Here is a 57,136-nt window from a genome sequence, read left to right on the forward strand (position 1 = left end):
CGCTACACCATCATGTGAGGGACGACCGCTTGCCTTCCAATCAAGCCGCGCGACGCGCGCTATCAAATAGTGCCGTAGCTAGCGCGGCTGGTTGGAAGGCCTCAGCGGAGCCCGTTACCCCATCTACGAGCTTCACCGCGACAGCCCGGCCAAGAACCCCGTCAGGTCATCCGTGACGTGATCGACATGGGCCGCGCCCCGGCCCTCCAGCTCCCAATCCTCGCGCACCACTTCCTTGGTGCCGTCGGGCACCACCAGCACGGTGGTCATGCCGAGTTCGTGCGGGACGGTGAGATTGCGCGCGAGATCCTCGAACATGGCGGCCCTGGTCGGATCGACCGCATGGTCGGCAAGAAATCTTTGATAGGTCTGTCGCGCCGGCTTCGGCTCGAAATTGGCGGCGATGATGTCGAACACGCCGTCGAAATGCGTGGCGAGGCCAAGCCGCGCCAGCACCGCGTCGACATGGTCGACCGAGCCGTTGGTCAGGATCAGCTTGCGCCCCGGCAGGCTCGCGATGGCTGTGCCGAGCGCCGGGTTCGGCTCCAGCGGCGAATGGTCGATCTTGTGGACGTAGGCGAGATAGTCGTCGGCGGAGACGCCATGCAGGGTCATCATGCCGCGCATGGTGGTGCCGAACCGCAGGTAATAGTCCTTCTGGATCCTGCGCGCTTCCTCGGGCGTCACGTTCAGCCAGCTCGACACGAACTCGCCGATCCGCGCATCGACCTGCTGCCACAGATTGACGTGATGCGGATAGAGCGTGTTGTCGAGGTCGAACACCCAGGTGTCGATGTGGGTGAAGGCGCGGGGAGATTTCATTGCGGCTCTCTCAACTCGTCACTCCGGACAAGCGCAGCTCCTGGCAACGCGCAGCGTTGTCCGGAGCGGAGCGCAGATCCGGGACCCATAACCACAGGGAGTGGTTTGGCGAGGATTCGGAGTTGCCACTTCGCGCCACAACCTCTCCCTGTGGTTATGGGTCCCCGCGTTCGCGGGGATGACGGCGGAGTGCGAGGCGCCATCATCATCACATCACGGCATCGCAAAGCGCAGCGTCTTGCCGCCGCTCGCTACATCCACCACACCAAAACCCGTCAGCGCAAATCCGCGTGCCGCGCAATCGGTCTGCTCGTTGGTCTCGAACTTGGTCTCGCGCGTGCAGAGCTGCTTCTCGCCGCCCCAGTTCAGCGGCCTGTCCTTCAGCTTGATAACGCGGTTGTCGGCGTCGATGGCTTCCGCGAAGCTGAAGATCTGCTTCGGCTGGCCGGTCACATCAGGATGCAGGCAGGTCTTGGGATCGATGCGATACCAGCCGCGGCTCGTCACCGATTTGCCGTCGTCTGTCGCGACTGCCGCCATTACCTTGTGCGGCGTGTCGTTGCACCAGGTCAGGCCGTTTGGAGACGGCGCCTGAGCCGCATCGACCATGGTCTTGAAGAGGTTCGGCGAGGAGATGACGTCGGACGACAGCCCGCGGCTCTTCAGGAAGGCGGCCAGCGCGCCTTGCGTCTTCGGCCCGTCGACGCCGTCGATCGCGCCGACGTCGTAACCCGCGATCACCAGCAGCCGCTGGATGCCGGCGAGGCGGGCCTGCTCGTCGTCATATTCGGAGTCCTCGGCGAGATAGGCGACCAAATTGCCGTCGGCGCCTTGCGTCGGCGTCACTTGCGTGAAAGCGGCCTGGGTCTGGCCGCTGCGGCACTGCCGCGCCGCCGCGATGACGAAATTGTCCTGCGCCACGCACAGCATGTCGCGGCCGTTCTGCGGGATCGGGGAGGCGCCATAGACGCCGAGCGCGCGGGCGTTGAGCAGGATGCGGTCGGCGGTCAGCGTGCCCTGCACCACCACGCGGCAGGTGGCGGGGTCGATCCGGAACCAGCCGCGCGTCGCGGTGGCCGCCTTGTCGTCGATGCCGATCGCGGCCTCGACGACATAGGACATGCGGTTGCAGATCTTGAGGTCGGCGAAGGCCGGCGCGGCGGAGAAGAAGAACGAGACGACGGCTGCCGGCAGCGTCATCAGGAAACGGGTGAGGGGGGAGCGGCGTGGGCGCTGCTGTTTCAGCCCGTCATGGCCGGGCTTGACCCGGCCATCCACGTGCGGCCGAGCATGCGGATCGGCGTGGATGCCCGGGTCAAGCCCGGGCATGACGACCTTCTTCCGCTGCTCGCGTTCGCTCATCACTTGTGGATCAGCGTTCCCGTGCCCTGGTTGGTGAAGAGCTCGAGCAGCACCGCGTGCTGCATCTTGCCGTCGATGATGACGACGCCCTCGACGCCCTGTTCGAGCGCGTAGATGCAGGTCTCGACCTTCGGGATCATGCCGCCGGAAATGGTGCCATCGGCGATCAGCTTGCGCGCGTCCTTGACCGAGAGCTGCGGGATCAGCTTCTTCGACTTGTCGAGCACGCCCGGCACGTCGGTGAGCAGCAGCAGGCGCTTGGCCTTCAGCGCGCCGGCAACCGCACCGGCAAAGGTGTCGGCGTTGACGTTCAGCGTCTGGCCTTCCCTGGAGGTCGCGAGCGGCGCCAGCACCGGGATCAGCTCGTAGCCGATCAGCTGGTTGAGCAGCGTGAGGTCGACCTTCTCGGGGTCGCCGACGAAGCCGAGATCGACCGCCTTCTCGATATGCGAGTCCGGATCGATGATGGTCCGCGTCGTCTTCGACGCCTTCACCATGTTGCCGTCCTTGCCGGACAGCCCCACGGCCTTGCCGCCGGCTTCGTTGATGTAGCCGACGATCTGCTTGTTGACGGAGCCGGCCAGCACCATCTCGACGATCTCGATGGTCGCGGCATCGGTGATGCGCAGCCCTGCGGCGAATTCCGAGACGATGCCGAGGCGCTTGAGCATGGTCGCGATCTGCGGCCCGCCGCCATGCACCACCACCGGATTGATCGCGGTCTGCTCGAGCAGCACGATGTCACGGGCAAAATTCTTCGCGGTCTCCTCGTCGCCCATGGCATGGCCGCCATATTTGATGACGATGGTTTCCTCGTCATACTGCTGCATGTGCGGCAGCGCTTCGGACAGGATGCGGGCCTGGTCGAGCGGGGAGATGTCGGTCATGAGGCGGATCTCGCTGGCGGGATACTCGGCCGCGTTCTATCCGATTGGCGGGCGAGGCGCAAAGCGTTGGTGGCATGCCGCGGCGTATCCCGGTGCTTTCGTAGCCCGGATGGAGCCTACGGGTCAGCGCTTCGCCACCATCGCCGCGACACTCACCGCCAGCCAGCCCAGGATCATCACCGTTCCGCCGGTCGGTGCCGCGTATGGAAACAGCGAGTGCCCGGCAAATTGCCGCAAGGTGAGGTCGCCCGCGAACAGCGCGGCCCCCACAACGAAGCCGGATGCGGCGATCATGCCAATTCCGCCGTGCAGAAGTCCGCGCGCGAGCAGGGCGACGGCCGCAAGTATGGCGGTTGCATGAAACAGCAGCATGGCGCTCGCGGAGGCAAGCCGACTCGCATCGGCGCCATGGGCGGAGGCGGCGGCCAGCGCGACGCCGGCGGCGCCCATCAAACCGGCAAGCCCGATCAGCAGGCGAGCCATCATGCGCTCCGCTCTTCCAGCAGCTTCGCCATCGCGGCGCGCAGCTCGGCCATGCCGGTCGAGCTGCGCGACGAGGTCGCCAGCACGTGCGGGAAGGCGGCCGGATGCTTGGCCAGCGCAGCCTCGGTCTCGGCAATGCGCGACTGAAGCTCGGCAGCCTTCACCTGGTCCGCCTTGGTCAGCACGACCTGGTAGCTGACGGCGGCGCGGTCCAGCGTCTTCAGGATCTCGAGGTCGACGTCCTTCAGCCCGTGCCGTGCGTCGATCAGCACGTAGATGCGCGCGAGGCTGGCGCGTCCCAGCAGGAATTTGTGGATCAGCTCGGTCCAGGACGCGACCTGGCTCTTCGGCGCCTTGGCGTAGCCATAGCCGGGCATGTCGACGAGACGCAGGTCGGTTTTGCCGGGGACCTCGAAGAAGATCAGCTCCTGGGTGCGGCCCGGCGTATGCGAGGTGCGCGCCAGCGCGTTGCGCCCCGTGAGCGCGTTGATCAGGCTGGACTTGCCGACATTGGAGCGCCCGGCGAAGGCGATCTCGAGGCCCGCCATCGGCGGCAGCGTCTGGATCGAGGGCGAGGCCCAGATGAACTGCCAGTCGCGCGCGAACAGCTTTCGCCCGGCCTCGATCAGCTTCGCATCTTTGTTGTCGGTCATGCGAAGCTCTTTGCTTGCTGTCATTCCGGGATGGTCCGAAGGACCAGACCCGGAATCTCGAGATTCCGGGTTCGATGCTGCGCATCGCCCCGGAATGACGGACACTTACGTCGCCTTCCGCGCGAACGTCGCCTTGAGATTGTCGAACAGCTCCACCTTCACGCCGTTGCGGCGCATGATGTAGCTCTGCTGAATCACCGAGAGCAGATTGTTCCAGGCCCAGTAGATCACGAGGCCTGCCGGGAAGCCGGCCAGCATGAAGGTGAAGATCAGCGGCATCCAGTTGAAGATCATCTGCTGCGTCGGATCCGGCGGCGTCGGGTTCAGCTTCATCTGGAACCACATCGTGATGCCCATGATGATCGGCCAGATGCCGAGCGCGAGATAGTGGCCGAACACCGGGATCGTGGTCGGATCGAACGGGATCAGGCCGAACAGGTTGAAGAGATTGGTCGGATCCGGCGCGGAGAGGTCCTTGATCCAGCCGTAGAACGGCGCGTGCCGCATCTCGATGGTGACGAACAGCACCTTGTAGAGCGAGAAGAACACGGGGATCTGGATCACCACGGGAAGACAGCCGGCGACCGGATTGATCTTCTCCTTGCGGTAGATCTCCATCATCTCCTGCTGCTGCTTCACCTTGTCGTCGGGATAGCGCTCCTTCAGCGCCTGAAGCTGCGGCTGGATCGACTTCATCTTCGCCATCGAGGCGTAGGACTTGTTCGCCAGCGGGAAGAACAGCAGCTTCACGATCACGGTGACGAGCAGGATCGAGATGCCGAAATTACCGAAGAAGCGGTAGAAGAAGTCGAGGCCGAGGAACATCGGCTTGGTGATGAAGTAGAACCAGCCCCAGTCGATCAGCAGATCGAAATGGTTGAGGCCGAGCTCCTTGTTGTAGCCGCCGAGGCCGGCGAACGGGAACACGCCGACGACGCCGGCTTCCTTGGCGCCGGCGAACAGCCGCGCATTCGCGGTGGCGGTGCCGCCGATCGCGACGGTGACGGGATCGAGCAGGTAATCGGTCTGGTAGGTGTGGAGGTTGCCGGCCGGGTTCGAGGAGAAGCGTGCCTGCAGCTTGGCATTGGTGTCGGGCAGCAGCGCCGAGGCCCAGTACTTGTCGGTGATGCCGAGCCAGCCGTTGGTGACATTGTTGAAGTTCACCTGCTTGGCTTCGTCGACCTTCTTGTAGGCGTATTCCTGCAAGCCCTGGTCGCCGAGATAGCCGATCAGGCCTTCATGCAGGATGTAATAGCCCGAAACCTGCGGCGCGCCGTGGCGCGAGATCAGCGCGAACGGATAGAGCGTAACAGGCGCATTGCCGACATTGCTCACCTCATCCTTGACGGTGAAGAGATAATGGTCGTCGACCGCAATGGTGCGGCGGAAGGTGAGGCCGTCGCCATTGTCCCATTTCAGCACCACAGGCGTCGTCGGCGTCAGGCTGCCGCTGCCGTCCTGCTGCCAGACGGTCTGGGCGTCAGGCATCTTCGCCGTCACGCCCGTCGCCGCCACCCAGCCGAATTCGGCGTAATAGGGCTCCGCGGTGCCCGAGGGGGAATAGAGGATGATCGGCGGCGATTTCGGGTCGACGGTTTCTCGGAATTGCACCAGCGCGATGTCGTCGATGCGGCCGCCCTTCAGCGAAATGCTGCCGACAATCCGCGGCGTCTCGATCTTCACGCGCGGGCTGGCTGCAATGGCGGTCTCGCGGGCAACGACCGGCTGAGCCTGGTTCGCGGCCGGCGTCGACGGTTGAGCCGCGCCGCCGGGCTGCGGCGCGCTGCCCGGTGTCGCGGTGGCGGTCGGCTGCGGCGTGGTCTTCTGGAGCTCGGTCTGCGCCTGCTGCTGGGCGCGCTGCTTCTCCATCTGCGGCACGTTGTAGAAATATTGCCAGGCGATCAGCACCAGGCCGGACAGAATGACGGCGAGGATGGTATTGCGATTGTCGGTCATCTCTATTGTCTCGTCATCAATCCGGTTTGCGGCTGGCAGGGCCGGGCCGCGGGCCATGCCCTTTGCCCGGTGCCTTGCCCGGACCCTTGGCCGTATGCCGCGCGGGCTTCGTGAACGCTATGCGCAGATCGTCGAGCATGGTCGCGAAGGGGCGCGAGAGCGCGTCCCTTCGGCCGACCAACACATAATCATGATGGGGCTGCATCGACACCGGATCGAGCCGCTTCACCAATTCGCGAAGCCGGCGCCGGATGCGATTGCGCTCGGGGGCGTTGCCGTTCTTTTTGGTAACGGTGAAGCCGATCCGGATCGGGCCGCTGTCGTCGCGGTGGCGGCTTTGCAGGATGAACGCGGGACTATTCACCCGCGCGCCATTGGCAACGGCGAGGAAATCCGCCCGCTGCCTCAGCCGATCCATGATGAAATCCCAAAAAGGGGGTCCGGCTCAGGCGCTCAGACGCTTGCGGCCGCGGGCGCGGCGGGCGGCGAGGACCTTGCGGCCGCCGGCAGTGGCGAGGCGGGCACGGAAGCCGTGACGGCGCTTGCGCACCAGTTTGCTGGGTTGATAAGTCCGCTTCACGGGTTTTTCTCCGCTGACCGGGCAATTTGCCTGTAGAATTGATGGTAAAGTCCGGAAGATGCGGCCCAAAACGGGCCCTTTTCGGCCCCAAGAGAGCCGCTCCCGGCGTCACACCGGGTTCATCGCGGACAATTCGCGCGGCTTATAAGGGAGCGTCTTGTTTTCGTCAACGCCGCACAAGGGCGCGATTCCGGTGAATATCGCTGTTTGTGCGGGGTTTTTAACCCTTGAGGTAGCGACTCGCCGCTTCAGCGCTTACATCCCACCTTGGCAGATTAGCGATCCGTAATTTGACCGGGCCGGGGGCGGATCGCATCCTTCATAAGCCAAGGTAGCGGCAGGGTAGCAAGCAAGGCACCGAGGGCGGATTTCGTGGCAGCGACAGACCTCCAGCCGATCCAGGATGCGGATCAGCCGGACCAGCCGGCGATGCGGCCCCGTGGGACGCGCGGGCTCGGCCTGTCCGGCAAGCTGCTGCTGCTCACCGTCCCCCTGGTGATGATCGCGGCCGTCCTGCTCTATGTACCCGCCATCGCCAATTTCTGGGTCAACCGGCTCAACGACCGCGTCGCGGCGGCCAACACCGCGGCACTGGTGCTGGATGCGGCGCCGCTCGGCATGGTCCCCGATTCGCTGTCGCGCCAGATCCTGAAGAGCATCAATGCCCGCGCCGTCGCCATCAAGATGGGCCAGCAGCGCCGGCTGCTCGCCAGCGACAATCTGCCGACCGCCATCGAGCACGATATCGACCTGCGCGACATGACGGCGTGGGAGGCGATCACCGGCTCGTTCCGGATGATGCTGGAGACAGGCAACCAGGCCATCCGCATCGTCGGGCCCGGGGTCGGCAATGCCCAGTTCATCGAGATCGTGACCGACGAATTGCCGCTGCGGCAATCGATGTACCGCTTCTCCCGCAACGTCGTGGTGGTCGCGCTGATCATCGCGGTCTTGACCGCGGGCCTCGTCTATCTCGCCCTGCATTATCTCTTCGTGCGGCCGATGCGGCGGCTGACCGCGAGTCTGGTCGGTTTCCACGAAAACCCCGAGAGCTCGGCGGGGATCATCGTGCCGAGCCAGCGCAGCGACGAGATCGGGGTTGCCGAGCGCGAATTGTCGGACATGCAGCGCGATCTGATGTCGATGCTGCATCAGAAGAGCCGGCTCGCCGCCCTCGGCCTCGCCGTCTCCAAGATCAACCACGATCTGCGCAATCTGCTCGCTTCGGCGCAGCTCCTGTCGGACCAGCTCGCCAGCGTGCCCGATCCGCGGGTGCAGCGCTTCGCGCCGAAGCTGGTTCGCTCGCTCGAGCGCGCCATCGCCTTCTGCCAGTCGACGTTGTCCTACGGCCGCGCCCAGGAGGCCGCGCCCGACCGCCGCATGATCCTGATCGAGCCGGTCGTGCTCGAGGTGCGCGAGACCGCAGGGCTCGCCTCCGACGCCTCGATCGCCTGGGTCGCCGCGATCGAGCGCGGCCTCGCCATCGACGCCGATCCCGACCAGCTGTTCCGCGTGCTGCTCAACCTCGTCCGCAACGCCGCCCAGGCGCTGGAAACCCATGCCTCGTCCGGCGATGGCGGCGTGCAGCAGATCCGGATCACCGGCAAACGCGAGGGCGCGGTCGCCATCCTGGAGGTCTCCGACACCGGCCCCGGCGTGCCGCAGAAGACCCGCGACCATCTGTTCGAGGCGTTCCAGACCTCCGGCCGGCCCGGCGGCAGCGGCCTTGGCCTCGCCATCGCCGCCGAGCTGGTCCGCGCCCATGGCGGCGAGATCCACCTCGTCGAAGGCACCATCGGCGCCACCTTCCGCATCGTCATCCCCGACCGCCCCGTGGAACTCCTTTCCATCCGCAACGAGCGGGCACGGGCGTAAGTCGGCCAGCGGCCGAGTGCGGACGCTTCAGGGGCGCAATCTCCATTGGTTTCGTCATTCCGGGGCGCGACGAAGTCGCGAGCCCGGAATCCATAACCACCAGCCGGGGTTATGGATTCCGGGCCTGGCCCTTCGGGCCATCCCGGAATGACGACTGAAACCGTCATCTCCCTGCAAAATCTCCCCATCCCGGACCTTGCCAATCGGGGCAAGAGCGGTTAGTCAAAGCGCTCTTTCGCACCCCTCTGGCGCTGTCCGGAGGCTGCGTGTGGGCTAAAGCCCGCACTGTTCGCGAAAAACGCGCCCGTAGCTCAGCTGGATAGAGCATCAGACTACGAATCTGAGGGTCGGACGTTCGAATCGTTCCGGGCGCGCCATTTCGGTCCAAAATTGGTCACTTCAAAAACTGCCAATTCCGCGCCGGGCGAGATCGTCGCACCGCTGCTTGTTATTCGTCACCGCATAAGCCGGGAGCAGGTAACAGCCTTTCCGGCCGGCCTCGGCGCCGCGAAAATCGCATGGCATCTCGCGGCCGGAGCGCCCGGTCGCAGCATCATGGCACCTGAGCGAAGCCGTCGTGCGCAGCTTTATCGGCCGTGTTGTGCCGGCTAGATTGAGCCTCGCCAGAGACGCCTGACATGTCGGTGAATATGGAGATGACCCATGAAACTCGCGCATGACGGCATCCAGCTCTCCTTCGACATCGCCGGGGCGGGACCGCTTCAATTCCTGTTCGTCCATGGCCTCGGTGGGGATCGCACGCATTTCGCGCCGCAGATGGAGTATTTCGCCCGTCAAGGCCGGGCGTTGAATGCCGAGCTGCGGGGGCATGGTGAGAGCGACAAGCCGCAACAGGCGTATTCCATCGAAGGCTTCGCCGACGATCTCGTCTTCCTGTGCAACAGACAGCAGATCACAAAGCCGGTCATCGTGGGTCAAAGCATGGGTGGCAACATGGCGCTCGAAATCGCCGCCCGCTATCCGGACTTTCCTGCAGGCCTGGTGCTGCTCGATTCAGGGGTGCTCTTCCCTGCCTCGGCAGGGACGGTGTTCGCCGGGTATCTGGAGGGTCTAAAGGGCGCGAATTTTGCGGACGAGGTACGGAAAATCGTGGCGGACTCCTGTCTGCCGACCGACCGATGCCGCGCGCATGTCGAACAGACCTTTCTGGCGACGCCACAGCACGTGCTGGTGTCCACGTTTACAAGTCTGTTTCCCTGGGATGTGCATCGGGCGCGTGAGTGCGCCCAGGCGTGCCGGGTCCCGGTGCTCTACATCGAAGCGGCCCACCGGCTCGCGGATCTCGATCGTTTCGCGGAGCTGTGCCCGCAACTGGTCACGGCCAAGGCCGTCGGCTCCGGGCATTTCCTGTCGCTGGAAGTGCCGGAGCAGATCAACCCCATGATCGACCGGTTTATCTCGCTTTACGTGCGAAGACCCGGGTAAGCTTCGTCGCGGCGGGATAGCCGTGCGCGGATCCGCAAGATTCATCATAGCGCCACGGCAAAGCAATAGTGCCCATCTTCATCGACGGTGGTGCGCCATTTTGGTAGTAAGTTTGTCTCATGCGCACTATCGATCGTCTGCTCTCCCGCCTCCTTCTCTTCCTTGCATTCACAGCCGCCCCGGTGCTTCCCGTGCGCGCGGCCGAAACCTGCCCGTTCATCAGCGCCCAGCAGCTCGCCGGCGCGATGCCGGCGCTCAAATGGTCACTGATTTCAAATCAGGACGGCCGCGGCTGCATCTACCAGGGCGGGCGCGGTGACACGATGATGCTGACCGTGTTCCGCAATCCCGACAAGGACCGCGCCAGGGAGTTGTACGCGACCTTCGTCAAGACGCTTGGCGAGCGCATGCCGCTGAGCGCAGTCGCGGGGATCGGCGAGGAAGGCCAGGGCGGAACGAGCGCCGCCGGCGCGGAGCGCCCGGAAGCCTCGGTCGTCGCCTTGTCCGGCGATTACATCCTGCAGATCACCGTCCATCCGATCGGCCGGCGTGCCGACGATGCGCTGCTCGGACCGCTCACCGAAGCCGCGCGCGTTGCCATCGCCAACGTGAGCAAGAGCAGCGAGCGGTTTGGCGATTGCGAGTGGCTCACGGCCGCGGATGCCGACGGCTTTCTCGAGAAGAGCACGCTGACGGTCCAGCGCACCGGCGCGGGCAGCTGCATGATGTTCGATCGCGAGGCCAATGCCATGACCGTCGCGGTGATCGCGACCTCGCGCGACACCGCCATCGGCATGATGAAACGTGCAGGCCCGTGCAAACATTTGGCGATACCCGAGCTCGGCCGTGAAGCGTTCGGCGAGCATTCCTGCACCAAGGGCAACGGCAACGCCGTCAACATCTATGTCTGGAAGAACGGCAGGCAGGCTTCGATCCTGTTCGCGCCGGTCAAGCCGCATCCCGAGTCCGGCTCGGTCGAGCGCCTGAAGGCGGTCGCCGCGCGCGTCTATGGAAAATTGTAACGGCGCCGCGTGACAGCAATCGCTGCAGATCGTCTTGGGGATGGAAGCATTTTGAATCGCGTCGCGTCATGCCTGCTGCGAAGCCGGCATCAGGTGATCCCGTGTTGCTTCAGGACGGCCTGCTCATCTCCCGATATCCAGCCAAAGATCTTTGGCCCGTCCTCGAGCTGCTGCACCAGGTAGTGGACCTCGAAATCAATGGACACATCCGGTTCGCCGCCTCGGTCGTAGACGGCGGTCCAGGCGACATGCGCGAGGCAATGGTGCTCGTCGATGGGTGCGATGCGGACATGGCGAAGTCGCATGTCCTTCGTGCCTAGTCGACGATTGCGTTCGAATCCCTGCTGCATCACCCGCTTAAGCTGCTCGTCGTTCCGGCCGACACTGACGCCGGCCGGAGACGCGGCCACGAACGCAGCGGCGTATGAAGATGCCACCTCGTCCATGTCCACCTCGTCCTCAAGCGCCATCCGGAACAGCTTCCCATAGCGCTCGAACAATTCCCTGACGCTGCTTTCCATCAGGCGCCTCCCTTCTGGGTCACGGCGGCGCGCGTGACACGACAGGCACGGCCCCGGCAGCCTCTCTCACTTCACGCGTCCGACAGCCGCATGAACAGTCAGATGCCGGGAGCGGCCCTCGTCGACGAGTTCTCGACGCGCGCTGATCCCGGGCCCGCGTTCAGCTGCGGCGCGCCGAAGACGCCACGGTACCAGATCTTTGCGCAATGCGTCCCGATGAGCTCGATTTCCTCGCCGCTCGGTGCTCTCGCGGCCAGATCAAGCTTGATGTAGGCGATCTGCTCCATCATGCCGCCGAGCGCCTCGGCGGCTGTCTCCGGCTCGAGTTCCTTGTCGATCTCGCCCAGGCTCTGCAGGCGTGTGAGCCACGTCGCCGTGCGCCTCAGGAAGCGGCTCCGCTCGCTTTGATAGAGCGCGAAGAACGTCGATTTTTCGCCGCGAGCGGCAGCCTCGCGCATGAGGCGCAACAATTTCCGGTGCCTGGCGTAAGCCTTCAAATACGCGATCGTGTTCTCGACGAACTCTGCTTCCGTGGCCCGGAACGAGCTGCCGTCGCCGCGCCTGCTCGCGAAGTAGAGTTCATCCACGAGCGGCTGCAACACCGCAAGCAGCACTTCGTCCTTGTTGCGGAAGTGCCGGTAGAAGTTTCCGTAAGAGGTCTTGGCGGCCCTGACGATGTCCTCCACGCGGGTGGATTCGTATCCCTTGCGGCCAAACACGGCGCTGGCTGCCGTCAGCAGTCGTTCGCGCATGGCTGCCCCCTTGGCCGTCGCCGGAATCATGGGCTCCGGCATCTGTTTGTGCGCGTTCGACATCCTGCTGCTCACCAGTGAGGGCTTGACCTGAGGGCGACCTTCGATAATGTGACGTCACTGTCATTAATTCGGCGGCTGACGGGGTCGACCCGACTGCGGGTCATTTCGTAAGCCATTGAAAAATTATAGCAAATAAGCGGGTGGCTTGTCATCTGGCTCCTCTCCCAGCACGACGAATTATCGCTGCGAGATGGTCAATTTGATGAGCGTGCGGACGATCGCTGCCGATCGAAAGCGGCCTCGGCATGCCCTGGGGTTACCCGCATCGGGAGAAGGTCTGCTCGTGGCTCCAGGCCTCGAGCGGAATCATCAAAACAAGAAGAGAAGTCCAAGGGAGGTCGAAAATGTCCATGAGGATCAGCGGCGCGATCGCCGTAGCGGCCGTCGTCACCTTCAACGCGGGCGCGGCGCTTGCGCAAAAGAAGTACGACACCGGCGCGAGCGACACGGAGATCAAGGTCGGCAATCTCATGCCGTACAGTGGGCCAGGCTCCGCCTATGGGGTCATCGGCCAGCTGCAGGCCGCATACTTCAGGATGATCAACGACAAGGGCGGCATCAACGGCCGCAAGATCAATTTCATCAGCTATGACGATGCGTACTCGCCGCCCAAGGCCGTGGAGCAGGTCCGCAAGCTGGTCGAGAGCGATGAAGTCCTGCTCGTGTTCGATCCGCTGGGGACGGCCAACAACACCGCCATCCAGAAATACCTGAACGCCAGGAAGATCCCGCAGCTTTTCGTCGCGGCAGGCGCCACCAAGTTCAACGATCCCAGGAACTTTCCCTGGACCACGGGTTGGCAGCCTTCCTACCAGAGCGAGGCGCACGCTTACGCGAAGTACATCCTGAAGGAAAAGCCGAACGCCAGGGTTGCCGTGTTCTTCCAGAACGACGACCTCGGAAAGGACTACCTGAAGGGGCTCAAGGACAGGCTTGGCGCAAGGATTGTCGCCGAGGAAAGCTACGAGACGAGCGAGCCGACGATCGACAGCCACATCGTCAAGCTGAAGGCGACCGGTGCCGATACGCTGGTCAACATCAGCTCTCCCAAGTTCGCGGCGCAGGCGATCAAGAGGGTCGCCGAAGTCGACTGGAAGCCTCTGCACATCCTGAGCAACGTCTCGGCGTCCGTCGGCAGCGTGATCAAGCCTGCCGGTTTCGAGAACGCGCAAGGCATCGTTTCCGCGACCTATCTGAAGGATCCGGCCGATCCGCAGTGGGACAATGATCCCGGAATGAAGGAATTTCAGGGCTTTCTGACCAAGTACTATCCGGAAGGCAACAAGCGTGACATCCTGCTGATCACCGGCTACGCGCTGGCGGAGACGCTGGCGCAGACCTTGAAACAGTGCGGCGATGATCTCACCCGCGAGAGCGTCATGAAGCAGGCTGCCAACCTGAAGGACTGGCGCACCGAGGCGCTTCTGCCGGGCATCTACGTCAACACCTCGCCGACCGATTTCGCGCCGATCACACAGCTCCGACTGATGCGCTTCAGCGGCGAGAAGTGGGAGCTGTTCGGGGACGTGATCAACGGCGACGCAACCGATTGATCCGTTCGCGGCGCCCCGCATGGAGCGCTCGCCCGAGAGGACTTCATGAGAGCAGTTGTCGTCGAAAATTACGATCGTATCGAAAATATCGCCATCAAGGACGTGGCCAAGCCGGACATCTCGGCAGGCATGGTGCGGGTTCGCATCCAGGCCGCGGCCGTCGGCTTCGTCGACGGTTTGAAGGTGCAGGGCCTGTACCAGACCAAGGATCCCTTGCCGTTCACGCCGGGCTCGGAGTTTGCGGGCGTCGTCGACGAGGCTGCCTCCGATGTCAGTGGCTTCGCACCGGGCACCCCGGTCCTCGGGATGGTCAGAAATGGCGGCCTCGCGCAGTATGTTTGCGCCCCGGCCGCGGACCTTTTCGCGACGCCGGATGGCATCGCACCCGAGGTGGGGGCGTCGTTCTTCGCCAACTATCTGACGGCACTCTACGCGCTCAGCGCGCGGGCAAAGCTGCGGAGTGGTGAGACGCTTCTGGTCCTGGGCGCTGCCGGCGGAGTTGGAATAGCAGCCGTTCAGGTTGGAAAGCTGCTGGGCGCACGCGTCATCGCGGCGGCGTCGACGGAGGAGAAGCGGCAGTTTGCAACGAAGTTCGGCGCGGATTCGAGCCTGGACTACACGCGCGAAGGGTGGCGTGACGAACTCAAGGAGCTTACGGGCGGCGAGGGCGCGGACGTGATCTTTGATCCCGTCGGCGGCGAGTTGAGTCTGCAAGCGTTCCGTTCGATCGCATGGAATGGCCGGCACCTCGTGGTCGGCTTTGCGTCAGGAACCATTCCGGCGCTGAAGTTCAATCTGCCCCTTCTCAAGGGAGGCGCCCTCCTGGGCGTCGATCTGGCCCAGATCGGCCGTCGTGAGCCGGAGGTGCGGGCCGAGGTGATTGCTCAACTCTTCACCTGGCTGAGCGAGAAGACGCTTGTCCCTGTCGTCGGAAGGGTTTTCCCGTTCGAGCGATTCCACGAGGCCTTCGCCGCGATGGCCACGCGCTCGGCGCTCGGCAAGATGGTGGTTCGGATCGATTGAATTCGGGGAGCCGTTACACCGGCGTTTACCAATTCTGGCAAGCAAATCGTAGCGGGGGCTTGGTATAGGGCGTGCGACCGGATGGGAGTCATGCCGCTACTCGACGTTCCGACAATCTACGTGCTGATGCTGTCCGTCATGGTGCTGCTCGGGGCGCTGACCCTGTTCGCCTGGCTGCAAAATCGCGCGGTCCGCGCGCTTGCCTGGTGGGGCGGCGCAGTGCTCGTGATGGCGGTCGCACTTGGCCTGCTCTGCTTGCGCGGCACGATCCCGGACGCCTGTTCGGTCGACCTCGCCTACGTGGTGCTGTTCACCGCCTGCGCGCTGATGCTGGAAGGCGCGCGCTGCTTCGAAGGCAGGCGGGCGAGCCCCGTCCTCCTGCTCGCCGGCGCGGTGGTCTGGATCGCGGCCTGCCAAGTCCCCGCGCTGTACGAGTCCGCCACGGCGCGCATGATCATCGTCTCACTCGCCGTGGGGCTCTATTCGCTCGGCTGCGCCTACGTGCTGTGGCGCGGCCGCGCCGAACCGCTGTTGTCGCGCTGGCCATTGATCGTGTTGACCGCGCTCGGCGGCGGGCTGTTTCTCCTGCGAATTCCGCTCGCCGTGGTTTATCCGCTCGCGGAGGCGCCGGTCGCGAGCTTCGACGCACTGCGGTCGCTCTGGTTCGCCGTGGTGAGCGCGTTCACGCTGCTTTACTTCATCGCCATCAACTATCTCTTCCTCGCACTCACCAAGGAGCGGAGCGAGCTCGCGCACAAGCGCGCCGCGATGACGGATGCGCTGACCGGCCTCGCCAACCGTCGCGCCTTCATGGAATTCGCCGAGCAACGCTTGAACGCGCGCGCGAGCGGGACGGTCGCGTTCCTCCTGTTCGATCTCGACCGGTTCAAGTCGATCAACGACGGTCATGGGCATGCGATGGGCGACCGCGTGCTGCGGCTGTTCGCGCAGACGCTGTCCGCAACCTTGCCGCGGGGCAGCATCGCGGGCCGGATTGGGGGCGAGGAGTTCGCCGCGATCGTCACCGGGCCGGACCAAAAGGCGACGCTTGCGGCGGCCGAGCACGTGCGCGAGAGTTTTGCGGTGGTGGCGGGCGTCGTCGACGGTGTCCTGGTCGCAGCCACCGTCAGCGTCGGGCTCGCGCATGCGGACAGCGGGCCCGCGGGTATCGAGACCCTGTGCGAGCGCGCCGACAAGGCGCTTTACACGGCGAAGGCGCTTGGCCGCAATCGCGTCGAATGCGCCGTGGATGGATTTGTCCCGCTCGTGCCTGACGCCGCTGCCGACCTGCTGCTACCGGCTTCCGGCCAGACACAGCGTGCGACGAAGCGGGCGGCGGCCTGACCGCGTCAGAGCAGCGCCGGAGGGCGATGACGGCACGAATCGCGCGCACGTCCAGACTGATCGCAATGACCGAAGTGTCATCGGGCGGCCCGGGCATCATCGAACTGTCGTCGTTCCGTCATTCGCGCTCTATCGATCGCTGCTCCCTTCGCGGCGCATCGTGGAGACTGATATGCATCCGACTGAGACAATGTCGTCCGACCGCCGGTCGATCCTGAAGGGCCTTGCGGCCGCGGCCGTCGCGTCGCTGGCGGCGCCGGCCGTCGCGGCCGAAAGCCTGCCGGCGCAGCCGACTGGACCCGCGGCCGCAATCGCCACCGACAATGCCTATTGGACGGCCGTGAAAGGGCTCTATGCCGTGACGTCGGATGTCGTCAATCTGGAGAACGGCTTTTGGGGCATCATGGCCGAGCCGGTGAGGCGCGAGTTCATTCGCCAGACCGACATGGTCAATTATCAGAATTCCTACTACGCGCGGCAGCGCGCGGGGGCGGATTTCGAGGCCGTGCGCGTCAAAGTGGCCGAGGCGGTCGGCGCCGCGCCCGAGGAGATCGCGCTCACCCGTGGCGCAACCGAAGCTTTGCAGCTCCTCATCAGCGGTTACAACAGGCTGAAGCCGGGCGACAGCGTGCTCTACGCCGACCTCGACTACGATTCGATGCAGTACGCGATGAACGCGCTGAAGGCGCGCCGCGGTGTCGACGTGGTCAGGTTCGATGTGCCGGAGCCGGCCAGTCGCCAGGCCGTGCTCGACGCCTATGCCCGCGCCCTCGATGCCAATCCGAAGACCAGGCTGCTGCTCCTCACCCATGTCAGCCATCGCACCGGCCTCGTCATGCCGGTCGCCGAGATCGCCCGCATGGCCAGGGCCAAGGGCATCGACATCATCCTCGACGCGGCCCATTCCTGGGGGCAGATCGACTTCAGGGTGGGTGAACTCGACGTCGATTTCGTCGGCTTCAACCTGCACAAATGGATCGGCGCGCCGGTCGGCGTGGGCTTCCTCTACATCCGGAAGGACCGCCTCGCCGCCATCGACCGCGACATGGGCGACGAGGATTTTCCCGAGACCGACATCCGCTCGCGCGTGCACACCGGCACGGTCAATTTCGCGACGGTGCTGACCGTGCCGGCGGCCGTGTCGCTGCATCAAGAGATCGGCGCGGCGGCGAAGCAGGCCCGCCTGCGATATTTGCGCGACTACTGGGTCAGCCGCGTGCGGGGCTTCAAGGATATTGAGATCCTGACGCCGGACGAGCCGGGCCTGTATGGCGCGCTCACGTCCTTCCGCCTTGCCGGCAGGACGAGCAAGGCCGACAACGACGCCACCGTGGCGAAGCTCAGGGACGGCCACAAGATCCTGACGGTGCGCCGCGCCGGCGTCGCCAAGGGCCAGTGCATCCGGGTGACGCCGGCGCTCTACACCGACGAGTCCGATCTCGACCGCTTCGTCGAGGCGCTCGCCGTCATCACGGGGACGAAGACCGGGTAAAGCTTGGCGCAGGGCGGGTGCAGATCGCGGTCTGCCTCACCGCCACCCCAGCGCCGGCGCGACATGCGTCAGGATCGCCTCGATCGCATGCGCGCAGTAGGCGACGCCGAGCTGGTTGGGAATGGTCAACAGCAGCGTATCGGCCTCCGCAATCGCCTCGTCCTGGCGCAGCTGCTCGATCAGCACATCGGGCTCCGCGGCATAGCTCCGTCCGAAGATCGCCCGTGTGCGCGGGTCGATGAAGCCGATCTGGTCTTCGCCTCCGCGCTCCCCGCCAAAATAGGCGCGGTCGCGATCGTTCATCAGCGCGAAGATGCTGCGGCTGACGGAGACGCGGGGCTCGCGGCTGTGGCCGGCTTCCGTCCACGCCGCGCGAAAGCTACGGATCTGTGCGGCCTGCTGCACGTGAAAGGCTTCGCCGGTCTCGTCGTTCTTCAGCGTCGAGCTCTGCAAATTCATGCCGAGCCTCGCCGCCCACACCGCGGTGGCGTTCGAGCCGGCGCCCCACCAGATCCGTTCGCGCAAGCCCTGCGCATGCGGCTCGAGGCGCAGAAGCCCCGGCGGGTTTGGAAACATCGGCTGCGGATTGGGCTCGGCAAAACCTTCGCCGCGGAGCAGGTCCAAAAAGACCTCGGCGTGGCGCCGGCCCATGTCGGCGTCGCTCTGGCCCTCGGCCGGCCGATAGCCAAAATAGCGCCAGCCGTCGATCACCTGCTCGGGCGAGCCGCGGCTGATGCCGAGCTGAAGCCGCCCGCCGGCGATGAGGTCGGCGGAGCCTGCGTCCTCCACCATGTAGAGCGGGTTCTCGTAGCGCATGTCGATCACGGCCGTGCCGATCTCGATCCTGCTGGTCTTCGCGCCGACGGCCGCAAGCAGCGGAAAGGGCGAAGCCAGCTGGCGCGCGAAGTGGTGCACGCGGAAATAGGCGCCGTCCGCCCCCAGCTGTTCCGCCGCGACGGCAAGCTCGATCGATTGCAGCAGCGTGTCCGCCGCCGAGCGGGTCTGCGACTGCGGGGAGGGGGTCCAGTGTCCGAAGGAGAGGAATCCGATCTTTTTCATGAGGGCAACATATGGCTGATCGGAAGAGTTTGCGAGACGCCGGCCGGAGGAAAGATGGCAACAACCCAAGTGGAAGTGATCAAGCAACTACCGATGGGGGTTAGCAGGGCAGCGACGGCGGGGCACCGGCAAGTTCGCAGAGCAGAGCCTTCGCATCCCGCAGCTCCGGCGTCTCGAGGCCCTCTGTAAACGAGCCGTAGACAGGAACAAGGATTTCCTGGGCTTTGCATCGCTCGGCCTTCCCGCTCCAAAGCCGTGCGAGGGCGGTCGCGGCGCGTAGCTCCCAAAGCCTGGCCCGCTGATCGCGGGCAACGTCAAACGCACGCAGCAAGCAGGTCTCGGCCTTGTCAGGAGCAGACAGGGCAAGGAGCAGTTCGCCCTTGCAAAAATGCAACGCTGCTTCGTTCCATCGCTCGTTGGTTTCGGTGATCAATGCGAAGGCTTCGTCGATAGTGTCGAGAGACGCCTGTAGCTGGCCGAGGCTACCAAGTGCATTCGCACGCAGGAGGAGCCAGTGGGTCACTACAGATTTTGCATCGCCCCGCCAAGCCGCTATCCCCTCTCGGAGGTGAGCCAGCCCGCGATCAGCCTCGCCAGCCCGGACCATCAGCCAGCCCTTGATGATCGTGCCTGCAGCTCGCCACAGAAAGAAATCATGCTCGGTGCAGACCGCGATAAGCTCATCGACAATGTTCTCGTCCACTCCGACGTGTCCATCAAGTGTGTAAGCCCCTGCGTCACGCTCAAAGGTGCAGAACAGAGAGGCGTGAAATAGGCCGAACGCGATCGAGGGATTATGCCTTTGTGCCCGTATTTCCCCCATCAGTTGATCGAATGTCTGCTGGGCCTGATTCAGATAGCCCAACGGAACGAGGGCGTGTGTGAGATAGGAAAGGATCGCGATACGGGGCTCGTAACCGAACCGGTAAGCCAGGGTCGCGTTTGGATCACACAACGCAAGCGCCTCCGCCAAGTGCGTGCGACCTCCGTCAAATTTTCCGCAATGGACCAGCGCAGCCCCGACACCTCGGTGGGCCATCATCATAGCAATTGAGTCTCGCTCGCGCTCTGCCCGGCCAAGCATGGCAGTTGCAGTGGCGAGCGCAGCTTCTGCTTGGCCACGCAGAAGGAATACAAGGTATCTGCCGTAGTCGGCGATGCTACGCTGCAATGGGTCATCAACCCGCTCGCATAGTTCTTCTGCCCGCGCGAATGCCGCCACTGTGGCGGGGGATGACCAGCCTTTGGCGGCCATGCAGGCTGCACCCATGGCCACCTGCATATCGAGCTCAAGACGGACGTGCTCGGGGTCATCGGGCAGCGTCTGCAACAAACTCAGCCCATTTTGCAAATGGGCGATCGACTCCAGGGTCCCGGAGCGTTGATTCGCCAATTGCGCAGCTTGCCACCAGTATCGGATGGCCCGTTCGGCGAGACCTGCCTCGGTGCAGTGATGAGCGATGATTTCCGGCAGAGCCTCGGCGTTCCCGGCCAGCCGCGCTTCAAGGACCTCCGCGATGCGAGCGTGCAATTGCTGCCGCCGAGGGCGCAGCAAGGTGCTGTAGGCGGCGTCCTGCACCAGCGCGTGCTTGAAGGCGTATGTGGCATCCGGCGGCGTCCCGCGCCGGAACACCAACTCCGCGTGGATGAGCTGCTCCAAGCCCGCCTCGAGCTGCGGTCGCGACATGCCGGCAACGGCGGTGATCAGGTCGTGGGAAAACTGACGCCCGAGCGTCGCTGCAATCTGCGCCACCTCCCGAGTTGGCGCCAGCCGATCGAGCCGGGCCAGAAGTGAGGCCTGTAGCGTCGTTGGGATTGCCAAAGGAACCACCGTTCCGGTCACCGAGTAATGGTCTCCGGCATCGGTTATCCATCCGCTCTCGACGACGGATTTGGTCAGCTCCTCGACGAACAACGGCACCCCGTCGGTGCGATCGATGATCTGATCGGCAATCTCTTTAGGCAATGCCTTGCCACCGGTTACATGCGCGATCATCTCGGCGCGGTGGCGAGGCGGTAGGCGGCTGAGACTGAGCAATGTCACGTGCGGTCGGCCGATCCACGGTGGAGTAAACTCCGGTCGAAATGTGAGTATGACCAAGACCCGCAGCGTCGCGGCTCGGTCTATAAGCAGATCCAGCGACTCCAGAGTGGTGGGGTCGCTCCAATGGATGTCTTCCCACAGCATCAGTAGCGGCTGCTGCGCTGCGAGGCCCTCCACCTGGGCCACTTGCGCCTGAAGCGTTTTCTCTTTGCGGCTGTGCGGCGTCAAATTGAGCGGCGGGTAGCGATCGCCGATCGGTATCGACAGCAACTCCGCCAATAGAGGAACGGCTTCGCCCAGCTCTTGGTTGGCGAGAGCCAGTATCGCCACTAGCTTGTCCAAGCGGGTCTCGGCCGTATCCTCGCGGCGAAATCCGGCCGCCTGCTCGAGTTGGGCGATGCTGGGATACAGCGCGCTGTGCTGATGATGTGGCGAGCAGAAAAAACGTAAACGGATATGCGGCTCCTCGCTCACCTGCTCCAGCAGTGTTTGGGCGATGCGCGACTTGCCGATGCCCGGCTCGCCCGCGATTAGAACGACGGAACCGTCGCCGGCTTTTGCCCGCTCCCAGCGGCGCCTCAACAACGCGATCTCTTCCTCACGACCAATCAGCGGCGTGCTGGCGGTCCGTAGAGCCTCGAACCGACTGCCGACCAGACTCACGCCCAAGACCCGCCAGACGTGCACCGGATAGTCAATGCCCGCGACCGCCCTTTTTCCGAGATCGCCATATTCGAACAGGCCGCCCAGCATGCGACGTGTGTTGTCTGCGATGACCACGGTGTTCGGTTCGGCCAATCCCTGAAGACGTGCCGCAAGATTAGGGGTCTCACCGATGACCGCTTGTTCCTTGGCGGCGCCTTCCCCGAGCAGATCGCCGACGACGACAAGGCCTGTGGCTATACCGATACGCACACGCAACGTGGCTGCGTTGCCTGCATCTAGTTTGGCCAAGGCTTCGATCAAGGCGAGACCCGCGCGCACCGCCTGTTCGGCGTCCTCCTCATGGGCCTGCGGGTAGCCGAAATAAGCCAGCACGCCGTCACCGAGATATTTGGCAACAAAGCCTCCCGAGCTGGTGATCACCTCGGCGCAACGACGGTGATAAGCGCCGATGATGTCGCGCAGCTCCTCCGGATCGAGCCGCGCCGACAATGCCGTGGATCCCACGAGGTCGGCGAACATGACCGTGAGTTGGCGGCGTTCGGCCTCGGGAGCCTTGCCGGCAGGGCGGTCGGGCTCGACCTCGATCGTGTCGCGAAATGTTGCGGCGCCTAACGCGGCGATCGCATCGAGGAGAATACGGCGATGGCCAACCGCCGTCACGCCGAGATCTCTGAGGTCGTCGGCAGTCAGCTTGGGCAGGATTGCCTCATCGATCGCGTTCTCCCGGAACGCCTGCTCGTAGCGTTCCAGGCCGAGTCCGCGCAGCCAGGCACTGGTCTTCATGGCGTTCACACGCACACTTGGCACTGGCAAGAGCCGCCGGGTCCGTCGCTGCCTTAGCCGTGCACCGATCGAGCCGCTCGCGGACCGGCCGCCATACCAGAAGACGTAGCCAGCTTATCCCACCGCGTGGGGCGAAACACGCTTTTTTGGCGCGTGAAGTCGAACGATCTGAGTTCGTGGTCCGCTGCGGGGCAGATCTGCCACGCCCAGGAGCGTCCTCAGATTTCGCAACCGGTCAAATTCAATGCCTTGCGCAAGCCACCAAACGCCTTGAGCCGACAGGGCTCGGTGCCGCTGGGGGCCTTTGAGCGCTGCAAATTGGCCGTTCGCTTGACAACGGTTGCCTTTGGTTTCGGCTTGGGACGTTCAGCGCTCGCGATCTTCTTCGGGTTGTGCCGATGACGGACGATCGGCTCCGGCTTGGACGAACCGATACGGATGTCTTCTGGCGGAGCGACGCGGTCTTCGACCGAAGCAGCCTGTGTCGGCATCTCGCTGCTCACAGCGACGACGTCAAGGCGATCGGCCTTCGCCAAGGCGTCATGTGAAGCAGGGATGCCTGCGTTTTGCTCGGCAGGCGGCTGGACGATCGCGACTGCGCGACGCGGTGGCGCTCTCAGCTCCATTGCTGACAGCACTCCTACACTCAACAGGATAAGGAGGCCCAACAACGCCATTCTCAGCATAATGCGCCTCTAACCTGGGTTAGTGCCGCTGAAAATTCTCCGCGCCAATGAGGCAACTTGTCGGCGGCCGCCGACCTACGACGAATCATTTGCCGACAGGGTTAACGTCGGTGATGCTCTCCACACGTACCGGGAAGTAGGTGAAACTCGCGAAGTTTGCCCGCCATGGCGAACCAAATCCGCCGCCGTACCGACCAATCAAAGCACCCGAGAGGACGCTCCTGACGAGGATGCGATGAACCTGCAGAAGATCCTTTTCAGCTTCGACGGCCGGATCGGCCGCCGTACCTATTGGCTGGCGATCCTCGCCCTGATCGTCGCGGTGCCGGTCTTGACCTTCGCCCCCTTTCTCCTCGGAAGCGAAGAGTGGGCCGTCCTGATCGTCGCCCTGACCTCGCAATTCATATGGCTCTTGAGCCTGTGGCCGATACTGGCCGTGGGCAGCAAGCGATTGCACGACCGCAACAAGAACGGATGGTGGCTGCTGGCCTTCTGGCTGCTCCCCTTCGCCCTGTTCGCTGGCGGCCTCGGCATCGTCTTGTTTGACGATCCCAGAACCGGCCGGAGCGGAGATTTCGCGACCGGCTCGGTCCTGCTTCTTGCGAGCCTTCCGCCCGCGCTGTGGGGCATCGTCGAGCTCGGCATTCTGCCCGGCACCAAGGGGCCGAACCCGTACGGCGCCGACCCGGCGCAACAGCCGACTTGAAAGCCGCTATGCGTGCCGCGCTGGAGCTGATCGCTCTTGCAGAGTTTGAACCATCTGACCTGCCAGCGGCCTGTCTCTACGTCTGCTGTTCGGGGCAGACAGCAAAATGACAGGTCAACCTCAAACTGGCGCTCTTGACCGTTGCCGAAGTCACAACCTTTCCAAGGTATCTTTTGGATGTGATAGCTCTAGCGAACTATGTTCAAATGGCTCAAACCGCTTCTTTTTGGGATTTGGGGGCTTCTGCTGATCCCCCTGATCGGCACGACTCTTGAAAGATGGTTCAGGGAAAACATCTTCTCCGAGCCGAACGCTGTGGCCACGGCGATTTCCAATAACCTCGTCGCAGTGAGCCAACTTCGTTGGTTTAATTTTGCGTTGGTCTTTATGACCGGAATCGTGATTGGCGTCTCGTTGGAATCGTCAAAGCGGAAGTCAGGCGAGCGAAAAGCTTTCGAGCTCCGAAGCCTCGGTTATAGGTTTCGCAGTCTTTCAGATAACATCAAGCTTCGGACCGCATCGCCAGGATGGCCGGACAATGCGCGCGATCTGAGGCCTGCAATCCTGTCTGCATTTGTCTCCGCCAGGAAGTTTGACGTGTGGGTGCCTGACGAGCGCATGTACGAACTGCCGGACGCGTCATTCCTGTGTGAATACTTCAGATCCGTCGGAATGCTTTTGGAGGATGGCCATTTGGACGACGCCAGCCGGGAGGCGCTGTCCTGGAAACCATTTCTCGATAGAGGAAAGCCGTCTTAGGTTTTCCCGACGCCAAGTCAATGCGAGAGTGCACTCGCAGTCCGCCCTGCGGCATGGAGCCTACACGAAATCGATGTGTTTGCTCAGCGGCAATTCGCGGATGCGTTTGCCGGTGGCGGCGAAGATGGCGTTGGCGAGCGCGGGCGCGGCGGGCGGAACCGGAGGCTCGCCGATGCCGCGGATGGCGCTGCCGCTGTCGGTCGCGCGTACCTCGATCACCGGCGTCTGGTAGAGACGCAGGGTTTCGTAGGCATCGAAGTTCGTCTGCTCAGGCACGCCGTCCCTATAGGTCAATTCGCAATTGATGGCGTGACCGAGTCCCCAGACGACGCCGCCCTGGACCTGGTTCTCGAAATTCTCGGGGTCGAGCACTTTGCCCACATCGGCCGCGACGAACACCCTGTCGATCTTGATGCCGCGCGGCGTGTTGGTGACTTCCACGACTTCCGCGACGGGCACGCCGAACGACAGCGTGAACGCGATGCCGCGCCCGCGGTCCTTGCCGGGGTCGCTACCCCATCCCGACATCTCGCCGACCGTTTCCAGCACCTTGCGCGACGGCTCGTGCCAGCAGAGCCGGATCAATTCCTTCAGGGGATCGGCGCCCGCTGCGCGGATCAACTCGTCGAGGAAGCAGTCGTGCAGAAAGCCGTTGCCGGACGCGCCGACCGAGCGCCATGAGCTGACCGGCACCATTTCCGGCACGCGATAGCCGGTGACGCGATAATGAGGAATCCGGAGCGGCTGATCCCAGGCACCCGCGACGATGGCAGTGTCGGGGCCGAAGGTCGGGATGCCCAGCCGGCCGAACCACGAGGCGGTCACCGAAGGGCAAGCGAGCTTGAGATCATAGGCCTCGACCTTGCCATCCTTGACCGCACCGCGCATGCGCGCCATGCCGAGCGGGCGCGGGAAGTCGTGACTCATGTCCTCTTCTCGCGTCCAGGTCATCTTGATCGGGCGCCCCGGATGCGCCTTCGCCAATTCGACCGCTTGGCGGACATAGTCGTGTTCGAGGCGCCGGCCAAAACTGCCGCCGGAAAACTGGGAATGCAGGTGGATGTTCTCGGCGCGGAGCCCCGTGACCTCGGCGGCCATTGCAACCACGAACAGCGGAATCTGCGTCCCCGTCCAGATGTCGAGCCGGCCGTCCTTCAACTGGACCACGGCATTCATCGGCTCGAGCGGCGCGTGCGCGAGGTATGGCACTTTATACTCTGCCTCGAGCACGCCAGCACCCTGCAGCGCCGCCTCCGCATCGCCGTCATCCTTGAGCCGGCTGTCCTGGCGTTCCGCCGTGAAGGACGCAGCGACCGTCTGGAACATGGCCGCGCTGGATGGTGGATAGGGCGATGGCCCCCAATCGCACTTGATCAGGTTCGCCGCCTTGAACGCGCGCCAGGTATTGTCGGCGATCACGCCGACGCCGCCAGTGATCGGTACGATCGCGATGACGCCTCTCGACTTCTCGGCTGCGCTGGCATCAAAACTCTTGATACCGCCGCCGATCCTCGGATTGGTGCGCACCGTGGCGTAGACCATGCCGGGCATCTTGATGTCGATTCCAAATGTCGCCGTCCCCGTTGATTTTGCGACGATGTCGATGCGCTGCATCGTTTTGCCGAGATAGCGCCACTCCGCTTCCGGCTTGAGCCGGACATCTCTGGGCGGATCAATCCGGGCGGCGTCCGCGGCCAGCGAGGCGTAGCTGAGCGCTTCGCCGCGTGGCGTGATCACGCTGCCGTTGCTGGTCTTCAGCTCCTCCTTGGCAATGCCGGTCCGCTTTGCGGCAGCCTGCAGCAAGACGTCCCTCGCGACCGCGCCGGCGACGCGCATCTTCTCATAGGCGTCGGGGACGGTCGACGATCCCCCGGTGATCTGCAGGCTCAGGAACTTGCTCACGGCATCGCCCACGACGCGCGCCTGGCGAGCAATCAGACCGTCGTTGGTCGCGGCAAATGGCAGCCCTTCCGCCGTCACCGCACCGTTGTAGTAGGCGGCACTCGGCGGCCCAAAATCGATTCTGATGTCGTTCCAGGCGACATCGAGTTCTTCCGCAACCAGCGCCGCGAGCACCGACGCGACGCCTTGCCCGACATCGGCGCGCGGCGTGATGACGGTCACGCCGGTCTGGTCGATGCGCACGTAGGGCGTAAGCGCGACCTGCCCATCGCCGAGCTGCCTCGACAGCGGATTCTCAGGCTCGCGCTTGTACGCGTAAACACCGAACGCGACGCCGCCTGCGATCGCCGCGGAGCCGATCAGGAATGTGCGTCGCGCGATAGTGCCGAGCCTGCTCATGTCGCGCGTCCCTTGAGTTCGCGCGCCGCGGTCCTGATCGCGGCGCGGATACGCGGATAAGTGCCGCAGCGGCACAGATTGCCCGACATCGTCTGGTCGATGTCGTCGTCGCTCGGGTTGGGATTGTCTCTCAACAGCGCGGCGGCCGACATCATCTGGCCGGACTGGCAATAGCCGCATTGTGCGACCTGGTGCTTTATCCAGGCCTTCTGCACGACATGCATCGCCTCCGGCGTGCCCAATCCCTCGATCGTGGTGATGTCGGCTTTGACGTCCGCAGCCGGCAGCGAGCAGGATCGCACCGGCTCGCCGCCGACATGCACCGTGCATGCGCCGCACATCGCGACGCCGCAGCCATATTTCGGTCCGGTGATGCCAAGTACGTCACGCAGGACCCATAGCAGAGGCATCTCGTCTTCGACGTCAACCTGATGCGTCTTGCCGTTGACGGTGAGCTGCATGTGACCTCCGAAGCTGCTCGGAGCGTAACGGTCCTTGACCGCGCCCGCATTGGTTCTGCCCGTCACGTGAGAGGTGCGGCAACCTACGCCAAAGTCTTGGCGCTGTCATGAAGATCACGAAGACTTGCAAGATGATCTTGAATTGAATCGATGCGATCGCGGCATCCAGGCGTTGTTGTGTCGCGATCGCCGGCTATGGACGACGCATCCGACCCATGACCGCTCCTTGCCCTTGGCTGAACACCGCGAGAGCCATTGCCATGTCTGCTGTCTGAGGATGGCCGGACGTCGCCGGACTGATGGGCGGACCGCTGCTTTTGACCCGAAGCAGACTCGGCGTTGATGGCTTCTTCGCCCTCGCCTGCTGCGCGAACGGCATCACCCACCGCAGCGACCGCTGTGCTATTCTGCGCAGAGGATAGAGCGTGGCCTTGGGCCTCAGTGGGAGGCAGATGAGGCGGCGCGCGTTCGTTGATGTGTTGGGTGGCGCGGCGGCGCCATGGCGCGAAACTCCGGATTTGTATAGGATTAAGCATCGTTCTGACCCACCCGGGGGGAGCGAAATGCGGCGACGCGGCGGAAGCGAACATCCGATCAAGGGTCGGCGCGCGAGCGGGCGCAAAGCGCCCAAACCGTCGACCGCAGCCCCATCCATTGCCGAACTGCAAAAGCAGGTAGGCACTCTCACCCGCGAGCTGAAAGAGGCGAACGAGCGGCAGACCGCGACCGCTGAGGTGTTGCAGGTCATCAACCGCTCGCCCGGCGAGCTAGAGCCCGTGTTCCAAGCCATGCTGGCAAGTGCGATGCGGATTTGCGATGCGAACTTCGGGATCCTGTTTGAGTATACCGACGGGACGTTTCGCGCGCTGTCGTCACTCGGCGTGCCGAAGGCGTTTGACGAGCACTGCCGACAAGCGCGGGTTTGGGGACCACATACGGGCCTTGGTCAGATCGTCGGTACCAAGCAACCGGTGCATATCCTCGATGTTCGCGAGCAACGCGCCTATGCCGACAAGGACCCCAACCGCATCGCGGCCGTGGAAATGAGCGGAATGCGCACGATCGTCGTCGTGCCGATGCTCAAAGGAGGCGAACTGGTGGGCGCCTTCAGCATCTTCCGTCAGGAGGTGCGCGCGTTCACCGACCGACAAATCGAACTGGTGGGCAACTTCGCAGTGCAGGCGGTGATCGCGATCGAGAATGCGCGTCTGCTCAACGAACTGCGCGAACGAACTGAGGAAGTCGTCAAACTAAACCAACAACTCGAACGGCGCGTAGCCGACCAGGTAGGCGAAATCGAGCGTATGAGCAGGCTGAGGCGCTTCTTGCCGCCGCAAGTGGCTGATCTGATCGTCGCGTCCGGTTCGGAGAAACAACTCGAAAGCCATCGTCGAGAGATTACCGCGCTCTTCTGTGATCTGCGTGGCTTCACCGGATTTACTGAGAGTGCCGACGCGGAAGACGTAATTGCGCTGTTGCGCGAATACCACGCTGCCATTGGCGAGAAGATCATCAAATACAGCGGCACTCTGGAACGCTATGCGGGCGACGGCGTGATGGTCGTCTTTAATGATCCTGTTCCTGTGGAGAACCCAGCGCTTCAAGCGGTGCTCATGGCGCTCGAAATGCGAGACGCCATCGTTGCGTTGACTGAGACTTGGCATCGGTTGGGGCAGGACATCGGCTTCGGCATCGGGATTGCGCACGGCTTTGCTACGCTTGGCACAATCGGCTTTGAAGGACGGTTCGACTATGCCGCCATTGGCACGGTATCCAACGTCGCCTCTCGGCTGTGCGATGAGGCCAAACCGGGTCAAATTCTCATCAGCCCGCGAGTGTTGATGAAGGTCGAGAACGCCGTGACTGTCGAGCCAGTGGATGAGTTCGCGCTCAAGGGTATCCGACGTCCGCTGGCTGCGTACAACGTCGTCTCGGTCAAAACGGTAAATTGAAGGAGACCGGAATGAATGTCCGAGTGTGGCCCTGAGCTGACGTGTAGCGGAAGCTCTGGCATGTCCGCTTTCGGAGACAGAGCGGATCGAGCCTCGGGCAGCCCCAACATTGCATTGAATCATTGGAGGCAGCCAAACTCGCGGCCACCAAAAACCACTCGCGTGCAGGATCACACCTGCCGCTGCGGCAAGCGGCGCAAGGAAGGGGATGGCCTGCCGCCAGGACCCGTCGAACGGCCAGGTACCGAGCGCGATGGGTTTGCCTGACGACGCGCCGGCCTGCGGCCCGGAAGGGAGAGGTCGATCCCGGAACGCTCTCCACCTGGCTTCGATGGATGCGTGAAAGTCCTCAGGAGCGACAGCGAGTTCAGGACTGCTCAGAACCACTTGCATCATCGCGCCACTGGGCTGGAACATCAGTCTGGAGCCTGGGGGCGCAAGGAAGCTCCGTTTGGGGGCGATGTCGCGCTCGTAGAACGTGTTGGTCACCACCACAACGATCGCGTCCGGACCTGTCGAGACGTAGCGCCCGTAGACAGGTTTGGTCGCCCGCTCGACGATCGGGTCCGGAGGCAACAAACCTCCGGAATGTGAGTCGTCGAGCCGACGCACCTCCTGAACGTCCTGCCACGGAACGAACAGCCTTAGCCAGGGTCTGTTGAACGAGATACCCGATTGCGACAGCTGGATGATGGGTCTTTCGGGACAGTAGTGGCGGAAGAGCGCATAGGCGATGTAGCCACATCCGAGATAGATCGCCATCCAGCCGAAAACATTCAGCTGCTGGTCGATCAATGGCCTGACGACTGACGCGATGCCCCAAATGCCAAGAGCGAGAAACACCCCAATAACAGTCGCCCCGTTTATGCGCACATTAATACGGGAGCCCCAACGGATGATCAGGAGCGTAGCTGCCAGGCCCGCACCCCCCAGCCCCAGCATGGCCAAACCGACAAGGGCCCGAGAAGCGCCATTCGCACCGCCGGAGTGAAGGACGGCGGCAAGTCCACCGACGCAAGACCACATGGCCTAAGGCACCCTGTCGAACACAAATTTGTTCCGTCTGTACTCGACCGGTGACGAAACATCCGCGCTCGGGTCGCTCATGGATATCTCCCGTCGGCCAGAGTGCGAAGGGACCTGGCGACGCAATATTCGCCTTGCGACACAACGATGTCGAGCATTCCAGCATTCGGCTGAGCGAATGCGCGGCGCGGTCGCGGCGCGCGCCGACCTTGACCGCATTTGGCCCTTTGCCGACTCGCAGGGGCGAAACGGCTTTGTTCGGTTTTGAAGGCAGAACGGCCGGGGCCTATTTCGCGGGCTAATAGCGCATCCGGCTTTCGCATCGATGCCCGGACGTGTTGACGAAGCCGTGACGCCTCAGGCGTAGGCCACCCAGCCGCGGAAGGCGAAGCCGGTGTAGAACAGGGTCGGATCGGAGAAGCCGGCCTCGCGCAGAATGGCTTCATCCTGCGCGGGCGCGAGAATGTTCAGATGGTTGGTGACGGCGTCCCGCGCGGCCGCCGCCTTGTCGGGCTCCACGCCCGACGCGGCCAGGAACGCGGAGTACCGCGACAGCCATAGCGGGCGTTCCTCGTCGCCGTCGGGAGCGCTCAGATGCGCGACCACGAAGGGTGCGCGCGGCTTGAGACGGCGGTGGACTTCCGAGGCGATACGGCGCCGCTCCGCGACATCGATGAAGTGCAGGATCAAAAGGCAGCTGGCGCCGTCGAACGGCCCGTCCGGCGCGTCGTCGATATAGCCCTGGTGAAGACGCGCGCGCGGCGCGAGCGATCCCAGCGTTTGCCTCGCGAGTCCCAGCATCGGCGCGGACGGGTCCACCCCATCGAAGCTCCAGCCGTGTTGCGCCTGCGCAAAAGCCTTCAGCTCCAGGCCGCCGCCGGCGCCGAGGACGAGGATCCGCGCATCGTCACGCGCGCGCTCGGCCAGAAGGATCGCGGCCATGGACAGCATCGCGTTGTAGCCGGGAACGAAGCGCGGCGGTCCATCGGTGTAGTTCGCCACCATTTGCGGATCGGAGAACATGTCTTGAATGCCGGTCATGATGTTGCCTTGCTGGATGGAGCCGATCACGCGCCATGCGCGCGCATGCCCTGAAGCTTTCGGGATCCGAGCCGTTTGCGAAAGTCGTCGCCCAGCATCGCCAGCGTCACCTCGCCGAGGCGCGACAGCAGCAGCGCCTCCGCATCGTGGAAGGCCTGATCGAGCGCGGCATTGACGGCCTGCTCGACGAGGCAGCCGGGCGCCTCCGTCCGGTTGCCCATGGCCAGCAGCGCGGGACTGCCGAGCGCGGTGTAGACGTCGCGCAGCGTCACCTTCGAGAGGTCGCAGGCAAGCCGCCAGCCGCCGCCATGCCCCTTCTCGGATCTGACGTAACCGAGGTCCCGCAGCCCCGCCATGATGCGCCGGATCACCACCGGGTTCGTGTCCATGGCCTTCGCCAGGGTCTCGGACGTGAACGGACCAGGCTGCTGCGCCATGTGCAGCAGGACGTGCAGCACGCCGGATAATCGGCTGTCTCGTTTCATGTAACGTTATATGTTGCATATCTGGGTCGAAGTCAACGGCTGACCGTGCCGCACCGGTCAACCTACGGCGAGGCCGTAGGGCAGGGGAGAAGTCTTGGATTGTCGGGACAGGCGCAGCCGGAAAAGCGCAGCAGACGTTGCGTTACGCGTCGCAAAGTGGACGCGCTCACCATGCGTCCGATGATGTTATCATGCGCCTGTGTTGCCCGACGGCGCAACGCCTTTCTGCCCGACGGGTCAATGTCTGCGCAATCCGCCTAAGTCATTGATCCCACGAGTGCCGGCTACTGTGCATGGGGTTGTTTTCGCACTTTTTGTTTCTGCGGGCCCAAAGGAACCGAGGTCGCCATGCTGATTTGTCACGGTGACGGCGCCGCGCACGAAGACAACAATCGGCCGGGGCGACCGTATGGACGTTTCGTCCATGCTCGAGCGGCTTCCCACATTCTTCAGTCCATTTTCAGGAGGCGCATCATGCAGGTTTATAATGTGGTCAAGTTCAAGGTGAAGGCCGGTGAGGATGCCGCCTTCCTCGACGCGCACCGCAACGGCAAGGCCAAATGGCCGGGCCTGGAGCACGGCGTCATTATCAAGACCGGCGAGCAGACGTTTTGTCTCATCGGCACGTGGTCCAGTCAGGAGGCGATGGTCGCGGCACGACCGGCGATGATCAAGACCCTCGACAGTTTCAGGTCCGTGCTCGAGGACCAGGGCAACGGACGCGGTGTAACGGATGCCGTTTCGGGGACGGTCGTGCTCGATCTCTAGAGCATGATCCGGAAAAGTGTGCAGCGGTTTTCCGAAAAGATCATGCTCAAACAAAAGAGCTAAAGCGCGATGACGATCCTCCAGATCTCATCGCGCTTTGGGCGAGCGGCGGTCCGCTACTTCATCACCCGCAAGCCCTTGGTCGTGAACCGCTGCGTCTTGCCACCCGGCCGCAACGGCCGCTTGGTGCCGGCGGCCTTGCCGGTGCCGGGCGGCTGGTGCGCGGGGACGAGCTGGTCGGGACGCGAGCCGATCAGATCGGCGCGGCCCATCTCCTTCAGGGCCTCGCGCAGCACCGGCCAGTTGTCGGGGTCGTGATAGCGCAGGAAGGCCTTGTGCAGGCGGCGCTGGCGCAGGCCCTTGATCGCCTCGACCTTGTCGCTGCCGCCGTGGCGCACGCCGCGCAGCGGGTTGACGCCGGTGTGGTACATCGCCGTGGCCGTCGCCATCGGCGAGGGCAGGAAGGTCTGCACCTGATCGGCGCGGTAGCGGTTCTTCTTGAGCCACAGCGCGAGGTTCATCATGTCCTCGTCGGTCGTGCCCGGATGCGCCGCGATGAAATAGGGGATCAGGTAGTATTTCTTGCCGGCCTGCTCGGCCGCGGCATCGAACATCCGCTTGAAGCGGTTATAGGCGCCGATGCCCGGCTTCATCATCTTGTCGAGCGGGCCGCGCTCGGTATGCTCCGGGGCGATCTTCAGGTATCCGCCGACGTGATGGGTGACGAGCTCCTTGATGTATTCGGGGCTCTCGACCGCGAGGTCGTAGCGCACGCCGGAGGCCACCATCACCTTCTTGATGCCCTTGGTCTCGCGCACCTTGCGATAGAGCCGGATCAGATCGTCATGCGAGGTGTTGAGGTTCGGGCAGATCTCGGGGAAGACGCAGGACGGCCGCCGGCACGCGGCCTCGACCTTCGGGTCCTTGCACGCCATCCGGTACATGTTGGCGGTGGGGCCGCCGATATCGGAGATCACGCCGGTGAAGCCCGGCGTCTTGTCGCGGATCTTCTCGATCTCGCGCAGGATCGAGCCCTCCGAGCGGTTCTGGATGATGCGGCCCTCATGCTCGGTGATCGAGCAGAAGGTGCAGCCGCCGAAGCAACCGCGCATGATCGTCACCGAGAACTTAATCATGTCCCAGGCGGGAATCTTGGCGTCGCCATAGGACGGATGCGGCGCGCGCGCGTAAGGAAGATCGTAGACCGCGTCCATCTCGTCGCTGGTCAGCGGGATCGGCGGCGGGTTGAGCCAGAGATCGCGATCGCCGTGCCGCTGCACCAGCGGGCGCGCATTGCCGGGATTGCTTTCCCGGTGCAGCACGCGTGACGCGCGGGCGTAGGCTTCCTTGTCCTGCTCGACCTGCTCCAGCGCCGGCAGCCGGATCACGGTCGCGCCTTTCTGGCGCGTTGCGCCCTCGTCGGCGGAGTCGAGATCGTCGGCGTGCAGCTCCGCATAGTCCGCAGGGACCTTGCGGAACAGCGCAACGCCCCTGATGTCGTCGAGCTCGCGCGGGGCTTCGCCGGCGGCGAGGCGCTGCGCCACCTCGACCACGGCGCGCTCGGCATTGCCGTAGAGCAGCAGGTCCGCCTTGGCGTCGGCCAGCACCGAGCGGCGCACCTTGTCGGACCAGTAGTCGTAATGGGCGATCCGGCGCAGCGAGGCCTCGATGCCGCCGAGCACGATCGGGGTGTCCTTGAACGCCTCGCGGCAGCGCTGCGCGTAGACGATGGTGCAGCGATCCGGCCGCTTGCCGCCTTCGCCGCCCGCCGTATAGGCGTCGTCATGGCGCAGGCGGCGGTCCGCGGTGTAGCGGTTCACCATCGAGTCCATGTTGCCGCCGGTGACGCCGAAGAACACCTTTGGCTTGCCCAGCGCCTTGAACGGCTCGGCCGAATGCCAGTCCGGCTGCGCGATGATGCCGACGCGAAAACCCTGCGCCTCCAGCAGGCGGCCGATGATCGCCATGCCGAAGCTCGGATGGTCGACATAGGCGTCCCCGGTCACCAGCACGATGTCGCAGGCGTCCCAGCCGAGCGCATCCATCTCGGCGCGGCTCATCGGCAGGAACGGGGCCGGCTTGCGCGGGCGCGCCTGCGCCATCAGGGGCTTTTCGGCGGTGATGATCTGGGTGTCCATGGGGCCTACCGATAAGACCCCGCGCCTGCGAATTCAACCGACGGGCGCGTGAAAGATTGTGGTTCCGCCGGGAGCAATCCGGGTCCGCGGGCGCAGCAATCGCCGCATATGCTCATCAGCAAGCCGTCTGCCGGGTTCTCATCGTGACCCGCATCGGATATCCGGTTGCGCCATGGGCAAGGGAACATCTGAAGGCGGCACCGAAGCGCTTGCCGGCACGGCGCCGTCTGCCGCCGGCTGGCTCGGCGCGATCGCGCTGATCGGCTTCATCCTGGTGGCGACCGCGCAGGCCTGCATCGCGGTTCATTCGCAGGAACCAACCGCCTCCGCGAACATTCTGACTTGAGGGACCGGCGCGAGCCCGGCTCGCGCGTGTCTCGACAATCTCGGCGCCAGTGCCGTAACCGGATTTTTGCCTCGATGCTTGCTTCGAAGGCGAGGGGGATTTGTGAGTACGGTCATAGAGAACTTGCTGGCGCGGAAGCAGAAGCTCGTCGAGGACCTCGAGAAGGCGCAAGCCGTAGAGGATCGCGACCGGATCGAGCACCAGCTCGAACAGATCAACACCGCGCTGGACTTTCTGGACAGGCCGGGATCGAAGGACGGGCGGTAGACGCGCTCAACCCACCTTCAGCGCTTCCACTTTCAGGGCCTTGGCATAGACCACGCCGGAATTGGTGATGTGGGTGGTCATCAGCTGTTCGAAAGCTGCAAACTCTCCGCGCCCGAACAAATCGAGCAGCTTGCGGTGCTCGTCGAACGACGTGCGGGTCCGCACGTCGATCGGCGAGGTCAAATTGGTGCGGAGCGCGGCGACGCGGCCGGAGACGAGCTGATAGGATTCGGCGAGGTAACGATTGCCGCAATGGGCGAACAGCGCCTCGTGAAACGCGGCATCGGCGCGGCCATAGGCGATGTTGTCTCGTGCCGCGACCGCCGGCTCCATCGCCGCGATCGCCTCACTCATCGTCGCCACTGCACCGTCGCGATCATGACGGTAGGCGAGCTCGGCGGCCCTGGGTTCGAGCGCGATGCGGAAGGTGCAGAGCGCCGTGATGTCCTCGGCGCTCGGCGTGAACACGAAGCTGCCGACCTGCGGCCGGATCACCACGAGCCCCTGCGCCTGCAGCTGGCCCATCGCCTCGCGCACCGGTGTGCGGCTGACGCCGAATGAGTTTGCCACCATCTCCTCGGAAATGGCAGCGCCGAACGCGAACTCGCCGTCGATGATGGCCTGGCGCAGCCGCTGCATCACCCGCTGCGACAGCGATTTCGGCGTATCGAGCTTGAGCGATCGCATGGTGCTCTCAGATCACCTTGCCGGGATTGAGCAGATGATCGGGATCGAGCGCCGCCTTCAGCGTTCGCATCAGCGCGATCTCGGCCTCGCTCCGGGCGTGGCCCAGCCACATCTTCTTCAGCGTGCCGATGCCGTGCTCGGCGGAGACGCTGCCGCCCATCTCGCGCACGAGGCCGTAGATGATCGCGTCCATCTCTTCCTTCGGCTGCTGCGCGACGGTGAGGCCGCTGACCCAGGAGACGAGATGCAGATTGCCGTCGCCGATATGGCCGTAATAGACGCTCTCGCAGCCCTTGATGCCGGAGGCCAGCGCGGCCTTGCAGCGCGTGGCGAACTCGTCCATGCGCGCGACCGCAAGACCGATGTCGTAGGAGATGTGCGGGCCCAGCACCTGGCCGAACTCGGCGCAGATGTCGCGCACGCGCCAGAAGGCCTGCGTCTGCGCCAGCGATTGCGCCACGGCGGCGTCCGCAAGCAGCCCGCGCTCCATCAGCTCCTCGAGCCAGCTCTGGAAACGCGGCGCATCGAGGCTTTCGTCGGTACCCTGCGCCTCCACCAGCACGTAGAGGCCGTGGCCGGCGGCGACCGGCGGCTTCACGCCGGCGCGCGTCGTGATCACGTCCCAATAGTCCGGCCACATCACCTCGAAGGCCGACAGCAGCGGGCCGAGACCGCTGCGTGCCGCGTCGAGCAGCGCGATCACCGCGGCATAGTCCTGCAGCGCGCAGAGTGCCGCCATGGTCGAGCGCGGTTTCGGGAACAGCCGCAGCACCACGCGGGTGATGATGCCGAGCGTGCCTTCCGAACCGATGAAGAGATGCTTCAAATCGTAGCCGGCATTGTTCTTCATCAACTTGTTGAGACTGGTGATGATGGTGCCGTCCGGCAGCACCACCTCCAGGCCGAGCACCAGCTCGCGTGTCATGCCGTAGCGGATGACGCGGTTGCCGCCGGCATTGGTCGAGAGGTTGCCGCCGATCGCGCAGGAGCCGCGCGAGCCGAGGTCGAGCGGAAAGAAGAAGCCGGCTTCATCGGCGGCCTTCTGGATCGTCTCCAGCGGCGTGCCGGCCTTGACCGTCATGGTTGCCGAGGCGCGGTCGATCTCCTCGATGCCGGTCATGCGCTCCAGTGAGATCGCGACCCAGCCCGCCTCAGGCGAGGCGCCGCGGCACAACCCGGTCAATCCGCCCTGCGGCACGAAGGGCAGCCGCGCCTGCCGGCAGGTCGCAATCGCATCGGCAACACCCTGCGCATCGAGCGGGCGGATCACCGCGCGCGGTGTCTGCGGCAGACTCGCGCTCCAGTCATTGCAATTGCGGGCGGGCACGTCGGTGCCGGTCAGCACCGCGGCCGCGCCGAGCCGGTCGCGCAAGGCGCCGAGCAATTGGTCGGGATGCTCATTGGGGGTCACCATGTCCATGCGAGACCTCCTTGGGGATCTGGTCGTGCGCCGTGACGGCGGAAAGCATTTGCGTCCTTCTTGTATGTAAGGTACAACTTAAAAAGTAAAGTAAAAACAAGCCTCACGAGGCCGCCCCGGGATGGCTCGGGGATCAGGGGCCTGGTCCGAGGCGACAGCAAAGGGTGGTGTGATGACGGAGGCAATTCGCGGGTTCTGGGTGGCATCGGCGACGCCGCTGGCGACGGACGGCAGCGTGGACTCCGCCAAGCTCGCGGCTCACGCCAAGCAATTGTTCGGCAAGGGCGTCGACGGCGTCGTGCTGTTCGGCACCACCGGCGAGGGCACCTCCTTCAATGTCCCCGAGCGCGTCGCGACCATCGAAGCCGTGCTCAAGGCCGGCGTCGCGCCGGAACGCATCGGCATCGGCGGCGGCTTCCCCGCCATCGCCGACAGCATCGCACTCTCGCGCGCCGTGCTCGGCCTCGGCCTGCGTCACGTGCTGCTGCTGCCGCCCTATTTCGACCGCAGCGTCACGCCCGAGGGCATCGAGGATGCCTTCGCCGCGATCATCGACGGCGTCGCCGACGACCGCCTGCGCGCCTATCTCTATCACATCCCGCAGGTCTCGGGCGTTGCGATCCCGACCAGCGCCGCCGCAAGCCTGCGCAAGCGTTACGGCAAGGTGGTCGCGGGCCTGAAGGACTCCAGCGGCGACTTCAAGCAGTTCCAGGCGTTCCGCGCCGCCGCGCCGGAGCTCGCCATCACCGTCGGCAACGAAGCCGACATTACCCGCGCGATCGCCGCCGGCGGCGCCGGCACCATCTGCGGCATGGCCAATGTCGTGCCGGAGCTAGTCAAGGGCATGCTCGACGGCAAGGATGTCGAAGCGCGCATGCAGGCTGCGATCGACGTCGTGGTGAAGACGCCATCCTTCCTTGCGACGCTGAAGGCGATCCTCGCGGCACAGACGGGCGATGCAGGCTGGCTGCGCGTGCGCCCGCCGCTTCGCGCATTGTCCGACGGCGCTGCGTTCAAGCGACAGCTCGACGAATTGATGGCGCCTGCGATCGCATGAGATCTCACAACGTCGCGACATGTTGCCGTGAATTCGCGTGCAGCGTGTCGCCATCGCTGCCGGATCAATCGGTGATTGACGTTTGGCGCCGCTCAACGCTTAGAACGATTCAACACTAGAGCGATTCAAGTCCGGCTACGGTTCTCTTCGATCCCGGCGGCTGTTACAGGCGCACACTTCAATGCTCTTGACTTGAAGTGGAATGAAAGTGCGTGCCCCCGTGGATGGCCAGCATGACAGCGGCCATCATCGTGCTGCCGGCAAGAGCCGTGCAGGCCTTCTCATTGGAGCAGCCGTGCTGCTCGCCGAATCTGCCTCCAACACAACGACCGCGCGGGCGCAATCGGCGCTGCCGCCTGTGACGGTGGATGCGCCGGCGCAGCGGCCGAAGCCGGTGCGTGCCTCGCAACAGTCCCCGCGCCGCGCGCAAACCGCTGCTCGTAATCCTGCACCCGCAGCGCCAACACTCTCGGAACGCGCCGCCGCTGCGGCCGCCGCCCAACAGGCCGCCAAGCTCGGCTACCGCGCGATGCCGAGCGCCACCACGCTGCGCAGCGGTGCCTCGCCGCTCGACACTTCGCAGGCCGTCAACGTCGTGCCCGAGCAGGTGTTGAAGGACCAGCTCCCACGCAACATCGACGATGCGCTCATCAACGTTTCCGGCATCACCCAGACCAATACGCTGGCGGGCAGCCAGGACGCCGTGATCCGCCGTGGCTTCGGCGACAACCGCGATGGCTCGATCATGCGCAACGGCATGCCGCTGGTGCAGGGACGCAGCTTCAATCCCGCGGTCGAAAGCGTCGAGGTGCTCAAGGGCCCGGCCTCGCTGCTCTACGGCATCATGGATCCCGGCGGCATCGTCAACACCATCAGCAAACGGCCGGAGCTCTATCAGCACGGCTCGGTCACGCTGCTCGGTTCCGCCTTCAGCGCCTCGAAGACCGGCGCCGACGGTCTCCTCGACATCACAGGCCCCATTGGCGACCAGGGCCTTGCCTATCGCTTCATCGGTTATGGCGTCAGCGAAGACTACTGGCGCAATTTCGGCCGTCACCGCGAGATGCTGGTGGCGCCGTCACTGGCCTGGTACGGCCAGGACACCACGGTCCAGCTCAACTACGAGCATCGCGAATTCATCTATCCGTTCGATCGCGGCACGGCGTTCAATCCGGTGACCAAGGCGCCGCTGGCGGTACCCGCCACGCGCCGGCTCGACGAACCCTTCAACAACACCTGGGGCACGTCGGACCTGATCCAGGCTTCGGTCGAGCACCGCTTCAATCAGGATTGGAAGCTCTACGCCGGCTACAGCTACAACACCGAAACCTTCAGCGCCAACCAGCTACGGATCACAGGCATCAACTTCACAACCGGCGCAGAGACGCGCAGCAATGACGGCACGCAGGGTTCGCTCAGCAATGTCAGCTACGGAACGTCCTACGTCTCCGGCGGCTTCTGGCTCGGCAACATGCGCAACGAGGTGCTGTTTGGCGGTGACGGCCAGTATCGCACCATCTACCGTGACAATCTGATCCGGCAGGCGACGCCCGCCATCAATATCTACAATCCCGTCTACGGCTTGATCGGACCTGGTACCACCGTCTCGAACTCCGACAGCGCCCAGACCGACAAGCTCGGTCAGTGGTCGCTGTTCTTCCAGGACACGCTGCATCTGACTGAACGCTTCGCGCTGGTCGGTGGCGTGCGTTACATGGATTACGACCAGATCGCCGGACGCGGCAAGCCGTTCGTCACCAACACCAACGTGTCCCAGGACAAGGTGCTTCCGCTCGGCGGCGCCATCTTCAAGCTGACCGACCAGATCTCGCTGTATGCAAGCTACACTGAATCGCTGAAGCCGAATTCGACCATCGCGCCGATCGGCATCGTGATCGACTCGAATGTCGCTCCGGAGGAAGGCGTGTCATACGAGACCGGCGTCAAGTTCGATCTGAACAAGCGCATCTCCGGTACGCTTGCGCTCTACGATCTCGACAAGAAGAACGTGCAGACGACGAAGACGAACAGCGCAGGCGTCGTGGAGCTCCACACCGTCGGCCGCGCCCGCTCGCGCGGCGTCGAGTTGGACGTCACCGGCAGGCTCACCGACAGCTGGGCCCTGATCGGGAGCTATGGCTATACCGACGCCCGCGTGACGGCGTCCGAGGATCTGACGTTGCTCGGCAAGAAGCTGCAAAACGTCGCTTTGAACACAGCCTCGCTCTATCTGGTCTATGACTTCGGCACCGCATTGCCGGGCCAGCTTCGTCTCGGCGGCGGCGCGCGCTACGTCGGCGATCGTCCCGGCGATTCCATCAATTCCTTCTTCTTGCCGTCCTATGTGGTCGCCGATATCTTCGCGACCTATGAGACGAAACACCAGAACACGCCGGTGATCTATCAGCTCAATGTCAAGAACCTGTTCGACACCGTCTACTATCCCTCCGCTGTCAACAATCTGAACGTCGCGATCGGTGATGCGCGGCGCGTCTCGCTGTCGGCAACGGTGAAGTTCTAGGGTTGGCCGTGCGGCACACCCACACGGAATTACTGATCGGGCGGGTCATGGAGCCCGGCTTCGATGAGTAGGGTAGGGCACAAGATCAAGGCGGCTCTGCTTCAGGTCCACTCCATCGCGGGCCTCATCCTCGCGCTGCTGCTTGCCCTGATCGCGCTGACCGGCGCGATCATGAGTTTCGAGGACGAGATCGTCGATCATCTCAACGCCGACATCATGCATGTCGCGCCGCGGACCGCGCCGGTGCTGATGCCCGACGAACTGGTCGCCCGGTTGAAGGCAGCGCAGGATTTCGGCAAGGTCTCGGCCGTCACGCTGTCGAGCGATCCGTCGGCGACGGTGCGTGTCCGCTTCGCCCGCGACGAGCAGGGCGCGCGGCCGATGTCGCTCTATGTCGATCCCCATGACGCGCGCGTGCTGGGCTCGCCGCGCGGCGAAGAGTTCTTCGCGACCGTGCGCAGGCTGCATCGCTGGCTGCTGATCCCCGGCGACGCCAAGGGCTGGGGACGCCAGATCACCGGCGTCGCCGCGCTCGGCCTGATCGTCATGCTGGTCTCGGGCCTCGTGCTGCGCTGGCCGCGGCGCGCCGGCAGCGTGAAGATGTGGTTGAAGCCGAATCTCGGAATCGGTGGCCGTGCGCTGCATCGATCGCTGCATGCGGTGATCGGAACCTGGGTTCTGCCGGTCTATCTGGTGATGACGCTGACCGGGCTGTGGTACTCGTTCGACTGGTACAAGGACGGTGTCGTCTGGCTGTTGTCGCGCCCGCACGTCGCCGCCGCAAAAATGGAGACGAAGGCGCCACGCGCGCCCGGCCGAGCCGAGCCGGTTCAGCCGATCGGATTCGATCAGGCATGGACGACGTTCCGGCGCGAGGAGGGCGAGCGATTCTCCAGGGCCTTGCTGACGCTGCCGGCCGGTTCAGGCACAGTGATCCGGATTCGGTCGTGGGGGAAGGATTCGACGCTCGACACCACGCGCGACGAATTCCGCATCGATGCCGTCACCGGTCAGCTGGTCTCCGCGGAGCGCTACGCCGACAAGACGCTCGGCGAGAAGATCATCGCGAACGTGCTCGACATCCATCGGGGTGCGGTGCTGGGCTGGCCCGGCAAGCTTGTGTTCATGATTGCCGCGGCGCTGATGCCGCTGTTCTCGGTCACCGGCATCCTGCTCTATTTGTCGCGCCGAAAGCTGCGGCGTCCTGCGCAGCCGCCGCTCGGGCGGCTCGTTCCGGGCGAGTGAGCGGCTGCCGGAAAGGCTAGCCAACACCTCGACAATCGTTCAAAAGCTCCAGGCCGTCTTGTCAGGGTCCGTGCCATGAAGCTCCCCGCCGCCACTCCAGCCGATATTCGCCGTGCGCTGCTCCTGCGTGAGGAGATCGCACTGCTCGATCTCAGGCATGAAGCGGCCTTCGCGACCGGCCATCCGCTGTTTGCCGCCAACATGGCCGCCGGCCGGATCGAGATCGAGGCCGAGCTGCGGCTGCCGCGCAAGGACGTGCCAATCGTGCTCTATGATGACGGCGAGGGGCTGGTCGCGGCCAGCGCCGAACGCCTTGCCGCGCTCGGCTACAGCAATATCAGTGCCCTCGACGGCGGGCTGAAGGCCTGGCGCGCGGCGGGCTATCAGGTGTTCGAGGACGTCAACTCCTATTCCAAGGCGTTTGGCGAGTTGGTCGAGGCGCGCAGGCATACACCCTCACTCAGCGCCGACGAGGTGGCAAAGCTGATCGCTGACAAGGCGAACATCGCCATTCTCGACGTCCGTCGTTTCGACGAATATGCGACCATGAACATTCCGGGCTCGGTCAGCGTGCCCGGCGCGGAGCTGGTCCTGCGGGCAGGCAGCGCGGCGCCCGATCGCGACACCACCATCATCGTCAACTGTGCCGGCCGCACGCGCTCGATCATCGGCACGCAGTCGCTGATCAATGCAGGCGTGCCCAACAAGGTTCGCGCGCTGCGCAACGGCACCATTGGCTGGACGCTGGCGCGGCATGCGCTCAACCACGGTGCTGACCGGCGCGGCACGATCGGGCCGTTCGAGGGCGGCCCGGCCAATGCCCGCGACGTCGCCTATCGCGCCGGCGTTCGACATATCGGGGTCGGCGAGATGTTGGCGCTGCTCGCGCACACCGATCGGACGCTCTATCGCTTCGACGTGCGCGACGCCGAGGAATATGCGGCCGGCCATCTCCCGGGCTTCCGTCACTATCCGGGCGGTCAGCTCGTCCAGGAGACCGACATGGCCGCGCCCGTGCGCGGCGCGCGCATCCTCCTGACCGACGACAAGGGCGTCCGCGCCGACATGACGGCGTCGTGGCTCGCGCAGATGGGCTGGGAGGTCTATGTGCTCGAAGGCGGCTATGATGGCGCGCTCGATGTCGGTCCGCCGCGCGTGCTGCCCAAGCCCGACCCGGCGCATCGCTACCGCCGGCCCTATGAGGGCACCGATGTCGCCGAACGCGCGATGCAGGCCTATCTCGATTGGGAGTACGGCCTGGTCGAGCAGCTCCGCCTTGACGGCACGCACGGGTTCTACGTGATCTGACCGGGCGGGCTCGCCGCGAGCCGTACACCATCACCGTCACCCCCGCGCAACGGCGAAGCCGTTGTCGCTGAGGTGGCCGCTTCTTAGCGGCCCTCGAAGGGCGACGGCCCGGCTGGGCCGTTCATCCTTCGAGGCTCACCCTGCGGTGCATTCGCACCGCAGAGCTCGCGCCTCAGGATGACGGAGTTGCTGATACAAGCGTGGAGGGAGGCGCCATCTTCTCCCCGTATCCAAGCCCTATTGTGCTGCGCGTCGTCCGCGGTCTATGAGCTGCGGGCAAAGCTGCCACTTACGGAGACACCATGTCAGCCTCAGGCCAATCCCCCGAGCGGAACGCGAAGGCGCTGCTGCTTGAAGGCGTCAATGACAGCGCCGTGGACCTGTTCAGGAGCGCGGGCTTCACCAATGTCGAGCGGCTGACCAAAGCGCTCGACGGCGAGGATCTGCGGCGGGCGCTCAAGGGCGTGTCGCTGCTCGGCATCCGCTCGCGCACCCAGATCACCGATGAGGTGCTTGGGGCCGCCGACCAGCTCCTCGCGGTCGGCTGCTTCAGCGTCGGCACCAACCAGGTCGATCTCTTGGCGGCGCGCAAGCGCGGCATTCCCGTGTTCAATGCGCCGTTCTCCAACACGCGCAGCGTCGCCGAGCTCGTGATCGGCGAAATCGTGATGCTGCTGCGGCGGATCTTTCCGCGCTCGGTGTCGGCGCATGAGGGCGGCTGGGACAAGTCGGCGACCGGCAGCCGCGAGGTGCGCGGCCGCACGCTCGGCATCGTCGGCTACGGCAATATCGGCTCGCAGCTCTCGACGCTGGCCGAAGCCATGGGCATGCGCGTGATCTATTTCGATCGCACCGACAAGCTCCGCCACGGCAACACCGAACCGGTCGAGAAACTGGAGGAGCTGCTGGCGCAGAGCGACGTCGTCAGCCTGCACGTGCCGGAGACGCCGGAGACCGCCGGCATGATCGGCGAGCAGGAGCTGCGGGCGATGAAGCCGGGCTCGTTCCTGATCAACAACAGCCGCGGCACCGTGGTCGATCTCGATGCGCTGGCGCGCGCCTTGCGCGACGGCCATCTCGCCGGTGCGGCCATCGACGTGTTCCCGATCGAGCCGTCCTCGAACGCGGATCGCTTCAACAGCCCGGTGCAGGGTCTCGAGAACGTCATCCTCACCCCGCATATCGGCGGCTCGACCGAGGAGGCGCAGGAGCGGATCGGCGGCGAGGTGGCGCGCAAGCTGGTCGACTATTTCATCACCGGCTCGACCATGGGGGCGGTGAACTTCCCGGAGGTGCAGCTGCATCTGCGCCCCTCCGGCGCGCGCTTCAGCCACGTCCATCGCAACGTGCCGGGCATGCTGCGGCGGCTGAACGAGGTCTTCCTCCAGCGCGACATCAACATCGCCGCGCAATATCTGGAGACCGCCGGCGACCTCGGCTACGTCGTGCTCGATGCCGACCTCGGCGGCGAGGATTCCGGAACCCTGCTCCAGCAGATCCGCAGCCTCGAAGGCACGGTCGGCGCAAGGCTGGTATTCGAGCACTAGAGCATTATCGGTTCTGATTGAATCAGAACCGAAGCTCTAGATTCTTGTTTTGACGCGTTTTCTTCACGCGAACCGGTATCCACTTCGCTCGAAAACGCTCTAGGCACCCACGTTCTGGTTGCAATGATCGGCCGCGGCTCTCTACACTGTCGTCATCCTCGGCGTGTTACAAATCGCGTCGAATTTGAGCTTCAGTTGCGTCGGTGCCGCGATGGAACGGGACGCCGTGCTGATCGATCTTGCACTTCAGGGCGGCGGTTCGCACGGCGCCTTCGCCTGGGGCGTGCTTGATCGCCTGCTGGAGGAAAAGTGGCTCACCATTGCCGCGATCTCCGGAACGTCGGCAGGCGCGATGAATGCAGCGGTGCTGGCGGACGGCTGGACGGCCGGCGGCGCCGAGGGCGCGCGTGAGGCGCTTGCACAATATTGGCGCCGTGTCTCGAAGGCCGCGGCATTCAGTCCGCTCCAGCGCTCGCCGCTCGACCGGCTGATGGGACGTTGGACGCTCGATACATCGCCCTTCTACATCTTCACCGACCTGATGTCGCGGGTGCTCTCGCCCTACGATCTCAATCCAGTTGGCTACAACCCGCTGCGCGCGGTGCTCGCAGAGAGCATCGACTTCGAGCGGCTGGCGCGCTCGCCGATCATGCTGTTCATCACCGCGACGCGGGTGCGAACCGGGCGTGGACGCATCTTCCGCAATGCGGAGATCACGGCCGACGTTCTGCTCGCATCGGCCTGCCTGCCGACCATGTTCCGCGCCGTCGAGATCGACGGCGAGCCTTATTGGGACGGCGGCTTCGCCGGCAATCCGACGATCACGCCGCTGGTCCGCGAAAGCGACGCGCACGACACCATTCTGGTCCAGATCAATCCGACGGAGCGCCTGGAGGAGCCGCGGACGGCCGCGGAGATCCTCAACCGGCTCAACGAGATCTCCTTCAACTCGCCGCTGATGAAGGAGCTGCGCATGATCGCGCTGCTGCGCCAGGCCGCCGATCCCGGCAGCGGCGAGGGGGCGCGCTGGGCGAAGATGCGGACGCATCGGATCAAGAGCGACATGCTGGCGAAGTTCGGCGCGTCGTCCAAGCTCAACGCGGAGTGGGAGTTCATCTCGATGCTGCGTGCCGAGGGACGCCTCGCCGCGGAGGCGTTTCTCGGCGAGCATGGAGCGGATATCGGCAGGCAATCGACGGCCGATCTCGACGTGCTCCTGTCGGAGTGCTGAGGCATGGGTCTTCTCGGCCTCCTCGTCGGCCTCGGCCTGCTCGTCCTGTTTGCGTTTCGCGGGTGGAGCGTGCTCCTGCTCGCGCCGTTCGCCGCACTCGTGGCTGCGCTGTTCGGCGGCGAGCCGCTGCTTGCCAACCTCACCCAGGTCTTCATGGTGAATGCAGCCGGATTTCTGGCGCAGTTCTTCCTGATCTTCCTGCTTGGCGCCGTCTTCGGCAAGCTGATGGACGACAGCGGCGCGGTCACGTCGGTTGCCGCCTTCATGGCCGAGCGCCTTGGCGAACGCCGCGTGGTCCTTGCGGTGGTGCTGGCTGGTGCGCTGGTCACCTATGGCGGCGTCAGCCTGTTCGTCGCGTTCTTCGTCATCGTCCCGATGGCCCGTTCGCTGTTTCGTGCCGCGGCAATCCCGCGCCGCCTGATCCCGCCTGCAATCGTGCTGGGGACGTCGACCTTCACCATGTCGGCGCTACCGGGCACGCCGTCGATCCAGAATGCGATCCCGATGCCGTTTTTCGGCACGACACCGTTTGCCGCGCCGGGCCTCGGCATCATCGCCTCCCTCATCATGCTCGGCGCGGGATTGTGGTGGCTGCGACGCGCCGAAGCCGCCGCCCGGCTCGCCGGGGAGGGCTATGGCGATGACGTCGAGGATATGACCGAGCGCGCAGCCGCCGACGAGCTCGTGCGCGAACGGGCGACGACGGCGCGGGAGTTCGATCCGGCGGAGATGAAGCACGGGCAGCGCAGCAGCGCGCCGGCGCCTGTGGTGACCGCGATCCTGCCGCTGGCCGTCGTCGTCGCGGTCAATCTCATGATGTCGCTCCTCGTCCTGCCGCGCCTCGATGTCTCCTATCTCGCCGAGCAGCGCTTTGGCAGCACGTCGCTCGCCGCGGTCGCGGGCGTGTGGTCGGTCGCGGTCGCGCTGGCTGCGGCCATCGCCACCACCATCGCGCTGAACTGGACGCGCCTGCCGGCATTGCGGCAGACCATGGACGCGGGGGCCAATGCGTCGGTCCTGCCTGCATTCAGCGTCGCCAGTCTCGTCGGCTTCGGTGCGGTCGTCGCCTCGCTGCCGGGATTCATCGTCGTGCGCGACTGGGTGCTCGCGATCGAAGGCGGTCCGCTGGTCTCGCTTGCAGTCTCGACCAACATTCTCGCCGCCCTGACCGGGTCGGCGTCAGGCGGACTGACCATCGCCCTCGATGCCCTCGGCCAGACCTATGTCGAGCTCGCCGAGCGGGCCGGCATCGACCTCGCGTTGATGCATCGCGTCGCGGTGATCGGCTCGGGAACGCTGGATATCCTGCCGCACAATGGTGCGGTGGTCAGCCTGCTCGCGATCTGCGGCCTGACGCATCGCGACAGCTATTTCGATATCGCGATGGTGGGCATCGTGACGTCGCTCCTGGCGCTGGTGGCCGTGATCGCTCTGGGAAGCGCGTTCGGCTCGTTCTGAACGAACGTGCCGGTTGCCTAGGCGGCGAGCCGGTCGAGCAGAGCCAGCATGACCGGTGCGTCGGGCATCGGCAGCACGGCGTCGATCCGTTCGAGCAGGCGCGACTGCAACAGCGCATTGCGCGCCTTGCCGATGGTGCCGAGCGGGCCGCGGAAGCCATGGTCCTCCCAGGCCATTTCGAGCAGGCTCTCGCTCGTCAGGGCATCGATGAGGTCGTCGGCCTGGCGCTCGATGCTGATCAGCGGATGGGCCGAGAACACCGTCGGCTGCGGATAGAGGATGACGGGCTTGGCCGGCGCATTGGCCTCGAGGCGCTTCCAGCGCTCCGCATCCTGGAGCACCCATTCGACCAGCTGATTCTCGTAGCCGACGATCAGCGGCTGTGCGCCCGCGCCGCCGGCGACATAATCGTCGAACAGCTTGCCCGAGGACGGCGGCTTGAAGCCCATGCGGCGGAACACGGTGGCGACGTCACCGTCGATCCTGCTCAGCGTGTCAGGCATCACGACGTCGCCGGACAGAAGGCTCGCCGCAAGGCCGGCGAACATGAAACCGGAGTTGGACTTGTTCGGATCGGTGCAAACTACGCGGGCGCGCCCGAACAGGTCGGCGACGCCGATTGCCGACCAGTTCTCGCCGGCGATGATGGCCTTGAGCAGTTTCGACAGGTCCACCGTATAGCGCGGCCCGCCGGCGGGCTGGGCGATGCCACCCTTCACCAGGCCTTCGGCGATCCTGTCCCAGGAATAAAGCACGATCGGCGAGTTGAAGATCACCTGGTCGCGCGAGATCTTGACGCCGGAAGCCCGGGCGACCTCGACCAGCACCGACGAGGACGGCCACAGGAATTGCGGCTTCTGGTCCAGCAGCGCGCGCTCGCGGACCATTTCGACCGAGCCCGCGCGGCGGCCGTCGAGGATCAGCCCGAAGCGGCGTTCCAGCACGCTCTTCACGCGGGCATTGGCGAGAAAGCCCTCTTTCTCGCCGCCGGCAAAGCCGGACAGCCGCTTCGCTTCGCCGAAGCGGCCGGCGATCTCGGGATGCTCGCGCAAATAAACATAGCCGCCAGTCGCCGCCGCGCTCGCGGCGACGAGGCCGATGCCGAAGGCACGGCGCGAGATGGCCATCAGGAGGTTCCTCTCTTGGTCTCGATCGGCGCCGCGGGTGGCGTCGGGCCGATGTCCTCGTCGAGCGAGCTTTTCAACAGCTTCAGCTCGATGTCCAGCTTGTCGAGGTCGGCGTCCTGGAGGTTGGCGGCATAGCGGGTGAAGGCGCCGTCGAGCCGGTCGATCATCTCGCCCGCGGCGGCCAGCCGCGCGGTGTCGGGTACGGAGCTCTTCTCCAGCGCCCGGTAGGCTTCGGCGATCTCGGCCGCGCGCGGCAGATAGTAGGTCAGAAATCGGCGCACCCGGTCGAGCCGCAGCGGATCGCGCTCGATCGCGGCGAAGATGTCGCGGGCGATCGTCACCAGATGACGGATGCGGTCGGCCACGGCGCGGGTCCGGATGGCCGATGCGGTATACTCCATGCGTTCGGCGAGCGGCTCGGCTTCGGCCAGGAGCTCGTTTGCGAACTCGATCTTGCCGCGTGCCACGCCGCTGGCTTCCAGCGCGGCGAACCGGCTCCTCGGCGCCAGCGCCACGATGATGCCGCCGCCGGCGAGCGCGCTGATCCCGAGCGCGATCCAGAACGGCATGCCGAGACCGATCGCGAGCGACGGCAGCAGTGCCGCGGCTGCCATCCCACCCGCGATCCAGCCAAGTCCGGACGGCGTTCCTGCCATTCAGTTGTATCCTCGTACGGCGCGGAACGCGTCGGTGAGGCTCTTGCTGCCGTCGAACACGCGCCCTCCGGTCAGCTTTGCCAGATTGTCGAGTTGGGTGCGATCGACCTCGCTGCCGAACGTCACGCCGAACACCGGCACGCGACGGCCGTCCGCACGCCAGGCAGTCTCGAAGGTCGACATCGATCCCTGGCTCTTGCCATCGGTCATGATGACGATGGCCGGCAGATGCCGTCCGTCGTCGAGATGGGTCTTCATGGCCGCAAGCGCCTGTGCGCCGCAGGTGTAGAAGTCGGTGCCGCCGCTGGCGCGCAATTCCAGCGCGCGTGCGAGCAGGCCGGTCTGCTCGTTCTCGTCGCCGCTGGCGCGGGCCGTCCAGAGGATGTGATCGCTGAACGGCAGGACGAGAATCTGATCCGACTTGGTCCATTGCACCAGCACTTCACGCGTACGCGCGGGCGTGAGCAGGAAGCGCATGGCATCGCGTAGCTGCGTTTCGCCGGCGCCCTGCATGCTGCCGGAGACGTCGAGGCAGAGCGCAGTCAAGGAAGGCCGCCGCAGCGCTTCCTGATAGATCAGGAGCGCCTTCTGAATCACCGCGGGCTCGGGCGGACGGATGATGGTCAGTGACCGCGACGGATCCAGATTTGTCCTGGGATCGGGGGGAAGCGGCGTGGCGCGGCCGATCTCGACGCGGCGGCCGGTCCTGGCGATCTTCGCCTGGGCATCGTTGCCGAGCAGGAACGCCTGGAGGTCGGCGAAGAAGCCTTCGACGTCCTTGCCGCGGCCGCGGTCGACGAAGCCGAGCGGCGAATCGGCGATCGCCACGCCGTCGGCGGGGTAGATCGCGTAGAGCGGCTCGTGCTTCTCGGCGATCAGCTTGTCGTTGGTTTCCTTGATGACCGCTTCATAATTCCAGATCGCCTGGTAATGCGCGCCGCTGCGCTCGCCGTCGCGGTAGAGGTCGGCGAGCCAGCCGCTCGAGCCTGCGCTGCGCTCGACCCCCTTCAGCAGTCCTCGCGCCGTCGCCAGCACTTCGGGCTTGTCGAGATCGCCGGCCTCGATCAGGTCGGGCTTGCCGATGCCGGCCGCCAGCATCGCGAGATAGGCCGCAGCTCCCGAGTTCGACTGCGTCGCCGACGTCATCAGGAATTTGAGCTTGCCGCCCTCGACGGCCGCGAGGATGTCCTTGGCGGTCACCTTGGCGCCGATCCAGCCGAGTTCCTGCGCCTTGGCGCGGCGCACGCCGAGGATCACCGGCATCTGCACGATCGACTTGACCATCTTCACGCGCCGCGTGGTGTCGAACATGTCGATCCAGATCGAGGCGGCGGGCCAGACCGCGTCGGCGCCGGGATCGCCGGCCTTGAGGGCCAGGGCGATGTCGAGCGAGCCCTGATAGCGCATGGTGCAGGTCGCGTTGCGGGACTTGCAGAACTCCTGCACCAGCGGCTCGAGGACGTCGTTTTCCGAGCCCGAGAGGATGGTGAATTGCGGCCCCGGCCCGCCGCAGCCCGACAGCAGCATGGCAATCAACGGCGCTGCCGCGAGCAGCGCCAGCGGGCGCCGCAGGAAGCGAAGAGTTCTCATGCGCGAGCCTTCATGCAACAGCCCTTATGCGGAAGCTTCATGGAGAAACCGTTACATGGCGCGCATCTAGGGAGCCGCCTTCGATATCGCGGACTTCAACTCGTCCGTCAGTTGCGCCATTCGCTGCTCGATTTCGGCGCGTTTGGTGCGGCCCTGTTCCTGCACCGTGAGCACGCCGGAGATGGTGTCGATCAGATCCCGGTTGGCCTTTTCCAGGGTCTGGATGTCGACGATGCCGCGTTGCGATTGCTTCTCGATCTCGATCGCTTGGGTCTTCATCATCTCGGATGCCTGGCGCATCATCTCGTTGGTCGCGTCGGTGACGGTCTTTTGCAGCTCCAGCGCCGACTTCTGCCGGTTCAGGCCGAGCAGCAGGATCATCTTCTGCTTCCAGACGGGAATCGTGAGCTCGGTGGTGGCCTGCAAATTCTCGATCAGCGTTTCGTCGCCGGACTGGACGATGCGGATCTGCGGCAGCTGCTGGATGCCGATCTGGCGCGCCTGTTGCAGATAGAAGACGCGCTTCTCGAGCCGGTCGAGCGCCTGGAGCGCGTCCTGATAGGTCTGCGCGGCGAGCATTGCGTCGCTGCCCGCGGCTTGCGCCTTCGTGCTCCGCTCCATCTCGATCAGCTTGCCGCCGCGGAACTCCTCGGTGAACGCCTTGCCGGCGGCGATGTGGGTATCGAGCTGGCCGAGCGCGCCGCGGGTCTGTTCGTAGAGATCGTCGAGCAGCGCGATGTCGCGGCGCAGAACCTCCTTGTTGCGGTCGAGCTCGACGCAGACGCGGTCGATCTGCGAGGCGACGTCGTTGAACTGCTCGGTGAAGCGGCGCAGCCGCGCCTCCGCCGACGAGAACAGGCGGGCGAGAAAGCCCTTGTCCTTGAGATCGGCCGGATCGAGCCCGCGCGCCTTGCCGAGGATATCCGTCAAGAGCTTGCCGGTCGCGCCGAGTTCGCGATTCTGGGTCTGGGCAAGGATACGGTCGGCGAACTCGACCACCGAGCGCTGGGCGCGCTCGCCGAAGGTGACGAGGCGCGAGCGATCCGAAATGTCGATCTCGGACTTGATGCGTGCGACCGCCGAGGCATCCGTCGCAAGCGCCGGGACATTGATGGTTTCGCTCACCACTCGCTCCTTGTTGTTGCCTCGGTCATAATAGCATGCCGACCGGACAGGCAGATAACTCCAGCTCGCATGACAAGTTGATGACAGCCTTTGGACTTGGTCGGCGGAAGGGCTGTGCGCGTTCGGCGCTGGGACAAAATTTCACATTAGGTTCAAATTCTTGCGGGTACCGACCACGCGCCGGGCGCGGTTTTTCGTTGATGGCGGCGGCTGCGCCGGCCGCGACGATTGACGGCCGGCGATCAGTTGCCTTGAATTGGCTGGCCTGTCGGCTGAACGATAACAGGGGATGGAAACTATGGTGCGTAGGATTGCGAGGCCGTATGCGTGGCTGTTGGGTGTCGTGGCCGCTATCGGCGCGAGCACCGCATCGGCGGCGACGCTGACCGATGATGCCGATACCGTGTGCAAGAGCCTTGTCGGCGGCACGGATGCGGTGAAGATCGATGCCGCGACGCTGCTCGCGCCGTCGCAACTCGCCGTTGCCGAACGCGGGCCGACGCCGTCAGGCCGCATCACGCCGGCCAATCCCGCCTTCTGCAAGGTGCTCGGCCATATCGACCCCACCGATCCCAAGGCGCCGCCGATCAAATTCCAGGTCAACCTCCCGGTCGAGTGGAACGGGCGTTCGGTGCAGTATGGCGGCGGCGGTTTCAATGGCGTGCTGATCACGGGCCTGGCGCTGCCGCCGGCCTATCCCTTCGACAGGCCGGCGCCGCTCGCGCGCGGCTTCGTCACCTACGGCACCGATTCCGGCCACGAGACCAAGCAGGGCGAGCCGCCGCAGGTGTTCGCGCTGAACGACGAAGCCTTCGAGAATTTCGCCCATCGCGCCTACAAGAAGGTGCGCGATGCCGCCGTCACGCTGATGGAGCGCGCCTACGGCAAGAAGCCGGAGAAGATGTACTTCATGGGTTCGTCCGAGGGAGGCCGCGAAGGCCTCACCATGGCGCAGCGTTACCCTGATGATTTCGACGGCATCTTCGCCCGCGTGCCCGTCATCAACTGGGTGGGCCTGCAGCATGCCGGCACGCGCTCGGGGCTTGCGACCAAGGGTGACGGCTGGATCAATCCGGCCCAGGTGAAGCTGGTCGCCGAGGCGGTGCGCGCGGCCTGCGACAAGGCCGATGGCTCCGATGATGCGCTGGTGCAGAACCCCGTGGCCTGCAAGGCAACGTTCAAGGTCGAGACGCTCGGCTGCGCGGGCGGAAAGACGGGCGACCAGTGCCTCACCGAGGCGCAGATCAAGGCCGTGAATACGCTGCACGGGGCCTACAAATTTCCGTTCGCGCTCGCCAACGGTCTCGACGATTATCCGGGCTGGGGCGTCTCCGGCGAGGACACGCCGGCGGTCGGCCCGACCGGCGGCTGGGTCGCCTGGTGGCTCGGCACTGCGCCGCCGGCGCAGCCGCCTGCGCCCAACAACGGCATCGCCTGGATCTATGGCGCCGGCGGCATCCAATATGTATTCGCACGCGATCCCAAGCTCGATGTCACCACCTACAAGGTGGAGGAGCACAAGGCGCGGCTGCTCGAGGTCTCGAAGCTGATGGATTCGACCGATCCCGATCTCAGCCGCTTCCGCGCCCGCGGCGGCCGGCTGATCATGCTCGAGCACATGGCCGATTATGCGCAGAGCCCCTATGCCGGCATCCGCTATTTCGAGAGCGTCGAACGCAAGCTCGGCAAGGCCGAGACCGCGGAGTTCGCGCGGCTCTACACCGCGCCCGGCGTCGATCATGTCGGCTCCGGCGCGCCCGCCAATGTCGACATGCTGAGCGCGCTGGTCGACTGGGTCGAGAAGGGCAAGGCGCCCGGCGATCTCGAAGTCGCCGAGCAGAAGGTCGAAGCGCCCGCATTCGCGACGCTGCGCGCGCTGCCGCTGTGCCGCTGGCCTGCGTGGCCGCATTACAAGAGCGGGCCGGTGACGGATGCGTCGAGCTTTACTTGCGCGCCGTAGCGAAACCGCTCGTTTGACAACCGCCCCGCGCCCGACTATATATTTCGCATGCGAAATAAATCCGCCGCAGGGACGCGTCACCGGCTGGTCTACCTGCTGAGCGTCGCGCAGCGCCGGTTGCAGCGCTGGATGGCGGCGCGGCCCGAGAGCGAGGTGACGCCGGCGCAGGCCGGGCTGTTGTTCATCCTCGGCAAGCAGGATGGTGTGTTGATGGGCGAGGCGGGCGCGGCACTCGATCTTGGGCCGGCCGGCATTTCCGGCCTCGTCGACCGCACGGCCGCCGCCAGACTGATCGAGCGGCGGGCCGACCGCGAGGACGGGCGCGCCTGGCGGATCTGGTTGACGCCAAAGGGTCGGACGGCGCTGGCGCAGGCGAAAGCCAATGCGGCGGAAGTCAATGCGGCGCTGACGGAAGGGTTCACCAGCGCGGAGATCGACATCGTCGCGCGCTGGCTGACGAGCATTCAGGACAAATTCCCGAGAGGAGCAGACGAATGACCCAGCATGTCCGGATCGAGAACAATGGCGGGATTCTCACGCTGACATTGGCGCGTCCCGACAAGAAGAACGCGCTGACGGATGCGATGTACGGCAAGCTCGCCGATGCAATCGAATCCGCCGAGTTCGATCCGTCCGCGCGCGTGATCCTGATCCGCGGCGAAGGCGACATGTTCACCGCCGGCAACGATGTCGGCGAGTTCGCCGCGGTCGCAGCGGGCAAGTCGGAAGGAAGCCGCAACGTCGTGCGCTTCATCCAGTCGCTGGCGCGTTGCACCCGGCCGCTGGTCGCGGCCGTGCAAGGCCGCGCGGTCGGCGTCGGCACCACGATGCTGCTGCATTGCGATCTTGTCGTGCTCGCCGACAATGCGCAATTGTCGACGCCCTTCGTCAGCCTCGCGCTGGTGCCGGAAGCCGCCTCCAGCCTGCTGATGCCGGCGCGCATCGGCCATGCCCGCGCCTACGAGATGTTCGCGCTCGGCGAGACCGTCCCGGCGAAGTCTGCGCTGGAATGGGGGCTCGCCAACCGCGTGGTGCCGCTCGACAAGCTCGATGCCGAGGCGCTCGCACTCGCCCAGCGTCTGGCCCGCCAGCCGGCCGGCGCGCTGATCGCGACCAAGCGGCTGATGCGCAGCGGCGAGGCGCTGGTCGCGCAGATGCAGGCCGAAGGCGAGCAGTTCGCGCAGCGCCTGCGCACGGCGGAGGCCCGCGAGGCGTTCACCGCTTTTGCCGAGCGTCGACCGCCGGATTTTACCAAGGTCGCGTGAGGAGACGCGGCCCTTCGGGAGCGCGGCACGCACAACCGCAGGTATTGATTAAAGTCTTAACCAAACATTGGCACGTCGCGATGCAAGGTGGCCTTCATTGAAGCGTAGGCCTCCTGACCCATGGCAATTTTTAAGAAATCGGTAAGCACGCTGCTCCTGGTGTTGATGGCGCTTCTTGCCGTCGGCGCACTGACCAGCACGGCGATCCAGATGGTCGGGGCGTTCGGCCGCTACAGTGACAGCCTCGAAACGGCCCGGCTGGCCGCCGCCGACAAGGCGATCTTCCATGGCGTCCTGGCCTTGCGCAACAACCGCGGCGACGCCCAGAGCGCGCTGCTCGGCGAGGACGATCCGCGCGCCAGGCTCGGCGCAGCCGAGAAGGCCGAACAGGCCGGCTTTGATGCCATCGTCGCGGCGCTCTCGACCGTCGAATTTGCCCGGCGCGATGAGCTCGCGAGCACGCTCAAGCAGCGCTGGAGCGAAGCCGCGCCGAAGTTTCAGCTGTTCTACGACGAGGCGAAGCTGCCGCGCGCCGAGCGCAAGACGGAGCGCACCGGCGCCTGGTACGACGCCGTCACCAAGGTGATCGATACGGCCAATCTGGCGTCCACCGCGGTGTCGAACCGCGCCTGGATGAACGATCCCTTCATTGCCCGCATGATCCAGACCCGCCGTCTCGCCTGGCAGGTGCGCGACCGTTACGGCATCCAGTGCTCGACGCTGCGTCCGAACGTCAACACATCGAAGCCGCTCGACGAGACCCAGAAACAGACCGTGGCCGGCTGGAACGGCATCGTCACCGCCGGCTGGACCGGCATGGACGAGCTGCTGGCCGCGCCCGACGTGACGGCGGAACTGGCCAACGCGGCGAAAGAGGCGCGCGCCAAGACCGATGGCGTCCTCAAGCAGATCGGCGAACTCACCAGGAATTTCGACGGCAGCGGCCGTCCCGCGATGCCCGCCTCGGAATGGAACACGCTGTGCCAGTCGCCCTTCGCGTCCATCGTCGCGGTCGCGAACAAGGCCCTCGACCAGTCGATCGCGCGTGCCGAGACCGTTCAGGAGAAAGCCCTCACCAATCTCATCGTGCAGTCGGTCGCGTTCCTTGTCGCGCTCGCCGTGACCCTGGCCGGCGTGTTCGTGGTGCGCAACCGCTTCGTCCGCCCGGTGCGCGCCATTCTCGACGCCATTGCCCGCATCAGCGCCCGCGACTATGCGACGCCGGTTCCGCAATCCCGGCATCCCGACGAGTTCGGCACCATGGCCGCCGCGCTCGAAAGCCTGCGCGAGAGCGCGGCGACCGCGGAACGCCTGGGCCAGGAACGCGAATCGCAGCAGGCGCTTCAGCTCGCCCGCTCCGGCACTGTCGATGCCGCGTGCCGCGGTTTCGACGACACCGTGCAAGCCGTCATCCAGGGCGTCGCGGCGTCGGCGAGGGAGCTCGATGCCACCGCGAGCGACGTGCGCTCGCTGGTCTCGGAATCGAGCAGCCAGACCGCGGCGGTCTCCGCCGCCGCCGAGCAGGCCACCAACAATCTCGAGACCATCGCCGCCGCAACCGAGGAACTCTCTGCCTCCGTCGGCGAGATCTCCGCCCAGGTGCAGTCCAGCGCGCGC

48 protein-coding genes and 1 tRNA gene (1 of these 49 cut by a window edge) are annotated in these 57,136 nt (G+C 64.9%); 25 read left to right on the plus strand and 24 right to left on the minus strand.

The window, feature by feature from the left end:
* Positions 1-132 precede the first annotated feature (132 nt).
* The 8 genes from GPL20_RS30740 to rpmH form a co-directional block, all read right to left on the minus strand.
* Positions 133-822 carry a pyrimidine 5'-nucleotidase gene (locus tag GPL20_RS30740; RefSeq protein WP_157334805.1) on the minus strand — a complete coding sequence of 230 codons (690 nt, stop codon included), beginning with the start codon at positions 820-822 and terminating at the stop codon, positions 133-135.
* 213 nt (positions 823-1,035) lie between these two features.
* Entirely contained in the window at positions 1,036-2,151 is a 1,116-nt protein-coding gene (locus tag GPL20_RS30745; RefSeq protein WP_373568241.1) for a DUF1036 domain-containing protein, read from the minus strand.
* A 32-nt stretch (positions 2,152-2,183) separates the two neighbouring features.
* Positions 2,184-3,071, minus strand: a complete 888-nt coding sequence (gene argB, locus GPL20_RS30750; protein WP_157334807.1) for an acetylglutamate kinase — start codon at positions 3,069-3,071, stop codon at positions 2,184-2,186.
* Between the two features lie 123 nt (positions 3,072-3,194).
* Positions 3,195-3,557, minus strand: coding sequence for a DUF423 domain-containing protein (locus tag GPL20_RS30755; protein ID WP_157334809.1), 363 nt, complete (start codon positions 3,555-3,557; stop codon positions 3,195-3,197).
* Complete coding sequence (gene yihA / locus GPL20_RS30760; RefSeq protein ID WP_157334811.1) at positions 3,554-4,207, minus strand: ribosome biogenesis GTP-binding protein YihA/YsxC; 654 nt, start codon at positions 4,205-4,207, stop codon at positions 3,554-3,556. Before yihA ends, GPL20_RS30755 begins: the two co-directional genes overlap by 4 nt.
* A gap of 105 nt (positions 4,208-4,312) precedes the next feature.
* Positions 4,313-6,163 carry a membrane protein insertase YidC gene (gene yidC, locus GPL20_RS30765; RefSeq protein ID WP_157334813.1) on the minus strand — a complete coding sequence of 617 codons (1,851 nt, stop codon included), beginning with the start codon at positions 6,161-6,163 and terminating at the stop codon, positions 4,313-4,315.
* Positions 6,164-6,179: 16 nt separating this feature from the next.
* Positions 6,180-6,581, minus strand: coding sequence for a ribonuclease P protein component (gene rnpA / locus GPL20_RS30770; RefSeq protein ID WP_157334815.1), 402 nt, complete (start codon positions 6,579-6,581; stop codon positions 6,180-6,182).
* Between the two features lie 27 nt (positions 6,582-6,608).
* Positions 6,609-6,743: a 50S ribosomal protein L34 gene (rpmH, locus tag GPL20_RS30775; RefSeq protein ID WP_008542748.1), complete on the minus strand. Its 135-nt coding sequence runs from the start codon at positions 6,741-6,743 to the stop codon at positions 6,609-6,611.
* Positions 6,744-7,115: 372 nt separating this feature from the next.
* On the opposite strand from rpmH, the gene GPL20_RS30780 reads away from it, so the two are divergent.
* From GPL20_RS30780 to GPL20_RS30795, 4 genes are all read left to right on the plus strand, one after another.
* Positions 7,116-8,618: an ATP-binding protein gene (locus tag GPL20_RS30780; protein WP_373568240.1), complete on the plus strand. Its 1,503-nt coding sequence runs from the start codon at positions 7,116-7,118 to the stop codon at positions 8,616-8,618.
* Between the two features lie 300 nt (positions 8,619-8,918).
* A tRNA-Arg gene (locus tag GPL20_RS30785) sits at positions 8,919-8,995 on the plus strand.
* Positions 8,996-9,281: 286 nt separating this feature from the next.
* Complete coding sequence (locus GPL20_RS30790) at positions 9,282-10,064, plus strand: alpha/beta fold hydrolase (RefSeq protein WP_157334817.1); 783 nt, start codon at positions 9,282-9,284, stop codon at positions 10,062-10,064.
* A 119-nt stretch (positions 10,065-10,183) separates the two neighbouring features.
* Positions 10,184-11,086 carry a hypothetical protein gene (locus GPL20_RS30795; RefSeq protein WP_157334819.1) on the plus strand — a complete coding sequence of 301 codons (903 nt, stop codon included), beginning with the start codon at positions 10,184-10,186 and terminating at the stop codon, positions 11,084-11,086.
* Between the two features lie 89 nt (positions 11,087-11,175).
* Here GPL20_RS30795 and GPL20_RS30800 read toward each other — a convergent pair whose 3' ends face one another.
* Both GPL20_RS30800 and GPL20_RS30805 read right to left on the minus strand, forming a co-directional pair.
* The gene (locus tag GPL20_RS30800) at positions 11,176-11,607 is read right to left on the minus strand and encodes a DUF6841 family protein (RefSeq protein WP_157334821.1); all 432 of its coding nucleotides are present in this window, start codon (positions 11,605-11,607) and stop codon (positions 11,176-11,178) included.
* 98 nt (positions 11,608-11,705) lie between these two features.
* Positions 11,706-12,422 carry a TetR/AcrR family transcriptional regulator gene (locus GPL20_RS30805; protein ID WP_157334823.1) on the minus strand — a complete coding sequence of 239 codons (717 nt, stop codon included), beginning with the start codon at positions 12,420-12,422 and terminating at the stop codon, positions 11,706-11,708.
* Between the two features lie 350 nt (positions 12,423-12,772).
* Between GPL20_RS30805 and GPL20_RS30810 the strand changes: the two genes are divergently transcribed.
* The 4 genes from GPL20_RS30810 (at position 12,773) to GPL20_RS30825 (ending at position 17,834) form a co-directional block, all read left to right on the plus strand.
* On the plus strand, positions 12,773-13,975 hold the full coding sequence (locus tag GPL20_RS30810) for an ABC transporter substrate-binding protein (RefSeq protein ID WP_373568243.1): 1,203 nt from the start codon (positions 12,773-12,775) through the stop codon (positions 13,973-13,975).
* A gap of 45 nt (positions 13,976-14,020) precedes the next feature.
* On the plus strand, positions 14,021-14,998 hold the full coding sequence (locus GPL20_RS30815) for an NADPH:quinone oxidoreductase family protein (protein ID WP_157334827.1): 978 nt from the start codon (positions 14,021-14,023) through the stop codon (positions 14,996-14,998).
* Positions 14,999-15,088: 90 nt separating this feature from the next.
* Positions 15,089-16,342 (plus strand): GGDEF domain-containing protein, encoded by a 1,254-nt coding sequence (locus tag GPL20_RS30820; protein WP_157334829.1) that lies wholly within the window; start codon positions 15,089-15,091, stop codon positions 16,340-16,342.
* Between the two features lie 172 nt (positions 16,343-16,514).
* The gene (locus GPL20_RS30825) at positions 16,515-17,834 is read left to right on the plus strand and encodes an aminotransferase class V-fold PLP-dependent enzyme (protein ID WP_157334831.1); all 1,320 of its coding nucleotides are present in this window, start codon (positions 16,515-16,517) and stop codon (positions 17,832-17,834) included.
* A 36-nt stretch (positions 17,835-17,870) separates the two neighbouring features.
* Here the strand turns inward: GPL20_RS30825 and GPL20_RS30830 are convergent, their stop codons facing one another.
* From GPL20_RS30830 to GPL20_RS30840, 3 genes are all read right to left on the minus strand, one after another.
* Positions 17,871-18,893, minus strand: a complete 1,023-nt coding sequence (locus tag GPL20_RS30830; protein WP_157334832.1) for an LLM class flavin-dependent oxidoreductase — start codon at positions 18,891-18,893, stop codon at positions 17,871-17,873.
* Positions 18,894-18,993: 100 nt separating this feature from the next.
* Complete coding sequence (locus GPL20_RS30835; RefSeq protein ID WP_157334834.1) at positions 18,994-22,386, minus strand: adenylate/guanylate cyclase domain-containing protein; 3,393 nt, start codon at positions 22,384-22,386, stop codon at positions 18,994-18,996.
* A 218-nt stretch (positions 22,387-22,604) separates the two neighbouring features.
* Complete coding sequence (locus GPL20_RS30840) at positions 22,605-23,012, minus strand: hypothetical protein (RefSeq protein WP_246251095.1); 408 nt, start codon at positions 23,010-23,012, stop codon at positions 22,605-22,607.
* Between the two features lie 295 nt (positions 23,013-23,307).
* Between GPL20_RS30840 and GPL20_RS30845 the strand changes: the two genes are divergently transcribed.
* Both GPL20_RS30845 and GPL20_RS30850 read left to right on the plus strand, forming a co-directional pair.
* Complete coding sequence (locus GPL20_RS30845) at positions 23,308-23,778, plus strand: DUF805 domain-containing protein (RefSeq protein WP_157334838.1); 471 nt, start codon at positions 23,308-23,310, stop codon at positions 23,776-23,778.
* A gap of 198 nt (positions 23,779-23,976) precedes the next feature.
* Entirely contained in the window at positions 23,977-24,537 is a 561-nt protein-coding gene (locus tag GPL20_RS30850) for a hypothetical protein (RefSeq protein WP_157334840.1), read from the plus strand.
* A gap of 60 nt (positions 24,538-24,597) precedes the next feature.
* Here GPL20_RS30850 and GPL20_RS30855 read toward each other — a convergent pair whose 3' ends face one another.
* Positions 24,598-26,838: a xanthine dehydrogenase family protein molybdopterin-binding subunit gene (locus tag GPL20_RS30855; protein ID WP_157334842.1), complete on the minus strand. Its 2,241-nt coding sequence runs from the start codon at positions 26,836-26,838 to the stop codon at positions 24,598-24,600.
* The gene (locus GPL20_RS30860; protein WP_157334844.1) at positions 26,835-27,299 is read right to left on the minus strand and encodes a (2Fe-2S)-binding protein; all 465 of its coding nucleotides are present in this window, start codon (positions 27,297-27,299) and stop codon (positions 26,835-26,837) included. Before GPL20_RS30860 ends, GPL20_RS30855 begins: the two co-directional genes overlap by 4 nt.
* A 563-nt stretch (positions 27,300-27,862) precedes the next feature.
* Between GPL20_RS30860 and GPL20_RS30865 the strand changes: the two genes are divergently transcribed.
* Entirely contained in the window at positions 27,863-29,251 is a 1,389-nt protein-coding gene (locus GPL20_RS30865) for an adenylate/guanylate cyclase domain-containing protein (RefSeq protein ID WP_167533296.1), read from the plus strand.
* Between the two features lie 1,383 nt (positions 29,252-30,634).
* Here GPL20_RS30865 and GPL20_RS30870 read toward each other — a convergent pair.
* Together GPL20_RS30870 and GPL20_RS30875 are read right to left on the minus strand one after the other, a co-directional pair.
* A complete protein-coding gene (locus GPL20_RS30870) occupies positions 30,635-31,348 on the minus strand; it encodes a class I SAM-dependent methyltransferase (protein WP_254125654.1) in 714 nt (237 codons plus the stop codon).
* Complete coding sequence (locus GPL20_RS30875; protein ID WP_157334848.1) at positions 31,345-31,803, minus strand: Rrf2 family transcriptional regulator; 459 nt, start codon at positions 31,801-31,803, stop codon at positions 31,345-31,347. Before GPL20_RS30875 ends, GPL20_RS30870 begins: the two co-directional genes overlap by 4 nt.
* Before the next feature lie 474 nt (positions 31,804-32,277).
* On the opposite strand from GPL20_RS30875, the gene GPL20_RS30880 reads away from it, so the two are divergent.
* Entirely contained in the window at positions 32,278-32,571 is a 294-nt protein-coding gene (locus GPL20_RS30880) for a DUF718 domain-containing protein (RefSeq protein ID WP_157334850.1), read from the plus strand.
* Between the two features lie 116 nt (positions 32,572-32,687).
* Here the strand turns inward: GPL20_RS30880 and GPL20_RS30885 are convergent, their stop codons facing one another.
* Positions 32,688-34,709 (minus strand): YgiQ family radical SAM protein, encoded by a 2,022-nt coding sequence (locus GPL20_RS30885; RefSeq protein ID WP_157334852.1) that lies wholly within the window; start codon positions 34,707-34,709, stop codon positions 32,688-32,690.
* Between the two features lie 172 nt (positions 34,710-34,881).
* Between GPL20_RS30885 and GPL20_RS30890 the strand changes: the two genes are divergently transcribed.
* Together GPL20_RS30890 and GPL20_RS30895 are read left to right on the plus strand one after the other, a co-directional pair.
* Positions 34,882-35,055, plus strand: coding sequence for a hypothetical protein (locus GPL20_RS30890; RefSeq protein ID WP_246251097.1), 174 nt, complete (start codon positions 34,882-34,884; stop codon positions 35,053-35,055).
* Positions 35,056-35,157: 102 nt separating this feature from the next.
* Complete coding sequence (locus tag GPL20_RS30895; RefSeq protein WP_246251109.1) at positions 35,158-35,322, plus strand: hypothetical protein; 165 nt, start codon at positions 35,158-35,160, stop codon at positions 35,320-35,322.
* A 6-nt stretch (positions 35,323-35,328) separates the two neighbouring features.
* Here GPL20_RS30895 and GPL20_RS30900 read toward each other — a convergent pair whose 3' ends face one another.
* Together GPL20_RS30900 and GPL20_RS30905 are read right to left on the minus strand one after the other, a co-directional pair.
* Positions 35,329-36,009, minus strand: a complete 681-nt coding sequence (locus GPL20_RS30900) for a GntR family transcriptional regulator (RefSeq protein WP_157334856.1) — start codon at positions 36,007-36,009, stop codon at positions 35,329-35,331.
* Between the two features lie 7 nt (positions 36,010-36,016).
* Positions 36,017-37,429, minus strand: a complete 1,413-nt coding sequence (locus tag GPL20_RS30905) for an FAD-binding oxidoreductase (protein WP_157334859.1) — start codon at positions 37,427-37,429, stop codon at positions 36,017-36,019.
* A 172-nt stretch (positions 37,430-37,601) separates the two neighbouring features.
* Between GPL20_RS30905 and GPL20_RS30910 the strand changes: the two genes are divergently transcribed.
* The 7 genes from GPL20_RS30910 (at position 37,602) to GPL20_RS30940 (ending at position 47,796) form a co-directional block, all read left to right on the plus strand.
* Positions 37,602-38,486 carry a dihydrodipicolinate synthase family protein gene (locus tag GPL20_RS30910; protein WP_157334861.1) on the plus strand — a complete coding sequence of 295 codons (885 nt, stop codon included), beginning with the start codon at positions 37,602-37,604 and terminating at the stop codon, positions 38,484-38,486.
* Positions 38,487-38,688: 202 nt separating this feature from the next.
* Positions 38,689-41,007, plus strand: a complete 2,319-nt coding sequence (locus GPL20_RS30915; protein ID WP_157334863.1) for a TonB-dependent siderophore receptor — start codon at positions 38,689-38,691, stop codon at positions 41,005-41,007.
* Positions 41,008-41,070: 63 nt separating this feature from the next.
* The gene (locus tag GPL20_RS30920) at positions 41,071-42,252 is read left to right on the plus strand and encodes a PepSY-associated TM helix domain-containing protein (RefSeq protein ID WP_157334865.1); all 1,182 of its coding nucleotides are present in this window, start codon (positions 41,071-41,073) and stop codon (positions 42,250-42,252) included.
* Between the two features lie 75 nt (positions 42,253-42,327).
* Positions 42,328-43,560 carry a rhodanese-like domain-containing protein gene (locus tag GPL20_RS30925; protein ID WP_157334867.1) on the plus strand — a complete coding sequence of 411 codons (1,233 nt, stop codon included), beginning with the start codon at positions 42,328-42,330 and terminating at the stop codon, positions 43,558-43,560.
* A gap of 302 nt (positions 43,561-43,862) precedes the next feature.
* Positions 43,863-45,107 (plus strand): phosphoglycerate dehydrogenase, encoded by a 1,245-nt coding sequence (serA, locus tag GPL20_RS30930; RefSeq protein WP_157334869.1) that lies wholly within the window; start codon positions 43,863-43,865, stop codon positions 45,105-45,107.
* A gap of 211 nt (positions 45,108-45,318) precedes the next feature.
* Positions 45,319-46,338, plus strand: a complete 1,020-nt coding sequence (locus GPL20_RS30935) for a patatin-like phospholipase family protein (protein ID WP_157334872.1) — start codon at positions 45,319-45,321, stop codon at positions 46,336-46,338.
* Between the two features lie 3 nt (positions 46,339-46,341).
* Positions 46,342-47,796, plus strand: coding sequence for a GntP family permease (locus GPL20_RS30940; protein ID WP_157334874.1), 1,455 nt, complete (start codon positions 46,342-46,344; stop codon positions 47,794-47,796).
* Positions 47,797-47,813: 17 nt separating this feature from the next.
* On the opposite strand, the gene GPL20_RS30945 is transcribed toward GPL20_RS30940, so the two are convergent.
* The 4 genes from GPL20_RS30945 to GPL20_RS30960 all read right to left on the minus strand — a co-directional run bounded on the left by GPL20_RS30945 (position 47,814) and on the right by GPL20_RS30960 (position 52,294).
* On the minus strand, positions 47,814-48,923 hold the full coding sequence (locus GPL20_RS30945) for a hypothetical protein (RefSeq protein ID WP_157334876.1): 1,110 nt from the start codon (positions 48,921-48,923) through the stop codon (positions 47,814-47,816).
* Complete coding sequence (locus GPL20_RS30950; RefSeq protein ID WP_157334878.1) at positions 48,923-49,579, minus strand: 5-bromo-4-chloroindolyl phosphate hydrolysis family protein; 657 nt, start codon at positions 49,577-49,579, stop codon at positions 48,923-48,925. The genes GPL20_RS30945 and GPL20_RS30950 overlap by 1 nt, the downstream gene beginning before the upstream one ends.
* Entirely contained in the window at positions 49,580-51,169 is a 1,590-nt protein-coding gene (locus GPL20_RS30955; RefSeq protein ID WP_157334880.1) for a vWA domain-containing protein, read from the minus strand.
* 66 nt (positions 51,170-51,235) lie between these two features.
* The gene (locus GPL20_RS30960) at positions 51,236-52,294 is read right to left on the minus strand and encodes a toxic anion resistance protein (RefSeq protein ID WP_254125652.1); all 1,059 of its coding nucleotides are present in this window, start codon (positions 52,292-52,294) and stop codon (positions 51,236-51,238) included.
* A 289-nt stretch (positions 52,295-52,583) separates the two neighbouring features.
* Between GPL20_RS30960 and GPL20_RS30965 the strand changes: the two genes are divergently transcribed.
* The 4 genes from GPL20_RS30965 to GPL20_RS30980 form a co-directional block, all read left to right on the plus strand.
* Positions 52,584-54,254: a tannase/feruloyl esterase family alpha/beta hydrolase gene (locus tag GPL20_RS30965; RefSeq protein WP_157334882.1), complete on the plus strand. Its 1,671-nt coding sequence runs from the start codon at positions 52,584-52,586 to the stop codon at positions 54,252-54,254.
* A gap of 48 nt (positions 54,255-54,302) precedes the next feature.
* A complete protein-coding gene (locus GPL20_RS30970) occupies positions 54,303-54,752 on the plus strand; it encodes a MarR family winged helix-turn-helix transcriptional regulator (protein ID WP_157334884.1) in 450 nt (149 codons plus the stop codon).
* Positions 54,749-55,519 (plus strand): enoyl-CoA hydratase, encoded by a 771-nt coding sequence (locus tag GPL20_RS30975; protein ID WP_157334887.1) that lies wholly within the window; start codon positions 54,749-54,751, stop codon positions 55,517-55,519. The genes GPL20_RS30970 and GPL20_RS30975 overlap by 4 nt, the downstream gene beginning before the upstream one ends.
* A gap of 120 nt (positions 55,520-55,639) precedes the next feature.
* Positions 55,640-57,136, plus strand: the 5' portion of a protein-coding gene (locus GPL20_RS30980) for a methyl-accepting chemotaxis protein (protein ID WP_157334889.1). Its footprint extends 585 nt past the window's final position; the window shows 1,497 of its 2,082 coding nt (coding positions 1-1,497); it begins with the start codon at positions 55,640-55,642; the stop codon falls past the right edge of the window.

It is taken from the genome of Bradyrhizobium cajani, from assembly GCF_009759665.1.
Lineage (GTDB): Bacteria > Pseudomonadota > Alphaproteobacteria > Rhizobiales > Xanthobacteraceae > Bradyrhizobium > Bradyrhizobium cajani.

What these genes read in the sequence shown, in the direction of transcription:
- GPL20_RS30840 (WP_246251095.1), bottom strand. Translation starts at nt 23,012, where the DNA reads ATGGAGCTGAGAGCGCCACCGCGTCGCGCAGTCGCGATCGTCCAGCCG.
- GPL20_RS30890 (WP_246251097.1), top strand. Translation starts at nt 34,882, where the DNA reads ATGGGCAAGGGAACATCTGAAGGCGGCACCGAAGCGCTTGCCGGCACG.
- GPL20_RS30825 (WP_157334831.1), top strand. Translation starts at nt 16,515, where the DNA reads ATGCATCCGACTGAGACAATGTCGTCCGACCGCCGGTCGATCCTGAAG.
- GPL20_RS30810 (WP_373568243.1), top strand. Translation starts at nt 12,773, where the DNA reads ATGAGGATCAGCGGCGCGATCGCCGTAGCGGCCGTCGTCACCTTCAAC.
- GPL20_RS30920 (WP_157334865.1), top strand. Translation starts at nt 41,071, where the DNA reads ATGAGTAGGGTAGGGCACAAGATCAAGGCGGCTCTGCTTCAGGTCCAC.
- GPL20_RS30865 (WP_167533296.1), top strand. Translation starts at nt 27,863, where the DNA reads ATGCGGCGACGCGGCGGAAGCGAACATCCGATCAAGGGTCGGCGCGCG.
- GPL20_RS30910 (WP_157334861.1), top strand. Translation starts at nt 37,602, where the DNA reads ATGACGGAGGCAATTCGCGGGTTCTGGGTGGCATCGGCGACGCCGCTG.
- rnpA (WP_157334815.1), bottom strand. Translation starts at nt 6,581, where the DNA reads ATGGATCGGCTGAGGCAGCGGGCGGATTTCCTCGCCGTTGCCAATGGC.
- GPL20_RS30970 (WP_157334884.1), top strand. Translation starts at nt 54,303, where the DNA reads ATGCGAAATAAATCCGCCGCAGGGACGCGTCACCGGCTGGTCTACCTG.
- GPL20_RS30815 (WP_157334827.1), top strand. Translation starts at nt 14,021, where the DNA reads ATGAGAGCAGTTGTCGTCGAAAATTACGATCGTATCGAAAATATCGCC.
- GPL20_RS30940 (WP_157334874.1), top strand. Translation starts at nt 46,342, where the DNA reads ATGGGTCTTCTCGGCCTCCTCGTCGGCCTCGGCCTGCTCGTCCTGTTT.
- GPL20_RS30925 (WP_157334867.1), top strand. Translation starts at nt 42,328, where the DNA reads ATGAAGCTCCCCGCCGCCACTCCAGCCGATATTCGCCGTGCGCTGCTC.
- GPL20_RS30820 (WP_157334829.1), top strand. Translation starts at nt 15,089, where the DNA reads ATGCCGCTACTCGACGTTCCGACAATCTACGTGCTGATGCTGTCCGTC.
- GPL20_RS30905 (WP_157334859.1), bottom strand. Translation starts at nt 37,429, where the DNA reads ATGGACATGGTGACCCCCAATGAGCATCCCGACCAATTGCTCGGCGCC.
- serA (WP_157334869.1), top strand. Translation starts at nt 43,863, where the DNA reads ATGTCAGCCTCAGGCCAATCCCCCGAGCGGAACGCGAAGGCGCTGCTG.
- GPL20_RS30835 (WP_157334834.1), bottom strand. Translation starts at nt 22,386, where the DNA reads ATGAAGACCAGTGCCTGGCTGCGCGGACTCGGCCTGGAACGCTACGAG.
- GPL20_RS30800 (WP_157334821.1), bottom strand. Translation starts at nt 11,607, where the DNA reads ATGGAAAGCAGCGTCAGGGAATTGTTCGAGCGCTATGGGAAGCTGTTC.
- GPL20_RS30790 (WP_157334817.1), top strand. Translation starts at nt 9,282, where the DNA reads ATGAAACTCGCGCATGACGGCATCCAGCTCTCCTTCGACATCGCCGGG.
- GPL20_RS30935 (WP_157334872.1), top strand. Translation starts at nt 45,319, where the DNA reads ATGGAACGGGACGCCGTGCTGATCGATCTTGCACTTCAGGGCGGCGGT.
- GPL20_RS30915 (WP_157334863.1), top strand. Translation starts at nt 38,689, where the DNA reads ATGAAAGTGCGTGCCCCCGTGGATGGCCAGCATGACAGCGGCCATCAT.
- GPL20_RS30880 (WP_157334850.1), top strand. Translation starts at nt 32,278, where the DNA reads ATGCAGGTTTATAATGTGGTCAAGTTCAAGGTGAAGGCCGGTGAGGAT.
- GPL20_RS30795 (WP_157334819.1), top strand. Translation starts at nt 10,184, where the DNA reads ATGCGCACTATCGATCGTCTGCTCTCCCGCCTCCTTCTCTTCCTTGCA.
- GPL20_RS30830 (WP_157334832.1), bottom strand. Translation starts at nt 18,893, where the DNA reads ATGAAAAAGATCGGATTCCTCTCCTTCGGACACTGGACCCCCTCCCCG.
- GPL20_RS30885 (WP_157334852.1), bottom strand. Translation starts at nt 34,709, where the DNA reads ATGGACACCCAGATCATCACCGCCGAAAAGCCCCTGATGGCGCAGGCG.
- GPL20_RS30740 (WP_157334805.1), bottom strand. Translation starts at nt 822, where the DNA reads ATGAAATCTCCCCGCGCCTTCACCCACATCGACACCTGGGTGTTCGAC.
- GPL20_RS30845 (WP_157334838.1), top strand. Translation starts at nt 23,308, where the DNA reads ATGAACCTGCAGAAGATCCTTTTCAGCTTCGACGGCCGGATCGGCCGC.
- yidC (WP_157334813.1), bottom strand. Translation starts at nt 6,163, where the DNA reads ATGACCGACAATCGCAATACCATCCTCGCCGTCATTCTGTCCGGCCTG.
- GPL20_RS30855 (WP_157334842.1), bottom strand. Translation starts at nt 26,838, where the DNA reads ATGAGCAGGCTCGGCACTATCGCGCGACGCACATTCCTGATCGGCTCC.
- GPL20_RS30875 (WP_157334848.1), bottom strand. Translation starts at nt 31,803, where the DNA reads ATGAAACGAGACAGCCGATTATCCGGCGTGCTGCACGTCCTGCTGCAC.
- GPL20_RS30975 (WP_157334887.1), top strand. Translation starts at nt 54,749, where the DNA reads ATGACCCAGCATGTCCGGATCGAGAACAATGGCGGGATTCTCACGCTG.
- GPL20_RS30965 (WP_157334882.1), top strand. Translation starts at nt 52,584, where the DNA reads ATGGAAACTATGGTGCGTAGGATTGCGAGGCCGTATGCGTGGCTGTTG.
- GPL20_RS30860 (WP_157334844.1), bottom strand. Translation starts at nt 27,299, where the DNA reads ATGCAGCTCACCGTCAACGGCAAGACGCATCAGGTTGACGTCGAAGAC.
- GPL20_RS30955 (WP_157334880.1), bottom strand. Translation starts at nt 51,169, where the DNA reads ATGAGAACTCTTCGCTTCCTGCGGCGCCCGCTGGCGCTGCTCGCGGCA.
- argB (WP_157334807.1), bottom strand. Translation starts at nt 3,071, where the DNA reads ATGACCGACATCTCCCCGCTCGACCAGGCCCGCATCCTGTCCGAAGCG.
- yihA (WP_157334811.1), bottom strand. Translation starts at nt 4,207, where the DNA reads ATGACCGACAACAAAGATGCGAAGCTGATCGAGGCCGGGCGAAAGCTG.
- GPL20_RS30850 (WP_157334840.1), top strand. Translation starts at nt 23,977, where the DNA reads ATGTTCAAATGGCTCAAACCGCTTCTTTTTGGGATTTGGGGGCTTCTG.
- GPL20_RS30755 (WP_157334809.1), bottom strand. Translation starts at nt 3,557, where the DNA reads ATGATGGCTCGCCTGCTGATCGGGCTTGCCGGTTTGATGGGCGCCGCC.
- GPL20_RS30745 (WP_373568241.1), bottom strand. Translation starts at nt 2,151, where the DNA reads ATGCCCGGGCTTGACCCGGGCATCCACGCCGATCCGCATGCTCGGCCG.
- GPL20_RS30805 (WP_157334823.1), bottom strand. Translation starts at nt 12,422, where the DNA reads ATGTCGAACGCGCACAAACAGATGCCGGAGCCCATGATTCCGGCGACG.
- GPL20_RS30945 (WP_157334876.1), bottom strand. Translation starts at nt 48,923, where the DNA reads ATGGCCATCTCGCGCCGTGCCTTCGGCATCGGCCTCGTCGCCGCGAGC.
- GPL20_RS30900 (WP_157334856.1), bottom strand. Translation starts at nt 36,009, where the DNA reads ATGCGATCGCTCAAGCTCGATACGCCGAAATCGCTGTCGCAGCGGGTG.
- GPL20_RS30950 (WP_157334878.1), bottom strand. Translation starts at nt 49,579, where the DNA reads ATGGCAGGAACGCCGTCCGGACTTGGCTGGATCGCGGGTGGGATGGCA.